37 protein-coding genes and 1 riboswitch (1 of these 38 running past the window's edge) are annotated in these 44,156 nt (G+C 40.5%); of the genes, 22 read left to right on the plus strand and 15 right to left on the minus strand.

What is annotated here, in order from left to right:
* Positions 1 to 1,364 carry the 3' portion of an exodeoxyribonuclease I gene (gene sbcB / locus A9479_RS01870; protein ID WP_013465132.1) on the plus strand. The gene continues 82 nt to the left of window position 1, outside the view, so 1,364 of the gene's 1,446 nt are visible here — the last part of the coding sequence; its start codon lies beyond the left edge, outside the window; its stop codon occupies positions 1,362 to 1,364.
* A 214-nt stretch (positions 1,365 to 1,578) separates the two neighbouring features.
* Here sbcB and A9479_RS01875 read toward each other — a convergent pair whose 3' ends face one another.
* The gene (locus tag A9479_RS01875; protein ID WP_028835102.1) at positions 1,579 to 2,460 is read right to left on the minus strand and encodes an NAD(P)-dependent oxidoreductase; all 882 of its coding nucleotides are present in this window, start codon (positions 2,458 to 2,460) and stop codon (positions 1,579 to 1,581) included.
* Positions 2,461 to 2,580: 120 nt separating this feature from the next.
* Here A9479_RS01875 and A9479_RS01880 point away from each other — a divergent pair, with 120 nt between their 5' ends.
* Both A9479_RS01880 and A9479_RS01885 read left to right on the plus strand, forming a co-directional pair.
* Positions 2,581 to 3,123: a glutathione peroxidase gene (locus tag A9479_RS01880; protein ID WP_064662554.1), complete on the plus strand. Its 543-nt coding sequence runs from the start codon at positions 2,581 to 2,583 to the stop codon at positions 3,121 to 3,123.
* A gap of 88 nt (positions 3,124 to 3,211) precedes the next feature.
* On the plus strand, positions 3,212 to 4,192 hold the full coding sequence (locus tag A9479_RS01885) for a 2-hydroxyacid dehydrogenase (protein ID WP_024602966.1): 981 nt from the start codon (positions 3,212 to 3,214) through the stop codon (positions 4,190 to 4,192).
* Positions 4,193 to 4,287: 95 nt separating this feature from the next.
* Here the strand turns inward: A9479_RS01885 and A9479_RS01890 are convergent, their stop codons facing one another.
* Positions 4,288 to 5,610, minus strand: coding sequence for a sodium-dependent transporter (locus A9479_RS01890; protein ID WP_064662555.1), 1,323 nt, complete (start codon positions 5,608 to 5,610; stop codon positions 4,288 to 4,290).
* A 166-nt stretch (positions 5,611 to 5,776) separates the two neighbouring features.
* Between A9479_RS01890 and A9479_RS01895 the strand changes: the two genes are divergently transcribed.
* On the plus strand, positions 5,777 to 6,535 hold the full coding sequence (locus tag A9479_RS01895; protein ID WP_064662556.1) for a 4'-phosphopantetheinyl transferase superfamily protein: 759 nt from the start codon (positions 5,777 to 5,779) through the stop codon (positions 6,533 to 6,535).
* Here the strand turns inward: A9479_RS01895 and lysC are convergent.
* Together lysC and nhaD are read right to left on the minus strand one after the other, a co-directional pair.
* Positions 6,512 to 7,903, minus strand: coding sequence for a lysine-sensitive aspartokinase 3 (lysC, locus tag A9479_RS01900; protein ID WP_197487234.1), 1,392 nt, complete (start codon positions 7,901 to 7,903; stop codon positions 6,512 to 6,514). The genes A9479_RS01895 and lysC overlap by 24 nt on opposite strands.
* 75 nt (positions 7,904 to 7,978) lie before the next feature.
* A riboswitch (Lysine riboswitch) is annotated at positions 7,979 to 8,151 on the minus strand.
* Positions 8,152 to 8,249: 98 nt separating this feature from the next.
* On the minus strand, positions 8,250 to 9,497 hold the full coding sequence (gene nhaD, locus A9479_RS01905; RefSeq protein WP_013465139.1) for a sodium:proton antiporter NhaD: 1,248 nt from the start codon (positions 9,495 to 9,497) through the stop codon (positions 8,250 to 8,252).
* A gap of 196 nt (positions 9,498 to 9,693) precedes the next feature.
* Between nhaD and A9479_RS01910 the strand changes: the two genes are divergently transcribed.
* The 5 genes from A9479_RS01910 to A9479_RS01930 all read left to right on the plus strand — a co-directional run bounded on the left by A9479_RS01910 (position 9,694) and on the right by A9479_RS01930 (position 15,842).
* Positions 9,694 to 10,965, plus strand: a complete 1,272-nt coding sequence (locus tag A9479_RS01910; RefSeq protein WP_064662558.1) for a hypothetical protein — start codon at positions 9,694 to 9,696, stop codon at positions 10,963 to 10,965.
* A gap of 5 nt (positions 10,966 to 10,970) precedes the next feature.
* On the plus strand, positions 10,971 to 11,519 hold the full coding sequence (locus A9479_RS01915; RefSeq protein ID WP_064662571.1) for a hypothetical protein: 549 nt from the start codon (positions 10,971 to 10,973) through the stop codon (positions 11,517 to 11,519).
* A complete protein-coding gene (locus A9479_RS01920; protein ID WP_064662559.1) occupies positions 11,516 to 14,308 on the plus strand; it encodes a hypothetical protein in 2,793 nt (930 codons plus the stop codon). The genes A9479_RS01915 and A9479_RS01920 overlap by 4 nt, the downstream gene beginning before the upstream one ends.
* A 104-nt stretch (positions 14,309 to 14,412) precedes the next feature.
* Complete coding sequence (locus tag A9479_RS01925) at positions 14,413 to 14,964, plus strand: DUF4136 domain-containing protein (protein ID WP_036982398.1); 552 nt, start codon at positions 14,413 to 14,415, stop codon at positions 14,962 to 14,964.
* Positions 14,965 to 15,029: 65 nt separating this feature from the next.
* Positions 15,030 to 15,842, plus strand: coding sequence for a hypothetical protein (locus tag A9479_RS01930; RefSeq protein ID WP_064662560.1), 813 nt, complete (start codon positions 15,030 to 15,032; stop codon positions 15,840 to 15,842).
* A gap of 5 nt (positions 15,843 to 15,847) precedes the next feature.
* Here A9479_RS01930 and A9479_RS01935 read toward each other — a convergent pair whose 3' ends face one another.
* Positions 15,848 to 16,354: a peptide-methionine (S)-S-oxide reductase gene (locus tag A9479_RS01935; RefSeq protein ID WP_064662561.1), complete on the minus strand. Its 507-nt coding sequence runs from the start codon at positions 16,352 to 16,354 to the stop codon at positions 15,848 to 15,850.
* Between the two features lie 202 nt (positions 16,355 to 16,556).
* On the opposite strand from A9479_RS01935, the gene A9479_RS01940 reads away from it, so the two are divergent.
* Positions 16,557 to 18,410 carry a TonB-dependent siderophore receptor gene (locus A9479_RS01940; protein ID WP_064662562.1) on the plus strand — a complete coding sequence of 618 codons (1,854 nt, stop codon included), beginning with the start codon at positions 16,557 to 16,559 and terminating at the stop codon, positions 18,408 to 18,410.
* 506 nt (positions 18,411 to 18,916) lie between these two features.
* On the opposite strand, the gene A9479_RS01945 is transcribed toward A9479_RS01940, so the two are convergent.
* Positions 18,917 to 19,180 carry a YkgJ family cysteine cluster protein gene (locus A9479_RS01945; RefSeq protein ID WP_008109286.1) on the minus strand — a complete coding sequence of 88 codons (264 nt, stop codon included), beginning with the start codon at positions 19,178 to 19,180 and terminating at the stop codon, positions 18,917 to 18,919.
* A gap of 189 nt (positions 19,181 to 19,369) precedes the next feature.
* Here A9479_RS01945 and A9479_RS01950 point away from each other — a divergent pair, with 189 nt between their 5' ends.
* From A9479_RS01950 to A9479_RS01970, 6 genes are all read left to right on the plus strand, one after another.
* Positions 19,370 to 20,527 (plus strand): efflux RND transporter periplasmic adaptor subunit, encoded by a 1,158-nt coding sequence (locus tag A9479_RS01950; protein ID WP_231893538.1) that lies wholly within the window; start codon positions 19,370 to 19,372, stop codon positions 20,525 to 20,527.
* 3 nt (positions 20,528 to 20,530) lie between these two features.
* Entirely contained in the window at positions 20,531 to 23,680 is a 3,150-nt protein-coding gene (locus A9479_RS01955; RefSeq protein WP_028835091.1) for an efflux RND transporter permease subunit, read from the plus strand.
* A 141-nt stretch (positions 23,681 to 23,821) separates the two neighbouring features.
* On the plus strand, positions 23,822 to 23,998 hold the full coding sequence (locus A9479_RS19920; RefSeq protein WP_197487235.1) for a hypothetical protein: 177 nt from the start codon (positions 23,822 to 23,824) through the stop codon (positions 23,996 to 23,998).
* Complete coding sequence (locus A9479_RS01960) at positions 23,991 to 24,278, plus strand: hypothetical protein (protein ID WP_064662563.1); 288 nt, start codon at positions 23,991 to 23,993, stop codon at positions 24,276 to 24,278. Before A9479_RS19920 ends, A9479_RS01960 begins: the two co-directional genes overlap by 8 nt.
* 276 nt (positions 24,279 to 24,554) lie before the next feature.
* Positions 24,555 to 25,508 carry a hypothetical protein gene (locus A9479_RS01965; protein WP_064662564.1) on the plus strand — a complete coding sequence of 318 codons (954 nt, stop codon included), beginning with the start codon at positions 24,555 to 24,557 and terminating at the stop codon, positions 25,506 to 25,508.
* Positions 25,509 to 25,602: 94 nt separating this feature from the next.
* Positions 25,603 to 26,493, plus strand: coding sequence for a dienelactone hydrolase family protein (locus A9479_RS01970; protein ID WP_033103606.1), 891 nt, complete (start codon positions 25,603 to 25,605; stop codon positions 26,491 to 26,493).
* A 20-nt stretch (positions 26,494 to 26,513) separates the two neighbouring features.
* Here the strand turns inward: A9479_RS01970 and A9479_RS01975 are convergent, their stop codons facing one another.
* The gene (locus tag A9479_RS01975; protein WP_064662572.1) at positions 26,514 to 27,455 is read right to left on the minus strand and encodes a LysR family transcriptional regulator; all 942 of its coding nucleotides are present in this window, start codon (positions 27,453 to 27,455) and stop codon (positions 26,514 to 26,516) included.
* Positions 27,456 to 27,581: 126 nt separating this feature from the next.
* On the opposite strand from A9479_RS01975, the gene A9479_RS01980 reads away from it, so the two are divergent.
* Positions 27,582 to 28,238 (plus strand): nitroreductase family protein, encoded by a 657-nt coding sequence (locus A9479_RS01980; RefSeq protein WP_008109298.1) that lies wholly within the window; start codon positions 27,582 to 27,584, stop codon positions 28,236 to 28,238.
* Between the two features lie 44 nt (positions 28,239 to 28,282).
* Here the strand turns inward: A9479_RS01980 and A9479_RS01985 are convergent, their stop codons facing one another.
* The 5 genes from A9479_RS01985 to dapB all read right to left on the minus strand — a co-directional run bounded on the left by A9479_RS01985 (position 28,283) and on the right by dapB (position 35,569).
* Entirely contained in the window at positions 28,283 to 29,341 is a 1,059-nt protein-coding gene (locus A9479_RS01985; RefSeq protein ID WP_013465157.1) for a S66 peptidase family protein, read from the minus strand.
* 170 nt (positions 29,342 to 29,511) lie between these two features.
* Complete coding sequence (greA, locus tag A9479_RS01990; protein WP_010388635.1) at positions 29,512 to 29,988, minus strand: transcription elongation factor GreA; 477 nt, start codon at positions 29,986 to 29,988, stop codon at positions 29,512 to 29,514.
* A 49-nt stretch (positions 29,989 to 30,037) separates the two neighbouring features.
* Complete coding sequence (gene carB, locus A9479_RS01995) at positions 30,038 to 33,256, minus strand: carbamoyl-phosphate synthase large subunit (RefSeq protein WP_016900400.1); 3,219 nt, start codon at positions 33,254 to 33,256, stop codon at positions 30,038 to 30,040.
* A gap of 16 nt (positions 33,257 to 33,272) precedes the next feature.
* Complete coding sequence (gene carA / locus A9479_RS02000; RefSeq protein ID WP_016900401.1) at positions 33,273 to 34,409, minus strand: glutamine-hydrolyzing carbamoyl-phosphate synthase small subunit; 1,137 nt, start codon at positions 34,407 to 34,409, stop codon at positions 33,273 to 33,275.
* Between the two features lie 362 nt (positions 34,410 to 34,771).
* Positions 34,772 to 35,569, minus strand: a complete 798-nt coding sequence (dapB, locus tag A9479_RS02005; RefSeq protein ID WP_008463955.1) for a 4-hydroxy-tetrahydrodipicolinate reductase — start codon at positions 35,567 to 35,569, stop codon at positions 34,772 to 34,774.
* Between the two features lie 571 nt (positions 35,570 to 36,140).
* Between dapB and A9479_RS02010 the strand changes: the two genes are divergently transcribed.
* Positions 36,141 to 37,454 (plus strand): Na+/H+ antiporter NhaC family protein, encoded by a 1,314-nt coding sequence (locus A9479_RS02010; RefSeq protein WP_013465160.1) that lies wholly within the window; start codon positions 36,141 to 36,143, stop codon positions 37,452 to 37,454.
* A 118-nt stretch (positions 37,455 to 37,572) separates the two neighbouring features.
* Positions 37,573 to 38,361: a nucleoside-binding outer membrane protein gene (locus A9479_RS02015; RefSeq protein ID WP_036932644.1), complete on the plus strand. Its 789-nt coding sequence runs from the start codon at positions 37,573 to 37,575 to the stop codon at positions 38,359 to 38,361.
* Positions 38,362 to 38,427: 66 nt separating this feature from the next.
* Here A9479_RS02015 and A9479_RS02020 read toward each other — a convergent pair whose 3' ends face one another.
* A complete protein-coding gene (locus tag A9479_RS02020) occupies positions 38,428 to 39,225 on the minus strand; it encodes a M48 family metallopeptidase (RefSeq protein WP_033103610.1) in 798 nt (265 codons plus the stop codon).
* 170 nt (positions 39,226 to 39,395) lie between these two features.
* Between A9479_RS02020 and A9479_RS02025 the strand changes: the two genes are divergently transcribed.
* A complete protein-coding gene (locus tag A9479_RS02025) occupies positions 39,396 to 40,592 on the plus strand; it encodes a Bcr/CflA family efflux MFS transporter (protein ID WP_064662565.1) in 1,197 nt (398 codons plus the stop codon).
* 27 nt (positions 40,593 to 40,619) lie between these two features.
* On the opposite strand, the gene grpE is transcribed toward A9479_RS02025, so the two are convergent.
* Both grpE and A9479_RS02035 read right to left on the minus strand, forming a co-directional pair.
* A complete protein-coding gene (grpE, locus tag A9479_RS02030) occupies positions 40,620 to 41,231 on the minus strand; it encodes a nucleotide exchange factor GrpE (RefSeq protein ID WP_013465165.1) in 612 nt (203 codons plus the stop codon).
* A gap of 58 nt (positions 41,232 to 41,289) precedes the next feature.
* The gene (locus A9479_RS02035) at positions 41,290 to 42,255 is read right to left on the minus strand and encodes a hypothetical protein (protein WP_064662566.1); all 966 of its coding nucleotides are present in this window, start codon (positions 42,253 to 42,255) and stop codon (positions 41,290 to 41,292) included.
* Positions 42,256 to 42,594: 339 nt separating this feature from the next.
* Between A9479_RS02035 and nadK the strand changes: the two genes are divergently transcribed.
* Both nadK and A9479_RS02045 read left to right on the plus strand, forming a co-directional pair.
* Positions 42,595 to 43,479 (plus strand): NAD(+) kinase, encoded by an 885-nt coding sequence (gene nadK / locus A9479_RS02040; RefSeq protein ID WP_024602951.1) that lies wholly within the window; start codon positions 42,595 to 42,597, stop codon positions 43,477 to 43,479.
* A gap of 279 nt (positions 43,480 to 43,758) precedes the next feature.
* A partial coding sequence (locus tag A9479_RS02045) for a hypothetical protein (protein ID WP_064662567.1) occupies positions 43,759 to 44,156 on the plus strand: 398 nt, incomplete at its 3' end.

Raw genomic sequence — 44,156 nt, forward strand, 5'->3', positions numbered from 1 at the left:
CGAGCCAATTTGCAGGTGTGCGCACCGATCTTGATTTAAATATTATTGGCGAGCCGCTTATTGAGTACTGTAAGCCGCAAGCGGATTATTTACCCCATCCTGAAGCGTGTTTAATCACCGGTATTACCCCGCAAGTGGCGATGCAAAAAGGCTTAGTTGAGGCTGAGTTTATTGCTAAAATTCATGCCGAATTTAGCGTGCCCAATACCTGTGTGGCTGGTTATAACAGTATTCGCTTTGATGATGAAGTAAGCCGATATAGCTTTTATCGTAACTTTTACGACCCATATGAGCGTGAATATAAAAACAATAACAGTCGTTGGGATATTATAGATTTAGTGCGTGCCTGCTATGCACTTCGCCCTGAGGGCATTGAGTGGCCATTAAAAGAAGATGGCAGCCCAAGTTTTAAACTTGAGCATTTAACTGTCGCTAATGGTATTGAACATGCCGCTGCGCACGATGCATTAAGTGATGTAACGGCTACCATTGCACTGGCTAAATTAATAAAAGAAAAGCAGCCTAAGCTGTATCACTTCTTTTTTAGTTTGCGTAATAAGAAAGCCCTTGCTGAATTGGTGGACGTGTTTAACATGACCCCATTAGTGCATACCTCGTCGCGTATTCCAGCAACCCAGGGTTGTACCACGTGGGTGGCACCTATGAGCTTTCATCCTGTTAATAAAAACGCAGTTATTTGTTTTGATTTAACCCAAAACCCGCAGGTGTTACTTGATTTAAATGTAGAGCAATTACGCAAGCGTTTATACACCAAACGTATAGATTTAGCAGAGGGTGATTTACCCGTAGGTTTAAAATTGGTGCATTTAAATAAGTGCCCTATTTTAGCACCAGCTAAAACACTACTGCCTGAAAACGCTGCTCGCTTGGGTATTGACCGTGAGCAATGCTTGGCTAATTTAGCCATTTTAAAAGCCAATACTGAGCTTCGCGATAAAGTCACTGAGGTATTTAATGAGCAAGGCGATTACAGCGCCACCACGAACGTGGATTACTTATTATATGATGGGTTTACTAGCCATGCTGATAAAGCTAAATTTGCGATTATTCGTGATGCAAAACCTGAAGACTTGGCAAGTTTAAAGCTTGAATTTGAAGATCCTAAATTTAATACTTTGTTGTTTAGATACCGCGCCCGTAACTGGCCACAAACGCTAAACCAACAAGAGCTTGATCAATGGCGTCAATATTGTCAAAGCAAGTTAATGCATGGCGAAGATCAACCCTCAATCAGCGCACAAGATTTTATGATCACCCTTGAAAACCTAGCGCACGAGCATGACGACAGTGAAAAAAATCTTACAATTTTAAAAGCACTGTATAACTACGCGCAAAGCATGTAATTTGCTTTAGTGTATATAACGCATGAAAAACGCGACCCTTTAGCAAAAAGTGTCGCGTTTTTTGTTACTAGGTAAAAAACCAAAAAACTATCTCAACAAGAGAGGAATAAATGAGAAAACATAAAACCAACATTCATTTTTTATGTGTATCACTTTCTCTAAAAGCGCAGCGCCTCTTAGCCTCTTTGTGAATAATTTACTTTTACCAATTACATTACTTTTTATGCAGTGCTTCAATACGCGCTAGTAAACTTGATGTGTCGTACCTGCCGCCGCCAAGAGCCTGTACATCGGCGTAGTATTGATCGACCGTTGCAGTCATTGGCAGCGTTGCACCATTATTTTTAGCTTCATCAAGGGCAATGCCTAAATCTTTACGCATCCAATCTACAGCAAATCCAAACTCGTACTCGCCTGCCCACATTGTTTTGTAGCGGTTTTCCATTTGCCACGAACCAGCTGCGCCTTTAGAAATGGTTTCTATTACTTTTTCGCCATCAAGCCCTGCTTGTTTAGCAAAATGTAAGCCCTCAGCTAAGCCTTGTACCACACCAGCAATACAAATTTGATTAACCATTTTACATAATTGCCCTGAGCCCACTTCGCCTAAAAGCTGACTAAAACGGCTAAATGCCGCCATGATAGGTTGTGCTTTAGCAAATACCGCTTCGTTGCCACCGGCCATTACGGTTAATACCCCGTTTTCAGCACCTGCTTGACCGCCCGATACTGGCGCATCAATAAAGTCGATATGCTGTAAAGCCGCTTTTGCCGCAACTTCACGCGCTACCTCAGCAGAAGTAGTTGTGTGATCGATTAAAATCGTGTTTTTGTCCATACCAGCTAAAACGCCATCATCGCCGTATACCACTGACCGTAAGTCGTCGTCATTGCCAACACACATAAATACCATATCGGCACCACTTGCAGCTTCACGCGGGGTAGGTGCAAAACTGCCGTTAAAATCTTCAACCCATTTTTGTGCTTTAGCTGCTGTGCGGTTATAAACACATACGCTGTGCCCCGCTTTTGCTAAATGCCCTGCCATTGGGTAACCCATTACGCCTAAACCTATAAATGCAATTTTTACTGACATAAAAATGACCTATTTAACTGATAACTTAGAAACATAAGCTCGATTATGTCAATCGGCCGCTAAAAAAGCGAATGAAAGTCTTTTAAAATTTCCCTCATACGGAAATTAGGTAGGTAATCTATGGATAGTATTTATCAATTTAACGCACCACTTTGTAATAACGATGATTTTTCTTTGAGTCAGTTAAAAGGAAAAACGCTTCTTATTGTTAATACCGCCAGTAAATGTCATTTTTCTGCGCAATTATGCGCGCTAGAAAAGCTATATCAACAATACAAAAACGATGGGTTTACTATTTTAGCCTTTCCGTGTAATCAATTTGATAAAAATGAGCCATTAGAGGGAATGGCCATTAAAGACTATTATCAAAAACATTTTTCAATTAATTTTGAGGTGTTTAATAAGGTCATGGTAAATGGCCCCGATACGCATCCACTATTTAGTTATTTAAAGTCTCATACACGGGGTATTGCACAAAACCGTGCCATAAAATGGAACTTCACTAAGTTTTTAGTTAATGCACAAGGGCAGCTTGTTGCTCGCTATGCACCGCGAACTAAACCGGAGTCATTACATAATGTAATAACAAGCTGCTTAGAATCAGTGCCCGTTATAAAACCGACGACCGCTCGTTTAGGAGTCCGTTCGGCTGCATTAAAATAATCCTGTCGTAATTAAAACAACAAGAGTGAAGCATCTATAGTAAGAATAGTTTATGGTAATAAAATAATTGATTACTTGGAGCTAGTTAATGGATATTGCTTTTTTTAGTGCTCAGAAATATGAGCGCCCTTTTTTTGAGCAAAGTTTAAATGGCTTTTCTAACATCACTATTACTTATTTTGAGCAAAGTTTATCGGCGCAGACGGCAATATTAGCTAAAAACTTTGACGCTGTGTGCGTATTTGTAAACGATACAGTAGATAAAGCAGTGATTGAGCAACTTGCCACATTGGGTGTTAGCGCTATTTTATTACGCTGTGCGGGGTTTAATAACGTTGACTTGCCTGTTGCCAAACAGCATAACCTCAGCGTATTACGCGTACCCGCTTACAGCCCTGAGGCAGTAGCTGAACATTGTGTTGCCCTTATGCTCACCCTCAGCCGTAAAACACACAAAGCTTATAACCGAGTACGCGAAGACAACTTTGATTTAAATGGCTTACTCGGGTTTAACTTACATAACAAGACCATAGGGATTATAGGCTGCGGAAAAATAGGCTTGGCACTGTGTAACATTTTAAATGGTTTTGGCGCTAACGTTTTAGTGTGCGACCCTTTTGCAAAACCAGGCAATTACACTATTACCGATTTAAATACCCTACTTGCCCAAAGCGATATAATTTCACTGCACTGCCCGCTGAGCGAAGATACGCATCATTTAATCGATGACGCTGCATTTAATAAAATGAAAACCGGGGTCATGCTTATTAATACTTCTCGCGGTGCGCTGGTAAACAGCCAAGCCTGTATTAAAGCACTTAAATCACAAAAACTGGGGTATTTAGGGCTTGATGTGTACGAACAAGAATCAGAGCTGTTTTTTAAAAACCACAGTGACGAAATAAATCAAGACGATATATTCTCTCGTTTAGTGAGTTTTAGAAACGTATTAATAACAGGACATCAAGGCTTTTTTACTCAAGAAGCTCTAACCGAAATCGCTAATATAACATTACAAAATGCAAACGAGCTTGCTCAAGGGCAAACGCTAACCAATCAAGTATTGTAATACCAAGTCATTTAAACTGTAAAAAGCGAACTTTCGGGTGACTCCCAATAGCTCGCTTTTTAAAACTGCATTTTTAAATTCGCGTTTAAAAGTTTTTAACCAAACGCTACATTTGCAAATACTAAGGTCATAAGTACAGGACACACAAAGCGAATATATTGTGCAAACCAATAGTGCGGCCCACTACTTGCCTTGTGCAGTTTATTACCACGTTGCCATAGCCAGCCTACCGTTATAAAGTAAAAAAGCCCCATTAACGGCAATTGGTATTGGGTAAATACCATAATCACTAAACCAAATAACCAATCAAAGTTTAAAATAATGGTACTGGCACAAACAAATACAATGGCGCTAACGGCCCATGTAGCTTTGGTTCTATCAACACTGTGGTTTTCTACTAAGAATGCCACCGGAATTTCAGTCGATGAAATGGTTGATGTAACTGAAGCAATCGACATCAATACAAAAAATAATAAGCCAACCAATAAACCAATTTCGCCCATAGTGCCAAATAACTCAGGTAATATGGCAAAAATAAGCTGCCCTTCACCAATTAATTTGCCGTTGCTAAATACTTCAACGCCATTGAACTGTGCCACATATATAGCCGGTATAATTAATAGCCCAGCTAAAAATGCCACGCTGGTATCAAGTAGCGCAACACTTGCGGTTAATTTTGGTAAGTTAGCTCCGGGTTTTAAGTACGAGCCGTAAATCATCATACAGCCTACCCCAAGCGACAACGAAAAGAACGCCTGTCCCATTGCGGCAATAATTAAATCCGGGTCGAGTATTTTACTAAAGTCAGGCACTAAATAGGCAGCAAACCCTTCGCTTGCGCCATCTAACGTTGCAATATAAATAATAAGCCCAATAAGGAGAACAAGTAAAAGCGGCATTAAACGGCGTGACCAGGTTTCTATTCCCGACTTCACCCCTTTTAAAATAATACTGGCGGTTAAAATAAGCATAAGCGGCGTAAAAATAAAATTACGTAACATAGAGTCGCTATGTAAAAACTCACTCAAGCTATGCAAGCCAAAAAAGCTACTTATAGGCTCTATAGCGTAGGAAAGCATCCAACCGGCCACAATAGAGTAAAAACTTAACATAACGATGGCACCGGCAAGGCCAATATAGCCTGCTGCGGCTCCCACTTTAGGGGCGTGATCTTGCCATGCTTGGCTTAGCGCTTTAACAGGATTAGCTTGTGCTTTGTAACCTAAATACAGCTCGGTGTACAAAGCAGGTAACGCCAGCAAAAAAATAACGATAAAGTAAACCAGTAAAAATGCGCCGCCACCATGATTAGCAGCCTGCGTAGGAAAACCCCATATATTACCTAAACCTACCGCTGCACCGGCTGCTGCCAATACAAAACCTAGTCGACTTTGAAAACCATCACGCACTTGTGCCATACACCTACAAATCTGTTATTATTTTAACGAATGCGAATTAAACCATATTTAAGAGCGACTGAGTAATAAAAATGTACTTAGCGCTCACAACAACTAACAACCGCTCACAAACTATCCAGCTTTGGGTAATAAATATGTAATCGGTCGTCATTTATAACGAGCAATGATGAGTGCAACTTACTTTGAAAACCAGCTAAAAGTCACGCCCGCTTTCGCAAATAACAGCCATTGCATTGCGCTGCTTAACGCGACCACCCTCAATGTGGGTGAATTTGATTTACCCCACTATTTAAGCCCTTTTGAGCTCAATGTTATTAATCGGCGTAAAAACCCACAAGCTAAACAAGAATATTTAGCCACACGTTTAGTGCTTAAATACCTAGTAAAAACCGCTTGTTCTTCTTATGCATCATTAAAGCTGTGTGATATTAGTTCTGAATTTAACCCCGATAACAGTAAATTAGAGTTACATATTAAAAATACAACAGACGTGATCAGTTGCTGCATTTCTCATTCTCATGGTTTTGTAGGTGCAGCGTTAAATGTAGCATCAACTCAATTTGGCTTTGATATTGAAAAAATTAGTTTAAAGCGCCCTTTTAATAAACTCGCTAAACACTTCTACCATCCAGCCGAAGTGAGCTTAATAACCGATACAGATAACATAACAACTCAAGCACATCATTTTTTTAGGATTTGGACATTAAAAGAAGCGCTGGCTAAAGCCACCAGCCGCCCTATTGCTCAGCTATTAAGCCCTAATGTGTTTAACGAACTTAATAACGCCCAGCTCACAGCCTGCAGCAATTCAGTGATTGGAGCACATAACGACATGTTTGATATTAGCGTTGTGGCAAAAAAAAGCACCGACTGGCGGTGCTCAATAATAACTATTAACGATTTACGCAGCGCAATCACTTTCTAGTAATCGACTATGAATCGCTTGAACCACAGCATCAGACTCGCTTTGCTCAACTAAAAAGCACAAGTTATGTTTACTTGCACCATGGCAAATGAGTCTAATATTAAAGTCACTTAATACTTTCATTAAATTCATTTCATGTTGGCGCAAAACAATTTCAGAGCCAATTAACGCTACCAGCGTTAAATTGTTTTCAACCGATACATGGCAAAATTCAGCGAGTTTATCCAAGCACTCTTGATCTAGCTCTGGGCGCGATGCATTAGGCGCATTATCAAGGGTAATTGCTACACTAATTTCAGAGGTGGTGACCAAATCTACCGAAATATTGCACTCACTTAAAATAGTAAATATACGCGCTAAAAAGCCACTGGCTAATAACATTTCTGGGCTTTTAAGGGTTAATAATATTTGATTTTTACGTTGCGTTACCGCACGAATACCAGGTAGCTGCGATTTTTCACGTTCAATCCACGTACCGCCAAGTTCTGGTTCTCGGCTAGAGCCAACAAACACATTAATATGGCTGCGACTGGCAGGTAAAATTGTAGCTGGGTGCAATACTTTAGCGCCAAAGGTCGCCATTTCTGCTGCTTCATCAAAACTTAAACGCGCAATAGGAGTGGCTTTTACACACAAACGAGGATCGGTGCTAAAAATACCCACTACGTCAGTCCAAATATGCACACTTTTAGCGTTAATAGCCTCAGCAAGCAGTGCAGCGCTATAATCTGAGCCGCCTCGACCGAGCGTGGTCGTTAAATTGTTTGCATCGCTACCAATAAACCCTTGGGTCACAATAACGCTATCATCAAGCAGCGGAATTAAATGTGCTTTAGCGGCTTGCGCTGTGGCGGCCACATTTGGTGTTGCTTTACCAAATTGGCTATCGGTTTTAAGCACCTGGCGCACATCAAAACGAGTGGCATTTAAACCCTTTAACCTTAGTACTTGGGTAAATAAGTACGACGATAAACGCTCGCCAAAGCTAAGTAGCTCATCGAACTGCTGCTCAGTATTGAGTGTTTGTGCCGCCAACGTTTGAAATGCATCAAGCGTTTGATTAAACCCAAGGGCTAAATCCTCATCTAACGACAGGTCATTTAAAATAGCCTGCTGAATCGCAAGGACACCATCAATATGCTGTTGGCGTTTAGTGGCTTCAATACCCGCTTTGCAAAGCTCCACTAAATGATTGGTCACTCCGGCACTGGCGCTTACTGCAACAATACGTACATTTTTATCGTTTACGATAATTTCGCTACAACGGCTCATCGCCTCAAAGTTAGCAACGCTGGTGCCACCAAATTTGGCAACAATGTAATCTGATTTTGTGCACTGTGAACTTTGTGGCACTGGTTGGGTAGTCATTTCGTCTCCTTTCGCGGCATCCAAACCGCAATAAAACAAGAAGAACTTGGCAGGAAATAAAGATAAGAAAAATCTACTGCCAGAAGCTCTCCACCTAAATTGGTGACAGTTTTGAGGATTCAGCCCCATAAACCGAAAAACAATGGTAACGACCCATTATTTTCCTCGGCGAGTACTTCCCTCCTTAATGATCGCAGGCTGTCGTTGCCTCACATTAAGTACCTAAGTATCGCACCTCTTCTGAATGTATTATTAACCTGTGGCTAATAAAACAAAACCGCACTAAGAGTGCGGCTTTGAAAGTTATCGTTTAGACGTCTAGCTGTCAAGTCGTTTTACTATAAAATCAAATAAAACTACCCATTAAGTAAGAGCCCGCATAACCAAAGGTGTAACACAGTAATAAATACAGCGATAAGCGAAGGTAACTTGCAAACGTCAGCTCTTTTACCTTACTCATGGCTATAATACCGGCCGCCGAGCCAATGATTAGCATAGAGCCACCTACACCGGTTGCATACGTAAACGACAACCAATGCTGTTGACTCATTACAATGTCGGCTTTTAATAACGCTGCCGTTAGTGGCACATTATCAACACCTGCGGATAAAATACCCATTAAGTAGTTTGCGTACTCTGGCGCCATTACCGTATACAAATTAGTAAATTGGCTCAGTACCCCAACTTCTTTTAACGCACCAACAAGCAGTAACACACCCACGAAAAACAATAAGGTGTCGTACTCTATGTCGCGTATAAAATCGATCATATCTTTGTTGATGTCTTTTTTGCGCATTAAAAATTGCGCGACTAAAAACATAATAGATAAACCCAATAAAAAAGTAAGCAAAGGCGGTACACTGTATAAAACACTCAATGTAAGCGTAGCAATAACCGTAGTGAAGAAAATAACCGCAATGGTTATGTCGGTTTTTTCAATACGTTTAAATTTAGTTTTTTTAAACTCGAGTTGCTTATTCATGCCAATTGATAACAAAGTAGCCAGTAATAATACACTTAATAACGCAGGCACAATTAACAGTAATAAATTGCTAATTGTTACTTTACCATCAAGGAAAATCATAAGTGTGGTTACATCACCCGTGATAAGTGATACACCACCGGAGTTTACAGCAAATACAATAAGCGTGGCGTACTTAACTAGTTTTTTGGCTTCAAGCTTTAATGACATAATCACTGCCAGTGATATTAACGTGGCCGTAACGTTGTCGGAAATAGATGAAAATAAAAACGCAAAACACCCCACCAAAAACATCAGCTTACGCTCACTAATGCTGGTTGGCATAATCCGGTTCACAACATTTTCGATAAGTCCTTTAGAGTTTAAATAGGCGACAAAGGTCATTGCGGCCATTAAAAACAGCCATAAAGAAGCAATTTCTAAAATATTGTGGTCTAGGAGGGTTTGAATCGTTTCGGGGCTTTGCCCATTAAGAGGAAAAATAAAGGAGATAATCCAACAAAGTGTACCAAAAAATAATGTCGTTTTTGCTTTGTTTACGTGGATCACATCCTCAATAACGATAAGCAAAAATGCAATCGCTATCAGCGTCAGGATAATCGAGGAAACCATGATATTAAACAACCTTCGGGGTTAAGTAAAAATTGAAACCATGTAAAAAATATACCCACAAACTCTATGTGCCTATATTCGGCGCGGATACTATCACTAAGCGGGTGTAAAAACTATTATTAAATCGTCGCAAAAACGAATACCATATAAGTTCGAGAAATATAAAATAACGAATACTAGGAAGTTGTAACGCCTTATGATCCCAGCTAAAAAGCTACTTAATACCCTAAATGAACACTGGGGTGTATTAGAGCTATTATTTAAGCGCTTTAAAATGGCCGACTTTAGTATTAAAGATCTTCAAAATGCCATTAAGCAAAAGCAACCCACGTGGAATAATGAGCGTATTTATAAAGAAACCAACCGGTTATTAAATCAAGAAATTATTATTCCGCTGGCTAAATCGTCACAACTGGAAATTAACCGCGCCATTGCCGACTTTGCCACCTTTTTACTGCAAGAAGAACATTTAGGCTTAGCACAAGAAATTAGTGTCTTGGTTGATGATTTGGCCCGTTTAGGTAATCGGCTATCTAATGCCGGTGAAATGGAAGATTTTGATGATTTACGCCGCTTTAGCCGTATTATGGATGATCGGGTACGTAAAATAATCAAACTGTTTTTACACAACGAAAACGCCATTTTAAATATTGTTGAGCAAGCCAAATCTAATAATGCAGTGCAGTCGCTACAAAAACGCTATAAAGCCGTGATAGAAGCGTTTGATGAATATATAGAACCCATGCTGGAAATGGTGGATATTAGAGGCGACTTTCATGCCTGCTTTACCCTTATTGAGCAACAAATTAGCACCCAAATAGAACATATTGAACGTTCAGGCAAAGCGTACAACGATAAACGCATGCTTGAACAATTGCGTACCCGCATTCTAGAAATGCACTTAGTTGGCCGGATAAGCTTACGTAAAAGTGCCGATATGCTTATGCCACTGCGTGAAGAGTTGCGCCGTAATAACCTTGTTACCCGCCAAGTAGCAAAAGTATTAGGGCTAATACGTAAAAATGGGGTAGATAATATGCTCAGCGCCGTGCAGCCACATTTTGTAAGCGATGCGCAAAAGTATTCATTGGGTCAACAGCGCCATATAGTAGCCTACATGGCAAGCCTGGCTGAATTTGAGCATCATGAATATCAGCTACCAGAGCAAAACGATGTGCCTGCGTTTGTCACACCAAACATTCCTGACTATCACGATGTAAAAGCGCAGTTTGCAAAACGCTTCAAAAAGCAGCGTAAAAAACCACAGCCTCTGCTGCAATTTTTAGACGAAAGCTACCCAGAGCTTGAAGCCGATGAAATGCTGTTTTTATATCAAAAGCTAGTGAGCGATACCACCCTACACATTAGCCAAAGCGATAAAAAAGCCCGCGTTAACATTGCAGGCCAGCACTTTTCTTTGTACCCCTTTAATTCAGAGCCTCAGGCTGATAATGCCGAGCACGAGTAATGACCATGACACAGATAAACTTAAATGAGCTTTCTCACTTACAAGCCATTAATAAAAAATTAGTCGCGGGTTACCACATTTGCGAACAAGACACCCTAATGTGGCAAGAGCTTGACCAACAAATTGAAGCCTACAGCGCCTTATTCACAGCATTAGGCCATGATTTAAAACACGACAGTCGTGGCTTTTATTATTTTGCTAGCGATGAAAGCACCCCTAATATGGGCAAAATATCGCGCGCGATAGCGCTCACTATTTATATATTAATCGAACACTTTGCCAACACAGGTAAAGACCCAATGCGTGCATTATTTGAAGAGCCAAACGATTTAGAGCTAATGCAAACCTTGGTACAACTTAATAAACATTTATTTGATCAGCTTGAAATATTCTCGGGTTCTGATTTACGCAAAGATGTGTATTTACGCATGGTACGTTTAGGCCTTGCCCGCGAAGTGGAAGGCGGCTTTATGCTACAGGCGCCAATTCATCGCTATATTGATGCCTTAATGGAAGTAAATGAAGAAACCTTTTTAGGAGAGGACGAGGAATGAAAAACTTATACGGACTGAGTAAACTCGCCCTACTTAATACTGCAGGCTATGCAAAGTGTGTGATCCCACTTGATAAAAGTAGCTCGATTTGTGCGCCTAACAACACAGGTAAAAGCTCAGTTATTAATGCACTGCAATTTCCGCTAATTAACGATTTACGCCTTACCGAGTGGGATGGCCACGATTTAGATGAAACCCGTAAGTTTTATTTTTCATCAGATCAATCGTACATTTTATTGCAAGCCGATTTACCCCATGGCTCAGTTGTCATTGGCGTAGCAGGCTTAGGTAAAATTGCCGGTTATGCACACCAATACTTTTGCTATCAAGGCAAACTTGATTTAGCCCAGTACACCCAAGGCAATACCATTATTAAGTTTACCAAGCTGTTTAATCACTTAAAGCAGCAAGGTTACAACCCGATAGAGCTTAAAGCGCAAGAGTTAAACGCCCTACTTACTGGCGGTGCAACGCAATTTGATGGTGAGATCAATTTAAAAATGATCCCCCTTAACAACGTTCAAGACTCTGCAATATACAAAGAAATATTTCGTCGTATTCTTAATTTACATAAATTAGGCGCAAACGACGTTAAGCGCTTTATGTTACGTGTGTTTGAACGCCACATGTCAAATTCAAAGGTCGACTTTTACGAAGTATGGCGCCGGTCGTTTGATAAAGTAAACCGCGCAAAACGTGAATTAAAAGCCCTTGAGTCAATGCAAGAGCCCATAGCCGCCCTTGAATCGATGCTTGAAAACCAAACCGTTCTTAAAGGTAAACTGGCCGCTTATGCACCAAAAATTGACCAAGCACTGATTGATTTTGATACGTATCAGGAAGAGCAACTAAGCGAGCTCAACATCGCTCTTGAAGATATTGAGCACGAAAAACACGAGTTTGAACAAAAACAAAGCCTATACGTTCAACAATCACGCGATATAGAGCGCAAACAAACCCAAATTGAACAGTGGTTTTTAGATTACAACGCCCTTAAAAGTGAATTTGAGCTAGTTAATAAAGCCACGCTCAAAACCAGCTTAACGCAGTTAAAAAATGACTACGAGTCGTTGTCACACTCAATAACGAGTGCACAAGGTCAAAGCCTGCACACCCTTGATTACCGCATTGGCGAAACACAAAAACAAATTAAAAGCTTAAAGTTACAACTTAAAAACTTAGAATTTAATTTATTCACTCGTATGCGTGAAGACTTATCACTGAAAGAAGTTGAAGAAATATCGCGGCTATTAAACCCCGATCTTCTCTCCTTTGCCACCACCAGCAATGGCGATATCACTATTGATGACGAAGGCGCCTTCGGCGAATTTTTAGCGCAGCTTAGTGAAAACGTAAAAGGCGGTGTACTCACCCTGCCCGGTGCCAGTATTCAACTTAAAAAACTCTCGCCGGTGCAAATGCAAAGCGGCGAAAACAAAGAGCAACTGAGTGCTCAATTAACCGCACTTGAGCAATCATTAAAAGAGTTTAAACAACAGCGCGAAGTGGCCGCCAATGTTGCAGATAAGCAAAAAGAAAAAGACGCGCTATACGATGAGCTTATGAGTGCTGAAAGTGCACTTAAACGCTTAGAGCAATTTGAAGTGATGCAACAATCGGTTGACGCCCAAGCAATGCTAAAAGAGCAGCTTTTAGCCGAACGCGAACAAGTTGACGACTACCTACAAGATATTCAAAAAAACAGTGGCTCAATTGCTGATAGACGCTCGTTAATTAAATCAAAACAAGCGCAAATTAATCGTCAAACAGAGTGCCTGCGCCAAGTTAAAACCGAGCGTATTGACCACACGTTAGATTTATACAGTGGTAAAGTGACACCTTACATGATTGATATAAAAATCGATTTTGATAATTTAAGCGATTTAATTCACCACTTTAATAAAGACTGCCAAGAGCTTCGTAATTTCGATATAAATGTACGTAATACCTATATGCATATTTACAATGCAGGTATTACCAAGTTCGATAACGAAAACGATGAGTTTAGTAAATACCAAAAACTTATTAGCGCGTTTCATAATATTGATAACGAACGTGATGCCGTTGAGCGCCAAGGTCGCGTTGCTCTCACCGAAGTGGCCGCCACGATTAAAGGCTTACGTGAAGATTTAGACCGCCTACGCCGTGAAATGAATAGCTTTAATAAAGGCATAAGCCAGCACCGCATTTCAAACCTGCAAGCGTTTAAAATTAATATTATCCCGCGCAAAATGTTGGTAGATAGCATTGATACCATTATCAGTACATCTAACCAAATTGAACAAGGCGATACCCTGGATTTACTCAGCCATGAGCCGTACAGCGAAAGTGCGGTAAACGACGCAAAAGATCATTTAATTAAACTCGCCTCAGACAAAGCAGGCCTGACCCTCACCGATTTATTTGATATTCGTTTTGAAGTGGTTAACCGCGCGGGCGAAACCGAGCACTTTGAAAAAATAGATTCGGCTGGTTCAAATGGTACGCGTATCACCATTAAGCTGTTATGTGGCATGTTGTTTATTCGTTACTTATTAAGCGATCAGGAACAAAACTTATACCGTATACCTATTTACATAGATGAAGCGGCTGATATCGATCCGCAAAACCAAAAAGCAATTATAGAAACCGCCCTGAGCTTTGGCTTTGTGCCAATATTTGCTTCGGTTAAACCGCAAATAAGTTGTGATTATATTGTGCCAATTCGTTCAGTAAAAGACGGCGCACAAAACTGGGTAGATGAAAAAGATTGGATTGAGGTTGAACATAAAGCCTCTCTACTGGACTAAGAATTAATTGGCTATTCATCTTAGCCAGTTACACTTATTTTTAGATTTTAAATTACCCTCGCCCATGGTAGTTTAAACAAACGCACTTTATTGGAGCAAACGTAATGAAACATATATTTATTGTCGCAGCACTGGCGCTACTTACCGCCTGTACACAAACGCCCGATTGGGATTACGATAAATCAGCAAACTTTAGTAACTACAAAACGTTTGCTTGGGTAGAAAACGCGAGCCTAACCAAAGACACGAATAACTACCAAATCAGTGGCCTTATGGAAAAACGCGTTCGCAATGCGGTAAACAACCAACTAAGCCAACAGTTAGGTATGCAATTGGTTGACGTAGCGCAAGCTGATGTACTTGTTAATTACCATGCGAGTGTTGATAAAGAGCTAGAAGTAGATACCTTTAACGTAGGCTACGGTGCACGTTGGGGTTACTGGGGCACAGGCTTTAACCACGATGTAAGCGCACGTGAGTATGAAGTAGGCACGTTAGTTATCGATATTATTGATCGTGAGTCTAACCAATTAATTTGGCGTGGTGCTAAAGATGGCCGTTTAAAGAAAAAACAAACCCCATCACAACGTGAAGCCGCTATTAAAGAAACGGTTGCCAATATTTTAAGCAACTTTCCGCCTAAAAAGCAGCAGTAAGTTTTAATTAATATTTAAAAAGCCCGCAGGCTCGCGGGCTTTTTTGTGAGAAAAGGAATTTTTCGGTGACATTTAAAAAGCTCCTAACCCTTAGCTTATTTTTACCCCTGCTTTGTACGTTCCATGCGTACGGCACTCAACTACAGTTAAAGCCTGGTATATGGCAAGGAATTTATAAAGATCATTTTGAGTACAATGTACTAGAAATTAAAGAAAACGGAGAACACCGTTTAATAATAGCAAGTATCGCCAATGCATTTTATAGAAATAAATCAATTGCGTTTAGCAATAATGATATCAAATGCAGTCGCATTAATTGCACTATCAAACTTGTTAGCCCTAATAAAGAACATCTGCAATTCACATTGATTTTAAGCCCCTTTTTAGATAATTCATTCGAGGTGTTAGAAATTTATTCTAATGCAGACGATAATTTTGTAATGTCCAAAACGTACCGATTGGAAGAACAAAAAGGGCAATCTACCGTTCGTACATTTATAGGTAAATACCGCTCTAAAATAGATGAGTTAGCTGCTATAGAAAAGACGGGCCTACATGGTTTTTGGGTAGGATTATTAAATTTAGACGGCAAGCAAGAACTAGCAAGTATTGAATTTCACCCCAATAAAAAGTCGTATTTCAATTATTTTACAAATGGGACCAATGACATAATTAGCACCTCTTTTATGCCACAAGATATTCAAGAAAAAGAGAGGATATTGGAAATAACCACCAGCCACCCACTTTTCGCAAATAAGCTAATTATTCATAAAGACAACCGAGAACTTAAAGGCTATATGTACTCAAACCACAAAGGCACAACACTTCAAACTGGCTCGTTCAAATTATATCGTTTTGAAAGGCCTGAGTACCCTTAAAGCTATCACGATTTATACTTGTGTAATAAATCAAGTGGGATATGGCAATAATCATCAGGGTGATTGGTTAAGCGGTCTTGATGCTCGGGATCGCTAGGGACATAATTAGTCAGTGGCGCTACTTGTACCGCTATTTTTTTGGCATCGTCCCGCTGGCTAATATAGTCTCTGGCGATGTTTAAATGATTACTGTCTTGGCTAAAAATGGCGGTACGGTATTTTTCGCCTACATCGTTACCTTGTTTATTGATACTGTATGGGTCAATAATCTCAAAAAAATAGCCGATTAATTCATTTAAGGTCACTTCTTGGCTATCAAAGGTTACTTTAACGCACTCGGCGTAGCCGTCGTATTCCCCCTGTGTAGTATTGCTGGTGCCATTGGCACGCCCCGCCTCCGTGGTTACCACCCCAGGTAAATACCTCATAAATTCTTGTACCCCCCATAAACAACCACCAGCAAAATAAAGTGTGTGCTGATTTAATGAATGACTCGATTGTTGTGTTTGCATAATAAAGTGACCAATGTAAATAATTTATAGGATGCAGAGTTACTATTTTGTAACGCTAGATTTGATTATCAAATGCAGTTTTTTATCATTAATGTACAATAGCGCCCAAAATCACCCTAGCTTAGTGAGCTTACCTTATCATGTGATAAAAAATGATAGGTATTTAATTGTTAGCGCCATTGCATAAAATGAGAGTAATGATATGAATCGTGCCCCGCACCTTATAATACCGGCCGTACTAGCCAGTATTTCAACTGTTGCTTATGCAGAGCAGAGTAAAGAAACAGCAACCATAGAACAAATAACAATTGAAGCGTCACCCACCGCCAATACATTACCTGTTGGTACATTTGATTCGCCTATTTCAAATTTAGAGTACGACCCGCGTGTTGACTTGCAATCACGCAATATGGCTGAAGCACAAGCTGATGTAACGATACGCGGTGGTATTTTTGAAAATACCGGCTTTAGAGTCGGCAGTGCAACTCTACTCGACCCGCAGTCTGGTCACTACTTTGCAGAAATTCCTATTGCACCACAAATGCTAACGGGTGCTAGCGTATTAACCGGAGCCGATAATGCACTTTATGGCATGAATAGCTCGGTAGGTACTGTGTCGTTTGCTTGGAAACCAATAACAACTGGTGGCAGTGTCTCTTTGGGCGCTGGCTCAAATGACTTTAACCTACAAACAATTCATGCAGGTGTGAGTACTCCAATTGAAGCAAACGCTAATTGGCGTATTGGTTTTGAAGGTGAATATTCGCACTCACAAAGTGATGGTTCAATTGATTTTGGCGATCATGACTTTACCCGTACTTCTGGAAGAGTGCAGTTAACTGGGAGCGATTCACAAACTGATTTATTTTACGGCTTACAAGAAAAGTTTTTTGGTTGGCCAAACCTTTATACCCCCTTTGGTGTAAATGAAACCGAAGACTTAGAAACCCAATTATGGATGCTCAACCATAAGCAAGCCTATGCTACCAACAGTGAATTTGAAGTATCGGCTTATTACCGCAAGCATAACGACCATTATGTTTATTCAAGAGAGAACCCAAGCGCGTTCCAAGCATTTCATGAAACACAAGTAAAATCATTGGCTATTTCAGGTCGCCATGCGCAAACAAAGTCAGTTGCGGTTAATTACTCGGCGCAATATATAGAAGACAGTATTGACTCCACCACCCTTGAAAATAACTTTACTTCACGTAACTACTTTAAGCTTAGTGTATTGCCTGAATACACAACAGCGCTTGCAAGCAATCAGCAACTAACGGTGCGTTTAGGGGCTGCATTTGATAACACCAGTCGTGATGATTCCGAGCTATCGCTAATTGGTGATGTTAGTTTAAATACCCATAATAACGATGGCACTGAGCGTACATTGTATTTGTCGTATGCTGAGGCAAACCAAGTAGCCGGTTATACTGCTATTGGTGGCAGCGAGACTGGTGGGTTGTTCAGAAGTAACGCTAATCTTGAGCGCGAAACCACTAAAAATTTAGAGCTGGGCTTATTGCTTGAGCAACAAAGCTGGCAGCTTAATTCCGCACTTTTTTATCGTAAAGATAACAACCTAACCGATTGGACATTTAGCTTTGATTCAAGCTCAGCGCGATTTGCACAGCCGGTTGATATTGACACCACAGGCCTTGAGTTTTTAGCCACTAAACAATTTAATAATACAGAAATTGTTGCCAGCTATACCTACTTACATAAAACAGAAACCTATGGCGCTGAAAATGTTGATGCTAGCTTTTATGCCTTAAATTTTCCTGATCATCGTGTAACGCTCGGTGCAATTTGGAACCCGACGGATATGTTAGAGTTTCGTGTTGATAATGAATGGCGTAAACAGCATAAAAATGCCCTTCGCCGTTCAGATGACGAGGCACTATTTACTCAGCTGACGTTAAAAATAACCCCAGCTACACTGCAAAATTTCTTTATTACTTTAGCAGCGGATAATTTGTGGGATGAATCGTTTGAAGAAATCCCAGGCACGCCGGGTCGCGGTGAGCAATATACGCTGAGCGCCACGTATAGCTGGTAACAATTTAGCTCAGCGAGGGTGTATCCCACGCTGAGCTTGTTTTTTAAATTGAAATAATACACAGACTAGCAACAAGCTGACTTAAAAATTTCATACCGCAGCTCGCCCTACTTTACGTACTCTAAAAGCCCAGCGCCTCTTCGCCCTCTTTGTACATTTATCATTAAAACCGTATGAACAAAGAGAATTGAATGAGAAGAAAATGAGAAAAAACGACTAACTAAGCCAAATGATTTTGTATCTAAGTCACTTACTCTAAAAGCGCAGCGTTTCTTCGCCCTCTTTGTGCATTTATCATTAAAAACGGTATGAACAAAGAGGATTGAATAAGAAGAAAATGAGAAAAACACGACTCACTAAACCAAGTGACTTTGTGTCTAAGTCACTTACTCTTAAAGCGCAGTGTCTCTTTGCACTCTCTCAGTACTACTTTTAGAAAGACAAAGTAAGTGTCTACACTTTTCAAGCGTATAAATTGTAAATATATGTGTATTTAATACAATAAATTAGGTTAATTGCTCTAATTCTGTAATTAACGTTAATGCGTGTTCATTGGTTGTCCCGCATACATCTAAAGTGGCGCTAAAATCACTACACACTTTAGGGCGCGACTCATCACCAAATAGCTTACATAAATTACGCTCATCCAGCTGAATACAACGTTCTCCGGCCTTTTTACCATTTGGCATACCCGGTATTGGCGAGCTAATACTTGGTGCAATACAACATGCTCCACAGCCTAAACGGCACGCCATTGATTGTGTTTTCATTATAACCTCAGTAATAAATTTTAATTATATTGTTGCTGCTTTGCATACAAATAGAGCGATTTGTTCTATTTGTAACCGCATTATGCAATGACTTGTTACATCTTCAAACACACTGTAAACACTTTATTGCGTATCATTAGTTCATCAGCACAATTTATGAAGGAATGCCCTGTGGCGACTAAAAAATAAATAATACTCCCTATCGCGGTCCTTGTTGGTGGCATCGCCCTTGCAGCGGGCTTTTCAGCAATGAAAAAACCACCAGAAGAAAAACCAGAACAAGATACTCGCCCATTGGTTGCAGCACAACCTATTCACCTTGATGCAATCACTCTCGATGTTAAATCGTACGGTATTGTGCAACCTAAAGACCGCACTGAGCTGATTGCTCAGGTAAGTGGCCAAGTTATTTCTGTTGCAGGGCAATTTGTTGAAGGTGCCTTCGTAAAGCAAGGAGATATTTTAGCACGAATTGACCCAAATGATTACGAAGCTGATTTAATTGAAGCTGAGGCCGGGCTCGCCCAAGCAAGTTCAGCGCTTGAGATTGAACGTGCTCAAGCGCATGTTGCTAAAGCTGAATGGGAACGCATTAAAGCAGACTCAAGCGATATTACCGCTTCTGCGCTTTATTTACGTAAACCGCAATTAGCAGAGAAAATGGCGCGTTATCGCTCAGCACAAGCAAGTGTAAAACGTGCTAAACGTAATTTAGAACGCACTTATATTAAAGCCCCCTACGATGCAATTATAAACGCGCGTAGCATTAGTTTGGGTTCTGTTGTAAATCCAGGTAATAGCTTTGGCTCACTCAGCGCCACTTCGGTCGCTGAAGTACGTTTACCGGTTGCCGATAAAGAGCTGCAATACTTAAATAATGGCGGTATTGGTGCAACAGTGTTATTTAGTGCGCAGTTCGCGGGCAAAGAAACCACATGGCAGGCAGAAGTTGTTCGCAGTGAAGGGGTGATAGATCAAAAAAGCCGTATGAGCTATTTAGTAGCACAATTACCAACCCCATATGCTAACAAAACTCAACCATTGCGTTTTGGCTCCTATGTTAACGCTAGCATAGAAGGTCGTGCAGTTAATAACGCCATTGTTGTGCCACATCATTTAGTCAAAGAAAATAAAATTGCGATATTAAATGACGATTTAACCCTGTCGTTTAAAACTCTCAATATTATACGTGAACAAAACGGCATGGTGATCGCAGACCAAGGGCTTAATGAAGGTGAACAGCTAATTACTTCTGCCCTTGAATACCCTACCGAGGGAATGGCGGTAAAAATTGAAGACGTTGTAACAACCCCAGACGTTACTCAACTTGCATTGAAACAGGAGTAACTTATGTCTACACGTGAAAAAGGCCTAATTGCATGGTTTGCGCGCAACCCTGTTGCAGCAAATCTATTGATGATATTTATACTTATTGGTGGCATTTTAACGGCGTTTACTATTCGCAAACAAATGTTTCCACAATTTGAAAGTAACTGGATCAGTGTCTCCGCGGTATACCCTGGCGCAGCCCCGCAAGAGGTTGAGGAGGGCATTACCATAAAAGTCGAGGAGAACCTTGAGGGTATAGAGGGAATAAAGCGCCTTATCACCTACTCCAATAGAGGCTCTTCACAAGCGTGGATTGAAATAGAAGAGCAGTTTGACCCGCAAGAAGTACTCGATGAAATTAAAGTACAAGTAGATTCAATTAATACGTTTCCTGCGGGTATGGAGCGCCCTATTGTTCGTCGCGATAAATACGAACAAGAAGTAATGATACTTGCGCTTTACGGTGACATGAGTAACTACCAACTTAAAGAGCTCGGTAATGATATAAAAGATGAGCTTCAGGCACTGCCTAATATTAATTTAGTTAACTTTAATGGTGGCCTTAATTACGAAATTGGTATTGAAGTAAGCCCAGACAAACTGCGTGCTTATGGATTAACGTTTAGAGATATTGCCAGTGCAGTGCAAAGCTTTTCTGCCAATATGTCAGCTGGGCAAATTCGCTCTGAAAATGGCTATATTTCAATGCGCGTTGAAAAACAAGCCTACCGTGGTAGCGAGTTTGCAAAACTACCACTGATCACCCTTGCCGATGGCGCGCAAGTTTATTTAGGTGACGTTGCCACCATAAATGATGGCTTTGAAGAAGGCCTGCAATACTCAAAATACAATGGTAAAAACTCATTGTCGTTTGAAGTAAACGCCTCTAAAGATCAAGATATTACCGATGTTGCTAAAGTACTTAAAACCTATATGGCTGAAAAAGAATCGCAACTGCCTGCAGGTGTTAAGCTCTCTCCTATTGTTGATTTAACTTACTACCTCGAAGGTCGCCTCGATATGATGGTCGACAATATGATTTGGGGTGGCTTATTAGTTATGTTGGTATTAGCGCTGTTTTTACCATTACGTTTAGCTTTTTGGGTAATGATGGGTTTACCTGTGTCATTTTTAGGTGCCTTTTTGTTTATGCCAATTGGCTTTTTAGATGTCACCATTAACTTAGCCTCGTTATTTGCCTTTATACTGGTGCTTGGGATAGTGGTTGATGACGCCATTGTTGTGGGCGAATCTGCTAGTGCTGAAATAGAAAAACACGGCCATACACTCGATAACGTAGTACGCGGCGTAAAGCGCGTTGCAATGCCAGCCACATTTGGCGTACTTACCACTATTGCGGCATTTTTACCGCAAACTCTTGCCACAGGCCCAGGTGCGGCTTTTTCTAAAGCCATTGGTGGGGTGATTATTTTATGTTTAATTTTCTCACTGATTGAATCAAAACTTATCTTACCAGCACATATTGCGGCAATGAAAGACCGTAAACCAAATCCAAAAAACCCGCTTCACCGTGCACGTAAAGTAATGGATAACGGCCTAAAAAGTTTTGTTGATAACTACTACACCCCGTTTGTTGGTCGCTGCATTCATTATCGCTATACCGTAATTGTCGGTTTTATGTGTTTACTGATTGTCAGTGCGGGAATGTTTGCTGGTGGTTTAGTTAAATTTGTGCCTAATCCTAAAATACCGCACGATTTTCCTCGCATTGATATAGAAATGAACTTAGCGTCTTCTGAGCAAGCAACGCTTGAGACAGCTAAAAAAGTAGAGCAGCTAATACTGAGCGTTGATAACCAGCTCAAAGAGCAATACGGTAAACCGATGATCCGCGATTTATCAGTTAGCTTACGTGGGCGAACGCAAGCAAACATTATGGCTATTTTAGTTGAACCCGACCTGCGCCCTATTGATACCTTTGCACTGAGTGCCTTATGGCGCGAACAAATGCCTAACTTACCGGGTGTTAAAACCCTAACCATTCAAGACAGTATTATGAACGGGGGTCGAGACGATGGCGATGTAAGCTTTAAACTCGAAGGTAAAAATGCACAAGTACTTAAAGAAGTCGCTGGTAAGCTTAAAACCAAGTTACAAAGTATGGAAGGCGTAGGCGATGTTAATGACTCAATGCAAAGCGCTACCGATGAAGTACAGCTAGATTTAAAACCACTTGCTTACAGTATGGGGCTAACCCTTGCCGATGTGGCCTCACAAGTAAGCTTTAGTTATTATGGTCTTGAAGCACAACGTATTCTTCGCGAAGGTGAAGAAATTAAAGTGATGATCCGCTACCCAGAAGATGAGCGTAACTCAATCAGCGATATCGACAGCGTACGTATTATCACCCCCACAGGCGCTGAAGTACCATTAAGTGAAGTTGCTAATATTTCATTAGTTGATGGGGTTAATCGTATTCGCCGTGAAAATTCAAAACGTACAGTAAACGTGTGGGCTGCGGTAAATACTGACCAAGTAGAACCCTTTGCCATTGCACAACAAATTCGTGATGAGTACTTACCTTCATTACTTAAAAACTACCCAGGGGTACAAAGTAATGTGGCTGGTCGTATTCAAGAGGAAATGGATAGCGCTGATGAGCAATTACGTGACTTTGCGCTATCGATGATCATAATTTTTGCATTATTGGCTATTCCTCTGCGATCTTACTCGCAACCATTAATTATTATGTCGGTCATTCCATTTGGTGTGGTTGGCGCCATGTTTGGCCACATGGTACTAGGTATGACCATGAGCAGCTTATCGATGTTTGGCATTATTGCGGTAGCCGGTGTGGTGGTTAATGACTCACTCGTGATGGTAGATTTTGTAAACAAAGCGCGTGCTGAAGGCGTGGCAATAAAACAAGCGGTAATGCAAGCCGGTGCACGTCGCTTTAGAGCCATATTACTAACTTCAATCACCACCTTTATTGGGGTCATGCCGATTATTATGGAAACCAGCTTACAGGCAAAAATTGTAATACCTATGGCGGTATCGCTCGCTTTTGGTGTGCTGTTTGCAACGGTAATAACGCTTATTCTTATACCGTGTCAGTATGTTGCGCTTGAAGATGCAAAACGCCTGATCCGCAAATGGCGCGGTAAAGATGCCCTAGTCGATGGCCAACCAGCAACGACGAATCACTAAATTAAGTAAAATCCCAACCAAAAAGCTCGGTATTATTATGCCGAGCTTTTTATTTATAGTTAAAAAATAGCATTCAACTATTTGCCAGTTTGTCTCCCTACTGGTAATTTAACTCTAAACTTTGCTCTTAAAGGATTAACCATGGGCACATTTCAGCTTTTCTTATTTATCGTCTTTGCCGTATTGACTACTCTGGGTTACAAAAAGAACAACCGCAATTTAATGCTATTGGGTGCAATAACTATTTCTTTTGCATTTGTAGGATTAGAATTTTTACTTGGGTTTGATGAAGGATTATCAAGGACTAACTATGAATAAAAAAGTAATACATTGGCCAAGTATGTCACTTTATTTAATCGCCTTATTCACGTTTATCGGTGGCATTATTGACTCCACCTATTCGAGCTTCCTCATTGGCTTTGGCTTTTGTTTTATGGGCTTTGCAAGCATTCGCTTAATCCCTGCAAACTTTCTTACTCGTAAACTAACTAGCCCTGTAGCGAAAACTCTCGTTCGCAAAAGAGATATAGCAACACAAATTATCGGATTTTTATTACTCATTACTGGGTTAGCTTTATTTATGCTGTTCAACGTTTAATTGCGTGATTAAAAAGATCCTATGATGAGCATAGTAAACTGCTCGTTTTTTACGCTGCTGGGTGCAATAACTATTTCTTTTTCATTTGCCGGATTGGGATTTTTACTCGGGTTTGATTAAGGATTATCAGGGACTAATTATGAATAAAACTTACAAAGCTATATAAGTTCACATTATTCAAATTCACTTTGACTCAGATTCTATGGTTTCTTAAATATTAGGCAATTAAGGTTTTAGCTTTTTACAAAAATTGTATATATAGAAAAAGGAGTTTTAATGCGCTTTATAACACTAATCCTGTCTTTTATAGTTCTTTTGAGTGGATGCCAGAACTTTATTGCCAAACAAATAACGAAGCCTGTTAGACCAGTAATTTTTGATAAATCGGTATTGAATAGCAATGTAACGGGCCAGAAAACCCAATACTGTATAAGTAAAAAACAGTGTGTAAACTTTTTATACACCTCACCAACAATACTTTATAAAGGCAAAATAATTTCAACGGTTACACTCAATTTTAAATTAAAAAATGGCACAACAATTAAAACGTTTGAGGAAACCTTAAATCATACAAATAAACACCCTGTTAAAAAAAATCATTTAATCATTTTACTTCCAGGTTATGGTATTGATTATACAATCTATGGAGTGCAATCACGCTGGCTTGCTCATTTTACGGGAGCCGACGTTGTTGTTGCCCCTTCGCCTAACCAAAATGAACCATTTGACTTTGGTTTAGTAAATGCAAATATTGTGAGTGAATATATAAAGACGCAAAAATATGAAAATATATCTCTTGTTAGTTATTCAATGGGTGCAGTTGCGAGCAATCACATAATAGGCAAGCTGAATATTAATAAACACATACTTATTGCTCCTATGATTAATTTTAAAACTGCATTAAATACTATTGCTAGGTTAACCCACCCTATTTATAGCACGTTTTTAGGTGATGATTATTTGAACGAAGTGGCTAATAAAATAATTGAAGAAAGTGGAGTTCCGTCTTACAAGCTTAATCTATTCAATATACTTAGTGCACCTAGTTACACTAAAAAAACTTACATCTTTGCAAGTAACTCTGACAAAGTAAGTCCATATAGTGATTTATACACTCTTAATAAAAAAAATATAACTATTAACGAGGTAAAAAGTTTAAATCATCCTGAAATGATTGCTTTAATATCAAAGCAACAAAGAGAGGCTATTCTTTTATTACTTAACGAGTAGTTTTATAACAATTACAATAATTAAAGGAAAACTGCTCGTTTTTTATGCCTTTTACGTTATGGTATTTAATAATCATAATAAATAAGGCACAACTATGACCTCCCCTCAGTCTGAACACATTCCTCAAGAAGCATTTGATTGGTATGACGAATACGCTCATGGTTTAATTGATAGACGCACGTTCATGAAAAAGCTTGGTGGCTTAGCCGCATTGGGCTTTTCAATGACGGTGCTTACAGGTGCATTATTACCTAATTACGCACAAGCCGAGCAAGTCTCATTTAACGACGATGACATAAAAGCCACTTACCAAGTATTTGATTCGCCTGATGGCCATGGTTCGGGCAAAGGCTATTTAGTGGTTCCAACAAATACACAAGGCAAACTACCTGTTGTATTAGTAGTACACGAGAATCGCGGCTTAAATCCGTATGTAAAAGATGTTGCAAGGCGACTGGCTAAAGCCGGGTTTATTGCTTTTGCACCTGATGCGTTATACCCACTGGGTGGCTATCCAGGCAACGACGATGAAGGTCGAGCCATGCAGCGCACGATGGATCGCGTTAAAATACAAAATGATTTTGTTGCCGCCGCGCATTTTTTGAAGGCGCATCCAAATAGTAATGGTAAATTAGGTGCCGTTGGTTTTTGTTTTGGTGGCTATATTGTTAACTATTTAGCTGCCGTAGACAGTAATTTATTGACTGCGGGCGTGCCCTTTTATGGTACACCTGCAAGTGAAAGCTTACATAAAAACATTAAAGCGCCATTAATGATTCAGTTAGCTGAGCTTGATAAACGCGTTAACGCCACATGGCCTGAATATGAGCAGAGCTTAAAATCAAACAATGTTGATTACACTATGCACATGTACGAAGGCGCGAATCATGGTTTTCATAACGATTCAACTGGCCGCTACGATGAAAAAAATGCCGAACTTGCATGGCAGCGTACATTAGCATTTTTTAATAACCACTTAAGTTAACATTACTAAGCGTGTATTTGTTACTCGTTAATTAATACACGTTTATCAACAATTCCCTCTTTTACTAGCTGATTCAATAAGTGAGCGGTTTTTTCTCTGCACACATCGCGTAGTAGTCGTACAGCGGGAGTAATCGATTGTCTGCTTGGGCAAATAAGCCACAGCTCCCCTTGGGTGTGCTGATAGTTTGGCATCACAGTAACAACGCGTTTATTTAATAAGTCATCAGCAATATCTAACGCCGATTTAACCGCTAAACCTTTATCTGCCACACACCAGCGCCTTACTAAATCGCCATCGTTTGAGGCACGTCTGCCCTGCATTTTTACTTTGTATTTTTTTTGGCCATCGGTAAACTCCCATACATTATTGATAATATCTTGCAGCTGATAAAATAACCCTTGATGCTGCGCTAAATCATCAGGGTGCTCTGGCTCACCATATTTAGCTAAATAGGTAGGTGTAGCACAGAGTAGTCGCGGTACGTTGCAAATTTTAAATCCATAAACGCTGCTATCACTTGGGGAGCCATAACGCAGTGCAATATCAACCGAATCACGAAAAAAATCGATATTGCTATCGCTAATGTGCGTACGCAAGCTCACACTTGGGTACCTATCCATAATGTCATCAATCCAGGGGATCACTAGGTTGCGCCCTAAATCAGATGAAGTAGCCACCCGCAATTCTCCCTCAATAGCATCATGTTCTCCTTTGAGGTTTTGCCTTGCCGTTTCAAGTACAGCCAGCGCTTGTTCGCATTGAGGTATGTATTGCTCCCCTGCACTGGATAAACGCAGATGGCGAGTTGTTCTAATAAATAATTCGCAGCCAAGGGCTGATTCTACGCGCTTAATAGCCGCACTGGCGGTTGCTGTGCGCATATCTAACTTAGCAGCAGCTAAAGTAATACTTCGACACTCTGCTACTTTTAAAATCAGTTTTAAGTCATCAATCTGCATATTATCTATTTTTATTTGATAATGATTCAATAATTATGCTGTTTATTTTAAATAAAGCAAATTGTATTATGTTGCTCATACACTCAGTGAACACTGTTTATTAGCCCTTTTTATTATGGAGAGACTATGACTCACCCTATTATTCGCGACCTTGAAAGCCGCCATACTGCTAAACGTTACGACGCGACAAAGCGCATTTCTCAAGACGATTTAACGGTATTGTATGATGCTATGCGTCTTTCTCCTTCGTCAATTAATTCGCAGCCTTGGAAATTTGTAGTGATTGAATCAGACGCTGCAAAAGAGCGTATGCACACTACCTTTGCTAATAAGTTTCAATTTAATCAGCCACACATTAAAGCGGCGTCGCACATTATTTTATTTGCTCATAATCCGCAATATACTCGTGAAGATTACGGACACGTAATTGATGCCGATATAAAGAATGGCCGAACTCAAAAAGAAAACCGCGAGCAAGCTTTTGGCGCCTTTGCGTTTGTTGATTTAAATACCGATGAGCAAGGTAATAATGCCGCGTGGACCAAAGCACAAACCTACATTGCTTTAGGCAATACTATGCATGCAGCAGCACGCTTAGGGATTGATACCACGCCGATGGAAGGCGTTGATGCACAACTGATTGGTGAGGAGTTCGCAAGCGAATTAGACGGCTACATCTGTGATGTGGCACTTGCGCTGGGTTACCATGATGCAGAAGAAGACTACAATGCTAAGCTGCCAAAATCACGTTTAAGCAAAGAACAAGTAATTCAGGTTTTATAAGTCAAAGCTGCTCACTTTAAATTGTTAGTGAGCAGCTCACTTTATTAGGCTAGTTTTGTGACCACAGACGCACTAATAACTTTGCCTTGATCAACATCTGCGGTAACAGTGCATAAAGCTCCATTGATTAAATTTAAATTAGGAGGGATGTGACCAATATCGGCATCAATGATCACCGGAAATAAACACCCGCCAAAAGCGGCATTTAAGCCTTGGCGATAATCAAACCCCGGATCTTGCCCCTGTAAGGTTACATGGCGGCCAATAATCACCCCGTTTATATCATCAAACATACCGGCTAATTTGAGTGACAATAAAAACCGTGCAACCGTCGCAGGCGTGAGCTCTGCGCTTTCTAAATAAAGCACAATACCTTGCGAGGCATTATGCTTTTTAAACTCATGCAGTGCTAAAAAAGGCGAATCAAGCAACAGCCCAACCGTATCAAGACACCCACCAAACAATCGCCCTGACATTTCGATACTGCGTTTATCGGTGTAATTTAAACATTGCCACTGGGTTGGCGCGCTGTGATCAAATAATACGTTTGGGTTTTGTGCATAATCAGGCTTGCTATGTTGATGGTAAGTCGAGGGGGCTTGTTCAAACTCACTGTTAGCCTCATAACTTAGACTTTCAAAAATTTGTAAACAATACGGATCTTTTTCATCGGGGTGTAACTGAATTAAATTGGCGCTATGCAGTGTTGCCCAATTACATTTTGCTGTCAGTGCACAAGCAATCGTGCTGACATCTGAATAACCCACCAACCATTTAGGTTTGGCATTTTTAATTGCGCCAAAATCAAGTAACGGCAATATTTCCATTGCCAGCTCTCCGCCCATTGGCGGCATAATCGCATCTATTTTATCATCTAATAAAAAGTCCATTAATTGCTTGGCATGCTGCTTAGCAGTAAGTTGAGTTCGCGGCTCGTTTTGACGTAAAAACTCCCCTTCAACAACCTCATAACCTCGATGTTTTAAGCCATTAATGACGATGTCTAACCGTGGGTGATATTTTGATTTGATCCCCGCTGATAAAGAACACACGGCGATTTTAGATCCCACTTTTAAAGGTGCTGGATACAGTATATTTGCCATATTATTTCCTTATTGAAGAATAGGTTACTACCATAACAACATAGCCTACATTTACAAACAATGAATAATAATTGACCGGTATCTAAACCAAATATAAAAACCAAGCATAAAAAAACCAGTGCTTATTGCTAAGCACTGGTTTTTATAAAACGTTAAAGTGAGTTAACTAATTAAATATACTCAACCTCAATGATTTCGTACTCTACATCACCTTTTGGCGTTTTGATAATCACAGCGTCATCCGCTTGTTTACCAATTAAGCCGCGAGCAATTGGTGAATTGACAGAGATTAAATTACTTTTAATATCTGCTTCATCATCGCCAACAATCTGATATTTAACTTCAGCGTCGGTTTCAACATTAACGATGGTTACTGTAGTACCAAAAATCACTTTACCTGTATTAGGCATCTTTGTTACGTCAATCATCTGCATGTTTGAAAGTTTTGCTTCAATTTCTTGAATACGGCCTTCACAAAAACCCTGTTGCTCACGCGCAGCGTGATACTCAGCATTTTCTTTTAAGTCACCGTGTTCACGTGCATCAGCAATATCAGATACAATTTTTGGACGGGTAACAGTTTTTAATTCGTTAAGTTCATCGCGCAATAATTTTGCGCCACGAACTGTCATTGGAATTGATTGCATACTTTTCTCACTTAATCCCAAGGCCGATAAACGGCCTTGGCACATTTCCTTAGTTCAATCGCAGGTGTAGTTCTTGAACAGACGTCACTTTACTGCGGTCATCTGCTTGGTTAGCAGTACAGTTAGCAAATGCCGCATTCAATGTCGTAGTATAATTGGTTTTGTGCTGCAATGCACCACGACGTAACACCTTCGAATCTTCAATCGCTTGGCGACCTTCGGTGGTATTAACGATATAGCTATACTCGCCATTTTTGATTCTATCAAGAATGTGCGGACGACCTTCATATACTTTATTTACACGGCGAACCGTAATTCCAGCATCTTCAAGTGCAGCAGCTGTTCCACCTGTTGCATCTAGCTCAAAACCAAGGTCTGTCATGGTTTTAGCTAGTTCTACAATACGTGGCTTATCGCTATTACGTACAGATAGTAACGCGCGACCACCACGTGGTAAAGTGTTGCTTGCACCTAATTGTGCTTTTGCGAACGCTTCGGCGAAAGTATCACCAACACCCATTACTTCACCCGTAGAGCGCATTTCTGGGCCACGGATAGGATCCACACCTTGGAACTTAGCAAATGGCAATACCACTTCTTTTACGCTGTAGTACGGTGGAATCACTTCTTTAGTAATGCCTTGGCTTGCTAAAGATTGACCTGCCATACAACGTGCCGCAACTTTTGCAAGTGCTACACCCGTTGCTTTAGATACAAATGGAACTGTACGTGCTGCACGTGGGTTTACTTCGATTAAATACACTTTGCCATCTTTAACCGCAAACTGTGTATTCATCAAACCAACTACGCCAAGTTCAAGGGCCATATCAGTTACTTGCTTACGCATTACATCTTGTACTTCTTGCGTTAGCGAGTGAGCTGGTAATGAACACGCTGAGTCACCAGAGTGAACGCCCGCTTGTTCAATATGCTCCATGATGCCGCCGATGATGACTTGCTCGCCATCACAAATAGCATCAACGTCAACTTCGATTGCGTTATCTAAGAAACGGTCAAGTAACACGGGTGCTTCGTTTGATGCAGATACGGCCTCGGTCATGTAACGACGTAAATCTTGCTCATCGTATACAATTTCCATCGCACGACCACCTAATACATACGAAGGACGTACTACCAGTGGGAAACCAATTTCAACTGATTTTAAAATAGCTTCTTCAGTTGAGGTTACGGTGGCATTTTCTGGCTGCAGTAAATCCAAACGCTCAACAAGTTGTTGGAAGCGTTCACGGTCTTCTGCACGGTCAATCGCATCTGGTGAAGTACCAATGACTGGCACGCCGTTCGCTTCAAGCTCACGCGCAAGTTTAAGTGGCGTTTGACCACCGTACTGCACGATAACGCCTTTTGGCTTTTCAACACGTACAATTTCAAGCACGTCTTCTAGGGTAATTGGTTCGAAGTATAAACGGTCTGACGTATCGTAATCGGTAGATACCGTTTCAGGGTTACAGTTAACCATAATAGTTTCGTAACCGTCTTCACGAAGCGCAAGCGCAGCATGAACACAACAGTAGTCAAATTCAATACCTTGGCCGATACGGTTAGGACCGCCACCAATCACCATGATTTTATCACGGTCAGATGCATTCGCTTCACATTCTTCATCGTAAGATGAGTACATGTAAGCTGTATCTGAGCTAAATTCGGCGGCGCACGTATCAACGCGTTTGTACACAGGTACAATATTTAGTTGATGACGCTTTTTACGGATTTCAGCTTCTGATACACCAGCAATTTCTGCAATACGCGGATCAGCAAACCCTTTGCGCTTAAGTTTACGCAAGAAGTCTGCATTTAAGCCGGCCATACCAACTTCTGAAATTTTAGCTTCGTCTTTTAAGATATCTTCAATTTGTACTAAGTACCAAGGGTCAATCTTAGTTAATTCAAATACATCTTCAACGCTCATACCATGGCGCATTGCATCGGCAATGTACCAAATACGCTCTGCACCTGGCTCACGTAATTCACGAATGATTTTTTCTTTTGCTTTAGGGTCATCAAGTGCCACAATTGGGTTAAAGCCTGTTGCGCCTACTTCTAAACCACGTAATGCTTTTTGTAATGACTCTTGTTGGTTACGACCAATCGCCATTACTTCGCCCACTGATTTCATTTGCGTCGTTAAACGGTCGTTTGCACCGGCAAATTTTTCAAAATTAAAGCGAGGAATTTTTGTTACAACGTAATCGATTGACGGTTCAAACGATGCTGGGGTTTTACCACCAGTGATATCGTTTTGAAGCTCATCTAACGTGTAGCCTACCGCTAACTTAGCGGCGATTTTAGCAATTGGGAAACCGGTTGCTTTAGAGGCCAATGCAGATGAACGTGATACACGTGGGTTCATTTCAATGATAACCATACGGCCATCAACGGGGTTTACACCAAATTGTACGTTTGAACCGCCGGTTTCAACACCAATTTCACGCAATACGGCCATAGAGGCATTACGCATGATTTGGTATTCTTTGTCGGTTAATGTTTGTGCTGGAGCCACAGTGATTGAGTCACCTGTGTGCACACCCATTGGGTCAAAGTTTTCAATAGAACAGACGATAATACAGTTGTCTTTTTTGTCACGAACAACTTCCATTTCGTATTCTTTCCAACCAATTAACGACTCATCTATTAATAACTCGCTGGTTGGTGAAAGGTCTAAACCGCGCTCACAGATTTCTTCAAACTCTTCCATGTTGTAAGCCACACCGCCGCCGGTGCCGCCCATTGTGAAAGAAGGACGAATAATACACGGTAAGCCGATACGGGTCATGGTATCGCGCGCTTCATCCATTGAATGGGCAATTTCAGCACGTGGACATTCTAGGCCGATGTTACGCATAGCAACATCAAAGCGTTCACGGTTTTCTGCTTTATCGATTGCATCAGCCGTTGCGCCAATAAGCTCAACGCCATGCTTAGCCAATACACCATGCTTGTCTAAATCAAGCGCACAGTTTAATGCTGTTTGGCCACCCATTGTAGGCAGGACAGCATCTGGCTTTTCTTTTTCAATGATTTTTTCTACAACTTCCCAGTGAATTGGTTCGATGTATGTTGCATCGGCCATTTCTGGGTCAGTCATGATAGTTGCAGGGTTTGAGTTAACGAGTATAACTCGATAGCCTTCTTCTCTTAGTGCTTTACACGCTTGAGCACCAGAGTAGTCAAATTCACAAGCTTGACCAATTACAATTGGGCCTGCGCCTAAGATAAGAATGCTTTTTATGTCGGTACGTTTTGGCATTATTACTCCGGTTAAATTAGTGGTTACGCGCTTGCATCAAATCGATGAAGTGGTCAAATAATGGGGCTGCATCGTGCGGACCAGGACTCGCTTCAGGGTGACCTTGGAAGCTAAATGCTGGTTTATCTGTACGGTGAATACCTTGCAATGTGCCGTCAAATAACGATTTATGCGTTGCACGTAGGTTATCTGGTAATGTGGCTTCATCTGCAGCAAAACCATGGTTTTGTGCGGTGATCATTACGACATCGCGCTCAAGATCTTTAACTGGGTGGTTACCACCATGGTGGCCAAACTTCATTTTTACTGTTTTAGCACCTGAGGCAAGCGCTAATAGTTGATGCCCTAAACAAATACCAAAAATTGGCGTATCGGTTTCTAAAAAGGTTTTAATTGCATCAATGGCATAAGTACATGGCTCAGGATCGCCAGGGCCATTTGATAAGAAAATACCATCAGGGTTTAAGGCTAGTACGTCAGCGGCAGAGGTTTGTGCGGGTACAACCGTTAGTTTACAACCACGATCTACAAGCATACGTAAAATATTACGTTTAACACCGAAGTCGTAGGCAACAACATGAAACTTTTCATCGTCAGCGTGTAAGGTTTTAAACCCTTCGCCTAATGTCCAGCTTGATTCGCGCCACTCAAAATTTTCCTTGGTTGAGACAACTTTTGCTAAATCCATGCCTTTTAAGCCTGGGAAGGCTTGCGCAGCTTCAAGCGCTTTTTTCTCGTCTAGTTCGTCACCGGCAACGATACAGCCATTTTGTGCGCCTTTATCACGCAAAATACGGGTTAGTTTTCTGGTGTCGATGTCCGCAATACCTAAAATATTACGTTCTTTTAAGTAATCATCTAACGATTGCTCGTTACGAAAATTACTCGCTAGCAGTGGCAAATCACGGATCACTAGGCCTTTAGCCCAAATATGACTCGCTTCTTCGTCTTCGCTGTTGGTACCCGTATTACCGATATGTGGGTACGTCAAAGTTACGATTTGTTCCGCGTACGATGGATCAGTCAAAATTTCTTGATAACCAGTCATAGACGTATTGAATACTACTTCACCGACTGACATGCCGTCAGCGCCGATTGCAGTACCGCGAAACACTGTGCCGTCTTCTAGGACTAACAGAGCGGATTTAGTCAAGTTAAACCTCCTAACAGTAAAAAACGGGAGTAAGCAAATTGCTTAACACCCCGCCAATACTCAGATAATTGGTCAAAACCTGATTTCTGTGAGCTTAAATTGTTTTACGCAGTCTTAAATGATGCCGATGTAAACCACTAAACCTTCATTCATTTTTCTTGCCTAAAACTCTTTTCATTCCCACACAAACCCCGGTTTTGCTAACCATATGAGTATAATTGGAAACACGCATTTAGTAATTTTTGGCAAATTGGCTGCATTCTACATGAAGTTGGCTTTTAGGTCTAACGCTAATTAGTAAATTGTAATAAATAAGTGGTTATAGCAAAAAACCACCCCAAAGCGTTAAAAAAGGAACTTAACTACTTTAAATCTAGCACATCTTGCATATCATAAAGTCCTGCAGGTTTATTTTTCAACCACTGCGCAGCTCTTATAGCACCTAGCGCGAAGGTCATTCGCGAACTTGCTTTATGGGTTAATTCAAGTCTTTCGCCCATTGTAGCGAAGTAGGCCGTGTGTTCACCTACTATATCACCGCCCCTTAGCACCGAATAACCAATTTCATTTTGTGATTTGGCCTGCTCTATGTTGTTGCGATCATAAACGGCAACCTCATCATGATCCCACCCTTTTGCCTGAGCAATCGACTCGCCAATGGCAAGTGCAGTGCCCGATGGCGCATCAATTTTATGACGATGATGTGCTTCAAAAATTTCTATATCTAAATCATCGCCTAGTTTAGTCGCTGCCGTTTGCACTAAGTTAAGCAGTAAATTTACGCCCACGCTATAATTACGCGCAAATACAATCGGAATATGTTTAGCGGCATCCGTTAATAGCGCCATATCGTCATGAGTTAAGCCGGTGGTGCCAATTACCATAGGTGTTTTTTGCTCAACGGCTGTTTTTAAATGATTTCTCATGCCTTCAGGCAAAGTAAAGTCTATAAGCACATCTACATTTTCAACCTGCTGTTCACTGCTAAACTTAATCTCTTTTGCCGCTGCGCTATTAAGCTGATTAACGGGCAGGTCTAATAACGGTGACTGACTGCGCACATAGGCCGCCGCTAATTGTGAATTTTTATTGATTGTTGCTGCTTCTACAAGTGCCAGTCCCATACGGCCATTCGCACCAAACACACCTACTCGATTCATCTTTTTACAACCTATGTATTTTTTAGTTAGCTAGATTTTATCTAAAACTCATGTAATAGTCAGGAAAGCTTATAAAAAAGCTTCGATTATTTTAGGGTCTGTTGACCTTTGCGGATTAAAATTTGTTCAAACTAGGAGCGGTTTAATCGTGGCGCGAGGTTTGTAACCTAGTGGGCTAAGTAAAAACCGAGCAACAAAGACTAAATCGCCCCTAGGCAGAACCCTTCGGGCAGCGCCTGTTTGGCATTGATGATGCGTTATCGCCTATTTATGGGGAACAACCACACCACATAGGCTCTGCCTTGCCTAAATACCAAACAGACTGCTGCAAATTTAACCTTGAAAGATCAACAGACCCTCATAATAATAACAGATAGTCTTTGCATTTAGCCATCTATACATTTAAACTTCTTTTTTTGCGCCGATTTGGTCTTTGGCTTGCGGGCGCTGTTGGATTACTTATCTGGTTAGATAGTAAAACAAACAACTAAATTCAGCTAAAAGAGGGATGCTTTGGCTGTTTAATATATCAATCGACTTCGATTGCTATGAATAATTAACGAGGATTATGATGCAGCCATCATTTGATAAAAATAAAGCAAGATTTTCTTTGCTTCCCCTACTCACCTTTGTTGCTATTTTTTTAGGCTCAGGCTTATATTTACAATCTCAAGGGGTTGATTACGCGTTTTATCAACTCCCAGCACCAGTCGCTATTTTACCCGCGATTGTTTTAGCCTTTATTTTAAATAAAACCAGCATCAACCAAAGCGTAGAAACCTTTATAAAGGGCGTAGGTAATAACAATATTATTACCATGTGTCTTATTTACTTACTAGCGGGTGCTTTTTCGGCGGTTGCTGGTGCTACTGGCGGTGTGGATGCGGTTGTTAATGCCGGACTTTCACTTATTCCCCCTTCGTTACTACTACCTGGTTTGTTTTTAATAGCGGCGGTTATTTCTACTGCTATGGGCACATCAATGGGAACTATTGGTGCTATTGGCCCAATTGCCTATGCAGTATCTATTAAAACAGGAATTGATCCTGCTTTAATGGCCGGTACCATTGTATCTGGTGCTATGTTTGGTGATAACTTATCAATAATTTCTGACACCACGATTGCTGCTACCCGCACGCAAGGCTGTGAAATGAAAGATAAGTTTAAAGAAAACCTTAAAATTGCTGTTCCGGCCGCCATACTCACTATTGCATTGCTATTATTTTTAACGCCTGCAGCACAAGTAGTTGATACCAAAGACTACGATATTTTATTAGTACTTCCGTATGCCTTTATTTTAGTCCTGGCGGTAATGGGCTTTAATGTGTTTGTCGTGCTGTTAAGCGGTATTGTGTTTGCCGCATTAATGGGCTTTACCGGCAGCTATGAAGGTGCAAGCTTTGTAAAAGATATTTACAAAGGCTTTAGTGAAATGCAGGAAATATTTTTACTGTCTATGTTTATTGGTGGCCTCTCTGAGTTTATTCGTATTAATGGCGGCCTCGACTACATCGCTCAAAAAATTCAAGCTATTACTAAAGTCATTGCCAAATGGCACCGTAAAGTAGCCGATCAGTTAGGGATCGCGGCATTAGTTGTCACCAGTAATATGTGTATTGCCAATAATACCGTGTCTATTATTGTGACAGGCCCTATTGCTAAGAAACTGGCTGATGATGGCGAAATTAGTGGTAAACGCTCTGCCAGTTTATTAGATATTTTTGCCTGTGTAACCCAAGGGTCTTTGCCTTATGGCGCGCAAGCATTATTACTCGGTGCTACATTTAAAATTAGCCCGTGGGATGTTTCAACCTCATCTTACTACTGCTTTATTTTAGCCTTTACTGCTATTGCTGTTATTTGTTTGCGCCGCAATAAAGCATAATCTCCCTTTTTACAGTGTATTAGCTGCGTGCTAATGCACTGTTTATCACAATAAATAATTAACAAATTAACCGTGTTTGCTATAATGTGATATTCAGCGTGTCACATAAAATATGGTTATGAAAATTAAAAACTTACTTCCTCTCGTTGCACTAAGTGCGTGTGCATTAAGTTCAACAGCTACCGCTGCTAATTGGAGCAATACGGCGCTTCATATTAATAACGGCAACCACAAAAACCCATTTACTGAACAAAAATCTAATACCACGGTGTACTCAATTGAGCATGCTTCTGGGCATGATTATGGCGATAACTTTTTCTTTATTGATTACAGTACCGACAGCAACGATGATGGCTTTCAAGATCAAGACTTTTACTTTGAAGGTTACTCTACCCTTAGTTTATCTGCGGTAATGGACGAAAAAGTAGCGTCAGGGGCGCTTGTTGATGTTGGCCTAACCATGGGTATTAATGCTGCAGGCGATGCCAAAGTAGTTAAATATTTACCAGGCGTAAAATTAAGCTGGGATGTGCCTGGTTTTAATTTCTTTTCAACCCTTATCAGTGCATACATTGATGATAGCGAAGGCGTTGCAAAAGGCGGTGCACCCATTGAAACTAACAGCTGGATGTTTGATGTAGCCTTTGATTACCCGTTCATGATTGGCTCGCAAAAGTTTAACGTAAAAGGACATGCAGAGTACATTGCTGAACGAAAAGATGAGTTTGGTAACGATGTGCGTGCTTGGTTTTTAGCCCAACCTATTATTGTATGGGATATGGGACATGCGCTAGAAATGAAAGAAAATACCTTACTGTTAGGTATGGAATGGCAATACTGGCACAATAAATTTGGTACTGATGTTAGTGAATCAGTACCGCAAATTCATTTAGAGTGGACTTTCTAATATATAATTGAATGTTTTAATTATAAAAAATAAAACCTGTCATTAGACAGGTTTTTTTATGGCTGATCACAACTTACACTGCGGATTTTTACCTTGTGCTTTAGCTGTTTTTTGCTCGCTAAGCGCTTTACTCATTTGCGATTGTAAATTTGCAATACGGCTCGTTGGTGCTGGGTGAGTTGATAAAAACTCTGGCGTAGCCCCACTGCCCGCTTGGCTCATATTTTGCCAAAGCGTTACAGACTCTTTGGGATTAAACCCTGCTTGCGCCATAAGATCTAAACCAATTGTATCTGCCTCTGACTCATGTGAGCGACTAAAGGGTAAAACCACACCATATTGAGCGCCTAAACCAAGGCCTTGCATAATTTCATTACGGTATTGCACGTTACCCATTTCAAGCGCCGCATTGCCCAGCTGCATACCCGTTTGTAAAATAGAACTTTGTGAGACCCGTTCATTTGAATGCTCAGCAATCACGTGTCCAACTTCATGGCCTAAAACAGTGGCAACCTGATCTTGATTTGTGGCTATTTTTAAGAGCCCCGTATGTACACCAATATAACCGCCAGGCAATGCAAAGGCGTTTGCAGATTCATCTTCAAATACCACCACTTCCCAATTTTGAGATGCATATTCTGTAGGAAGCACGGCCACTACTTTTTCAGCAATGCAATTGACGTAACTGTTTACTTTTGGATCTTTATTTACTGGCTGCGTTTTTTTCATCTCTGCAAAACTGGCAGTGCCCATTTGAGTCATTTGCTGATCTGAGTAAAGCGCAATTTGCGTGCGCCCAGTTGGTGATGTTTTACAACCTGCTAATACTGCACTGGCTAGAACTACCAAAACCAATTTTTTCATTGTGTTACCCTAAAAAAGTTTGTTACTAAGTATAGAATAGCAAACGCGGTGTTAGTTTAAAATCTTTGCTTTTTGCAATTAAACAATTAAGTTAGCAGGCAAACTAAGTTTATCCAAGGCTATTGCCCTGCTATAATGCTGGGCCTATATTCGTTGTTTTGAGTTTTTAAATGAGCGCTTCGGCTTCTTTTAATACCCGTATTTTATTGCCTTTATTAGCCAGTATTGTCGCGATCACGCCTTTAGCCATTGATATGTATTTACCGGCGATGCTGGTGATTGCCAATGATCTCAATACCAGCATGCCAAATGTTCAAATATCGTTGAGTATATACTTAGCGGGTTATGCATTGGGCATGTTATTTTTTGGCCCCATAGCCGATCAAATTGGCAGGCGTAAACTGGCACGGATAGGTCTCAGTTTATTTGGCTTAAGTTCACTGGCGTTAGCATTTACCACTGAAGTGCATACTTTTTGGCTGTTAAGAGCTGTACAGGCATTTACAGGCGCGGCCGCTACGGTTGTCGTCCCTGGGATCATTAGGCATATATATCAAAAAAATACTGCTAAAGGTATGTCTTACGTGTCTATGATTATGATGATAGCACCGTTACTTGCCCCCTCTATCGGCTCGGTCATTTTAGGCTTTTCGGTATGGTCGACTATTTTTATTGTTTTAGCGACCTATAGCTTTGTTATTTTACTTTTTGTGCAACGTTACTTAATCGATATTCCAATATTTAAAAATGAGCGAAAAGGATTAGCATTATTCTTCTCAAGTTATAAAGTGGTATTAAGTAATACGCACGCCCGCGCCGATATTTTAAGCTCGATGTTTGTGTCGTTTGGCTTTTTTTGCTTTTTAACGTCCGTCCCTTATATTTACCTCGACCTATTTAAAGTATCAGAACAATTGTTTGGCCTGTTATTCGCTTTTAATGTAATGGCGTTGATGTTTGGTAATTTTTTAAATACTCGCGTAGTGCCACGTATTGGCTCACGCAAAATGCTTTATTATGGCTTAATGTGTGGCTTTATCTCTGGCGCAGCATTACTTAGCTTTAGCGTATTAAACTTGTCACTTTACTTTATTGTTGCGGCTATTGCTCCGTTGATGATGAGCCTAGGTATAATAGCAAGTAACGCAGATTCATTGATTTTGATGAAATTTGAGCAAAATACAGGGACTGCAACGGCGGTTATTGGCACCTTACGTTTTGGTAGTGGCGCATTAGTAGGCCCTATATTAGCGGTAATGCATGCACAAAGTGCAGTTCCATTTTCAAGTTTAATGTTCAGCGCAGTTGTACTCACTATCCTAGTGCAGTTAGTTCATTATTTTAAAGACAAAAAAAATGCCTCATAATGAGGCATTTTTTAATTGTATACTTAATTAAGCATCAGCTGCTTTAGATACCATAACCATTGCAGGACGTAATAAACGACCGTTTAATGTGTAACCTTTTTGCATTACTGCTAACACAGTATTAGGCGTCACATCATTACTTGGCTGAATCGACATTGCTTGATGAAAATCTGGGTTAAACTGCTCACCTTGTGGGTTTACAATTTCAACGCCAAATTTAGCCACTGCATCGTTAAAGCTTTTTACTGTCATATCAATACCTTCTAACAAAGGCTTAAGCGTTTCATTTTCTTTATCAGAGAACTCTATAGCACGCTCTAGGTTGTCTATAACAGGAAGTAATTCGTTAGCAAATTTTTCAAGTGCAAATTTGTGCGCTTTCTCAACATCTTGTGCAGCACGACGACGCATATTGTCAACGTCAGCAGCAGCGCGAACGACGCTATCTTTCTGATCTGCAATAGTTTGTTTTGCCGCTTCTAACTCAGCATATAACATTGCAATTTCTGCTTCAGGGCTTTGCTCTTGCTCGGCGTGTTGTTCTGCTGCTTCTACTGCAGCCTCAACGTCGGCTTCCATTTGCGCCACTTCTTCGTTCAATTCTACTTCTTGCTCTGGGTTTTGTGTCTGCTCAGACATAAAATATACGCTCCAATTCTTTACAACTGCGGTAATTATGGGGATTGAATAAAAAGATTCAAGAGCCCGATGGCTCTAATAATTTAAATTCTTGGATTATTTTCTCTAATTGCGCTGATTTCGGACAAATAACACAAAAACGACTTTGATATTCCTGATTTTGAAAGTACGGCACAGTGATCACAATGAGATCATCACAGGTGCTAAAAGGTAAGTTTTCAGCACTGAGAATAGAGACCCCGTTTTTAAATGCGAGTTTATCTTCCACAAAATTTAAAAATGAAACACCAATATTAAGGCTTTGCTCACAATCTATTTTTTTATAAAGGTAGTTTTCGCCCACCACTATACTGTTATCTGAGCCTAACTTTTGGCTTAACTCACGCGTCCATTGAGTTAAAGAGTCATGACAATTACGCGGCGCTGTACTTGCCATGGCCTGCATTCTATATAACCCTTCAATGAGTGTTTGCTGGCTAAATACAGTGTTAAGCCAAGTTGCAAACTCGTACCGTTGGCCGTCACTGGGATCATCAGGCTTATTAATGCAGATATTATGGCTTTGCCCTGCTCTGTCTAAAAGTAAGATAAGCCAGTTATTAGCGTCAAAGTCGAGTACTTCTACTCTAAATACCTGTTGAGTTCTAACTTGAGGTAGCCCCACACAACAGCATACTTGGTAACGTTGACTCAAGCCATGTGCCAATTCGACTAACTCAGCCTGCTCAGGTTGCCAGTAATTAGCAATAGCATCCAAAGTAAAAAACTCATCAAACCAATACTCAAAGCCATCATTGGTAGGGACTCGCCCAGCAGATGTATGTGGTGAATACAATAAGCCTATTTTTTCAAGGCGTGCCATCGCGTTGCGAACAGTGGCAGAACACACCGCCATACCTTTTTGTTTTGCAATTTTTGTTGAAGGCACAGGTAAGCCATCACCATTACAGTACAGGCTCATAACAGCGGCAAAAATTTGCTGGTCTCGAGGATTTAGTTTCATGTTATCTACATCTTTACGCATGACTGTTATATCGGGGCTAGGTATTATTATTTCAAGTATAAGAAATTTAATAAATCTAAATTTTACAGTGAATTAATTAAATCAATTAGTCACTATTAAGCTCTGTTATTTTTGCGGATTAAAATTTGTTCAAACTAGGGGCGATTTAATCACGATACGAGGTTTATAACCTAGTGGCCTAAGTGAAAACCGAATAACAAAAAGTTAATCGCCTCTAGTCAAAACCCTTCCGTCAGTGTCTGTTTCACATTGAAAGGACAACAGACCCTAAGATCTGTGTTTTCAAACACTTCTGTTTTAGGTTACTCTACTAATATCGAAACTTTCAGTGTATTTATTATGGACTCTCCCTTTAACACTATCGGCTTGATTGGTAAGCCAAATCATCCTAATGCAGCCGCTACGTTACAACGATTACATACGTTTTTATTAGCTTTAGGCTTTGAGGTGATTGTTGAAAAACGCACGGGAGGTCAACTTAGTGATGTACCTGAGGACAAGCTCGTAAAACTCGTTGATTTGGGAGCGCGCGCCGATTTAGCCATTGTGGTTGGTGGTGATGGCAATATGCTTGGCGCTGCAAGAGTACTCGCTCGTTTTGATATTGCGGTAATCGGTGTAAACAGAGGCAATTTAGGCTTTTTAACCGATTTAAATCCAGAAGGATTTGAAGGCAGTTTAGAACAAGTACTCAGTGGCGATTACATTGAAGAAAAACGTTTTTTATTAGAAGTAGAAGTGTACCGTCATAACGAACTTAAAAGCGCTAATTCGGCAGTAAACGAAGCGGTGCTTCATGCTGATAAAGTAGCACACATGATTGAGTTTGAAGCATTTATTAACGATGATTTTGTATTCTCACAACGCTCTGATGGGTTAATTGTATCGACTCCAACAGGTTCAACAGCCTACTCTTTATCGGGCGGCGGCCCTATTTTAACCCCAGAACTCAACGCCATGTCATTGGTTCCTATGTTCCCGCATACTTTATCAAGCCGCCCTTTAGTGGTAGATGCCGATAACGAAGTACGTTTAAAGCTTAGTTTAGAAAATACCGATAGCTTACAGGTAAGTTGCGACAGCCATGTTGTACTTGCCGTATTACCCGGTGATGAGGTCGTTATTCGCAAAGCAGATAGAAAATTACGATTAATTCACCCAAAAAATTACTCTTATTATAATGTGCTTCGTAAGAAGTTAAACTGGGGTAGCCGTTTATACTAAAAACGGTTGAGCTTTTAGGACTGAGAGTTGTTTAATTGAGGGGCGATGTAATCGCAGCAAGAGATAGTTAATCGAGTGGGCAAAGTAAAAAGCGATTAAAACTACTGCGCATGCTCATATCCCTTGCCTCTAAACAGGTAGGTAAGGCTGAGTCTCTTTGAGTGCGCATGTTTGTTTCACCCCAATAGATAAACAATCTCTCAGTTATTGCCAAACATGCAACTTTAGAGCAAAATATCGGGCTAGATTATTAATCATCACCATCAGGAAATTGTAGCAATGACTTATGTAGTATTTCTTGCTTTATTATTGTTAATTACTTTACTTGGCAGTTACTTACTCATTGAAAGTAATCGTAAAAAGACTATTGAAGCAAAGAAAAAGCTGTTTAACGAGCGCGTTGCAAGTACTCAATCACGTTTAAAAATAAAACTTAACGAGTTACTTGATGCAAAAGTCATTAGTGCTAAACACCTTCCTCGAATTCAAGCCGTTGTCAGTAATTTCTTTGTGGTACAGCCACACACTGATGAAAATTTAAACAAGCTAGAGTCGCTATGCGATTTACTTATTAATATACTTAACGAAGAACTAATAAAAACCTATAAAAATAATAACAGCCAAGCTTTTTCCGATACCACTCAATATTTTATAGCAGAGTTACCAGCTCAAGGTAT

Origin of the sequence: Pseudoalteromonas sp. MQS005, assembly GCF_001661605.1 — a bacterium.
Lineage (GTDB): Bacteria > Pseudomonadota > Gammaproteobacteria > Enterobacterales > Alteromonadaceae > Pseudoalteromonas > Pseudoalteromonas tetraodonis.

Bases quoted from the DNA above. Each gene is read 5' to 3' on its own strand.
- A9479_RS01875 (WP_028835102.1), bottom strand. From the start codon at position 2,460: ATGTCAGTAAAAATTGCATTTATAGGTTTAGGCGTAATGGGTTACCCA.
- A9479_RS01880 (WP_064662554.1), top strand. From the start codon at position 2,581: ATGGATAGTATTTATCAATTTAACGCACCACTTTGTAATAACGATGAT.
- A9479_RS01885 (WP_024602966.1), top strand. From the start codon at position 3,212: ATGGATATTGCTTTTTTTAGTGCTCAGAAATATGAGCGCCCTTTTTTT.
- A9479_RS01890 (WP_064662555.1), bottom strand. From the start codon at position 5,610: ATGGCACAAGTGCGTGATGGTTTTCAAAGTCGACTAGGTTTTGTATTG.
- A9479_RS01895 (WP_064662556.1), top strand. From the start codon at position 5,777: ATGAGTGCAACTTACTTTGAAAACCAGCTAAAAGTCACGCCCGCTTTC.
- lysC (WP_197487234.1), bottom strand. From the start codon at position 7,903: ATGACTACCCAACCAGTGCCACAAAGTTCACAGTGCACAAAATCAGAT.
- nhaD (WP_013465139.1), bottom strand. From the start codon at position 9,497: ATGGTTTCCTCGATTATCCTGACGCTGATAGCGATTGCATTTTTGCTT.
- A9479_RS01910 (WP_064662558.1), top strand. From the start codon at position 9,694: ATGATCCCAGCTAAAAAGCTACTTAATACCCTAAATGAACACTGGGGT.
- A9479_RS01915 (WP_064662571.1), top strand. From the start codon at position 10,971: ATGACACAGATAAACTTAAATGAGCTTTCTCACTTACAAGCCATTAAT.
- A9479_RS01920 (WP_064662559.1), top strand. From the start codon at position 11,516: ATGAAAAACTTATACGGACTGAGTAAACTCGCCCTACTTAATACTGCA.
- A9479_RS01925 (WP_036982398.1), top strand. From the start codon at position 14,413: ATGAAACATATATTTATTGTCGCAGCACTGGCGCTACTTACCGCCTGT.
- A9479_RS01935 (WP_064662561.1), bottom strand. From the start codon at position 16,354: ATGCAAACACAACAATCGAGTCATTCATTAAATCAGCACACACTTTAT.
- A9479_RS01940 (WP_064662562.1), top strand. From the start codon at position 16,557: ATGAATCGTGCCCCGCACCTTATAATACCGGCCGTACTAGCCAGTATT.
- A9479_RS01945 (WP_008109286.1), bottom strand. From the start codon at position 19,180: ATGAAAACACAATCAATGGCGTGCCGTTTAGGCTGTGGAGCATGTTGT.
- A9479_RS01955 (WP_028835091.1), top strand. From the start codon at position 20,531: ATGTCTACACGTGAAAAAGGCCTAATTGCATGGTTTGCGCGCAACCCT.
- A9479_RS19920 (WP_197487235.1), top strand. From the start codon at position 23,822: ATGGGCACATTTCAGCTTTTCTTATTTATCGTCTTTGCCGTATTGACT.
- A9479_RS01960 (WP_064662563.1), top strand. From the start codon at position 23,991: ATGAATAAAAAAGTAATACATTGGCCAAGTATGTCACTTTATTTAATC.
- A9479_RS01965 (WP_064662564.1), top strand. From the start codon at position 24,555: ATGCGCTTTATAACACTAATCCTGTCTTTTATAGTTCTTTTGAGTGGA.
- A9479_RS01970 (WP_033103606.1), top strand. From the start codon at position 25,603: ATGACCTCCCCTCAGTCTGAACACATTCCTCAAGAAGCATTTGATTGG.
- A9479_RS01975 (WP_064662572.1), bottom strand. From the start codon at position 27,455: ATGCAGATTGATGACTTAAAACTGATTTTAAAAGTAGCAGAGTGTCGA.
- A9479_RS01980 (WP_008109298.1), top strand. From the start codon at position 27,582: ATGACTCACCCTATTATTCGCGACCTTGAAAGCCGCCATACTGCTAAA.
- A9479_RS01985 (WP_013465157.1), bottom strand. From the start codon at position 29,341: ATGGCAAATATACTGTATCCAGCACCTTTAAAAGTGGGATCTAAAATC.
- greA (WP_010388635.1), bottom strand. From the start codon at position 29,988: ATGCAATCAATTCCAATGACAGTTCGTGGCGCAAAATTATTGCGCGAT.
- carB (WP_016900400.1), bottom strand. From the start codon at position 33,256: ATGCCAAAACGTACCGACATAAAAAGCATTCTTATCTTAGGCGCAGGC.
- dapB (WP_008463955.1), bottom strand. From the start codon at position 35,569: ATGAATCGAGTAGGTGTGTTTGGTGCGAATGGCCGTATGGGACTGGCA.
- A9479_RS02010 (WP_013465160.1), top strand. From the start codon at position 36,141: ATGCAGCCATCATTTGATAAAAATAAAGCAAGATTTTCTTTGCTTCCC.
- A9479_RS02015 (WP_036932644.1), top strand. From the start codon at position 37,573: ATGAAAATTAAAAACTTACTTCCTCTCGTTGCACTAAGTGCGTGTGCA.
- A9479_RS02020 (WP_033103610.1), bottom strand. From the start codon at position 39,225: ATGAAAAAATTGGTTTTGGTAGTTCTAGCCAGTGCAGTATTAGCAGGT.
- A9479_RS02025 (WP_064662565.1), top strand. From the start codon at position 39,396: ATGAGCGCTTCGGCTTCTTTTAATACCCGTATTTTATTGCCTTTATTA.
- grpE (WP_013465165.1), bottom strand. From the start codon at position 41,231: ATGTCTGAGCAGACACAAAACCCAGAGCAAGAAGTAGAATTGAACGAA.
- A9479_RS02035 (WP_064662566.1), bottom strand. From the start codon at position 42,255: ATGCGTAAAGATGTAGATAACATGAAACTAAATCCTCGAGACCAGCAA.
- nadK (WP_024602951.1), top strand. From the start codon at position 42,595: ATGGACTCTCCCTTTAACACTATCGGCTTGATTGGTAAGCCAAATCAT.